This window comes from Phytopseudomonas daroniae (assembly GCF_004327275.1).
GTDB lineage: Bacteria > Pseudomonadota > Gammaproteobacteria > Pseudomonadales > Pseudomonadaceae > Aquipseudomonas > Aquipseudomonas daroniae.
In genome coordinates this window covers 57,672-112,517 of record NZ_QJUJ01000003.1, presented here as the reverse complement: position 1 = coordinate 112,517, position 54,846 = coordinate 57,672, and the positions used below count along the sequence as shown (strand labels likewise).

Annotated in this window: 57 protein-coding genes (2 of these 57 running past the window's edge); 24 read left to right on the top strand and 33 right to left on the bottom strand. The window is 63.3% G+C overall.

What is annotated here, in order from left to right; genetic code table 11:
• Positions 1-140, top strand: partial view of a hypothetical protein gene (locus DNK10_RS08560; RefSeq protein WP_131191252.1) — the 3' portion only. The gene continues 172 nt to the left of window position 1, outside the view; only the last 140 of its 312 coding nucleotides appear in the window; the start codon falls outside the window, past its left edge; the stop codon is at positions 138-140.
• A 130-nt stretch (positions 141-270) separates the two neighbouring features.
• On the opposite strand, the gene DNK10_RS08555 is transcribed toward DNK10_RS08560, so the two are convergent.
• From DNK10_RS08555 to DNK10_RS08545, 3 genes are read right to left on the bottom strand one after another with little or no spacing between them, the layout of a single operon-like run.
• Entirely contained in the window at positions 271-1,662 is a 1,392-nt protein-coding gene (locus DNK10_RS08555) for an efflux transporter outer membrane subunit (protein ID WP_131191251.1), read from the bottom strand.
• An 11-nt stretch (positions 1,663-1,673) separates the two neighbouring features.
• On the bottom strand, positions 1,674-3,617 hold the full coding sequence (locus DNK10_RS08550; protein WP_131191250.1) for a MacB family efflux pump subunit: 1,944 nt from the start codon (positions 3,615-3,617) through the stop codon (positions 1,674-1,676).
• Positions 3,611-4,780, bottom strand: a complete 1,170-nt coding sequence (locus DNK10_RS08545; protein WP_131191249.1) for an efflux RND transporter periplasmic adaptor subunit — start codon at positions 4,778-4,780, stop codon at positions 3,611-3,613. The genes DNK10_RS08550 and DNK10_RS08545 overlap by 7 nt, the downstream gene beginning before the upstream one ends.
• Positions 4,781-5,263: 483 nt before the next feature.
• On the opposite strand from DNK10_RS08545, the gene DNK10_RS08540 reads away from it, so the two are divergent.
• Both DNK10_RS08540 and DNK10_RS08535 read left to right on the top strand, forming a co-directional pair.
• Positions 5,264-6,229: a hypothetical protein gene (locus DNK10_RS08540; RefSeq protein WP_131191248.1), complete on the top strand. Its 966-nt coding sequence runs from the start codon at positions 5,264-5,266 to the stop codon at positions 6,227-6,229.
• A gap of 62 nt (positions 6,230-6,291) precedes the next feature.
• On the top strand, positions 6,292-6,939 hold the full coding sequence (locus tag DNK10_RS08535; protein WP_131191247.1) for an HAD family hydrolase: 648 nt from the start codon (positions 6,292-6,294) through the stop codon (positions 6,937-6,939).
• Positions 6,940-6,958: 19 nt separating this feature from the next.
• Here DNK10_RS08535 and DNK10_RS08530 read toward each other — a convergent pair whose 3' ends face one another.
• Together DNK10_RS08530 and DNK10_RS08525 are read right to left on the bottom strand one after the other, a co-directional pair.
• The gene (locus tag DNK10_RS08530; RefSeq protein WP_131181675.1) at positions 6,959-7,213 is read right to left on the bottom strand and encodes a DUF1161 domain-containing protein; all 255 of its coding nucleotides are present in this window, start codon (positions 7,211-7,213) and stop codon (positions 6,959-6,961) included.
• Positions 7,213-8,322 carry an aminopeptidase gene (locus tag DNK10_RS08525; protein WP_165495978.1) on the bottom strand — a complete coding sequence of 370 codons (1,110 nt, stop codon included), beginning with the start codon at positions 8,320-8,322 and terminating at the stop codon, positions 7,213-7,215. Before DNK10_RS08525 ends, DNK10_RS08530 begins: the two co-directional genes overlap by 1 nt.
• A gap of 105 nt (positions 8,323-8,427) precedes the next feature.
• Here DNK10_RS08525 and DNK10_RS08520 point away from each other — a divergent pair, with 105 nt between their 5' ends.
• Positions 8,428-8,847, top strand: a complete 420-nt coding sequence (locus DNK10_RS08520; protein WP_131181673.1) for a PA0061/PA0062 family lipoprotein — start codon at positions 8,428-8,430, stop codon at positions 8,845-8,847.
• 71 nt (positions 8,848-8,918) lie between these two features.
• On the opposite strand, the gene DNK10_RS08515 is transcribed toward DNK10_RS08520, so the two are convergent.
• The 4 genes from DNK10_RS08515 to DNK10_RS08500 all read right to left on the bottom strand — a co-directional run bounded on the left by DNK10_RS08515 (position 8,919) and on the right by DNK10_RS08500 (position 11,222).
• Positions 8,919-9,344, bottom strand: coding sequence for an OsmC family protein (locus DNK10_RS08515; RefSeq protein WP_131181672.1), 426 nt, complete (start codon positions 9,342-9,344; stop codon positions 8,919-8,921).
• A gap of 171 nt (positions 9,345-9,515) precedes the next feature.
• Complete coding sequence (locus DNK10_RS08510; RefSeq protein WP_131181671.1) at positions 9,516-10,511, bottom strand: LLM class flavin-dependent oxidoreductase; 996 nt, start codon at positions 10,509-10,511, stop codon at positions 9,516-9,518.
• A gap of 161 nt (positions 10,512-10,672) precedes the next feature.
• The gene (locus DNK10_RS08505) at positions 10,673-10,894 is read right to left on the bottom strand and encodes a DUF1161 domain-containing protein (protein ID WP_131181670.1); all 222 of its coding nucleotides are present in this window, start codon (positions 10,892-10,894) and stop codon (positions 10,673-10,675) included.
• Between the two features lie 112 nt (positions 10,895-11,006).
• Positions 11,007-11,222, bottom strand: coding sequence for a dodecin (locus DNK10_RS08500; RefSeq protein WP_042553536.1), 216 nt, complete (start codon positions 11,220-11,222; stop codon positions 11,007-11,009).
• A 318-nt stretch (positions 11,223-11,540) separates the two neighbouring features.
• On the opposite strand from DNK10_RS08500, the gene DNK10_RS08495 reads away from it, so the two are divergent.
• The 3 genes from DNK10_RS08495 to DNK10_RS08485 all read left to right on the top strand — a co-directional run bounded on the left by DNK10_RS08495 (position 11,541) and on the right by DNK10_RS08485 (position 15,693).
• Positions 11,541-12,056 (top strand): sigma-70 family RNA polymerase sigma factor, encoded by a 516-nt coding sequence (locus tag DNK10_RS08495; RefSeq protein ID WP_131191245.1) that lies wholly within the window; start codon positions 11,541-11,543, stop codon positions 12,054-12,056.
• Complete coding sequence (locus DNK10_RS08490; protein ID WP_131191244.1) at positions 12,053-13,009, top strand: FecR domain-containing protein; 957 nt, start codon at positions 12,053-12,055, stop codon at positions 13,007-13,009. The genes DNK10_RS08495 and DNK10_RS08490 overlap by 4 nt, the downstream gene beginning before the upstream one ends.
• A gap of 242 nt (positions 13,010-13,251) precedes the next feature.
• Positions 13,252-15,693 (top strand): TonB-dependent siderophore receptor, encoded by a 2,442-nt coding sequence (locus DNK10_RS08485; RefSeq protein WP_131191243.1) that lies wholly within the window; start codon positions 13,252-13,254, stop codon positions 15,691-15,693.
• A 140-nt stretch (positions 15,694-15,833) separates the two neighbouring features.
• Here DNK10_RS08485 and tauD read toward each other — a convergent pair whose 3' ends face one another.
• The 4 genes from tauD to tauA all read right to left on the bottom strand — a co-directional run bounded on the left by tauD (position 15,834) and on the right by tauA (position 19,394).
• On the bottom strand, positions 15,834-16,673 hold the full coding sequence (tauD, locus tag DNK10_RS08480) for a taurine dioxygenase (RefSeq protein WP_131191242.1): 840 nt from the start codon (positions 16,671-16,673) through the stop codon (positions 15,834-15,836).
• 75 nt (positions 16,674-16,748) lie between these two features.
• Positions 16,749-17,564, bottom strand: coding sequence for a taurine ABC transporter permease TauC (gene tauC, locus DNK10_RS08475; RefSeq protein WP_131191241.1), 816 nt, complete (start codon positions 17,562-17,564; stop codon positions 16,749-16,751).
• The gene (locus DNK10_RS08470; RefSeq protein ID WP_131191240.1) at positions 17,554-18,342 is read right to left on the bottom strand and encodes a taurine ABC transporter ATP-binding protein; all 789 of its coding nucleotides are present in this window, start codon (positions 18,340-18,342) and stop codon (positions 17,554-17,556) included. Before DNK10_RS08470 ends, tauC begins: the two co-directional genes overlap by 11 nt.
• Positions 18,343-18,410: 68 nt before the next feature.
• A complete protein-coding gene (gene tauA, locus DNK10_RS08465) occupies positions 18,411-19,394 on the bottom strand; it encodes a taurine ABC transporter substrate-binding protein (protein ID WP_131191239.1) in 984 nt (327 codons plus the stop codon).
• A gap of 163 nt (positions 19,395-19,557) precedes the next feature.
• On the opposite strand from tauA, the gene DNK10_RS25845 reads away from it, so the two are divergent.
• Entirely contained in the window at positions 19,558-19,878 is a 321-nt protein-coding gene (locus DNK10_RS25845; protein WP_165495964.1) for a TonB-dependent receptor, read from the top strand.
• 307 nt (positions 19,879-20,185) lie between these two features.
• Here DNK10_RS25845 and DNK10_RS08455 read toward each other — a convergent pair whose 3' ends face one another.
• The 3 genes from DNK10_RS08455 to DNK10_RS08445 form a co-directional block, all read right to left on the bottom strand.
• The gene (locus DNK10_RS08455; protein ID WP_131181664.1) at positions 20,186-20,704 is read right to left on the bottom strand and encodes an ankyrin repeat domain-containing protein; all 519 of its coding nucleotides are present in this window, start codon (positions 20,702-20,704) and stop codon (positions 20,186-20,188) included.
• Positions 20,705-20,707: 3 nt separating this feature from the next.
• Positions 20,708-21,178 (bottom strand): hypothetical protein, encoded by a 471-nt coding sequence (locus tag DNK10_RS08450; RefSeq protein WP_131181663.1) that lies wholly within the window; start codon positions 21,176-21,178, stop codon positions 20,708-20,710.
• A gap of 182 nt (positions 21,179-21,360) precedes the next feature.
• Positions 21,361-22,344: an SMI1/KNR4 family protein gene (locus DNK10_RS08445; RefSeq protein ID WP_131191238.1), complete on the bottom strand. Its 984-nt coding sequence runs from the start codon at positions 22,342-22,344 to the stop codon at positions 21,361-21,363.
• A gap of 228 nt (positions 22,345-22,572) precedes the next feature.
• On the opposite strand from DNK10_RS08445, the gene DNK10_RS08440 reads away from it, so the two are divergent.
• Positions 22,573-23,949 carry a uracil-xanthine permease family protein gene (locus tag DNK10_RS08440; RefSeq protein WP_131191237.1) on the top strand — a complete coding sequence of 459 codons (1,377 nt, stop codon included), beginning with the start codon at positions 22,573-22,575 and terminating at the stop codon, positions 23,947-23,949.
• Positions 23,950-24,517: 568 nt separating this feature from the next.
• On the opposite strand, the gene DNK10_RS08435 is transcribed toward DNK10_RS08440, so the two are convergent.
• The gene (locus tag DNK10_RS08435; protein WP_131181660.1) at positions 24,518-25,165 is read right to left on the bottom strand and encodes a YitT family protein; all 648 of its coding nucleotides are present in this window, start codon (positions 25,163-25,165) and stop codon (positions 24,518-24,520) included.
• Between the two features lie 82 nt (positions 25,166-25,247).
• A complete protein-coding gene (locus tag DNK10_RS08430; protein ID WP_423228074.1) occupies positions 25,248-25,787 on the bottom strand; it encodes a dihydrofolate reductase in 540 nt (179 codons plus the stop codon).
• 97 nt (positions 25,788-25,884) lie between these two features.
• Between DNK10_RS08430 and DNK10_RS08425 the strand changes: the two genes are divergently transcribed.
• The 4 genes from DNK10_RS08425 (at position 25,885) to DNK10_RS08410 (ending at position 30,410) form a co-directional block, all read left to right on the top strand.
• Positions 25,885-26,988: a glycerophosphodiester phosphodiesterase gene (locus DNK10_RS08425; protein ID WP_131191236.1), complete on the top strand. Its 1,104-nt coding sequence runs from the start codon at positions 25,885-25,887 to the stop codon at positions 26,986-26,988.
• An 89-nt stretch (positions 26,989-27,077) separates the two neighbouring features.
• Entirely contained in the window at positions 27,078-28,454 is a 1,377-nt protein-coding gene (locus DNK10_RS08420) for a DUF2868 domain-containing protein (protein ID WP_131191235.1), read from the top strand.
• Between the two features lie 228 nt (positions 28,455-28,682).
• Positions 28,683-30,056 (top strand): GTPase/DUF3482 domain-containing protein, encoded by a 1,374-nt coding sequence (locus DNK10_RS08415; protein WP_131191234.1) that lies wholly within the window; start codon positions 28,683-28,685, stop codon positions 30,054-30,056.
• A gap of 24 nt (positions 30,057-30,080) precedes the next feature.
• Positions 30,081-30,410 (top strand): cupin domain-containing protein, encoded by a 330-nt coding sequence (locus DNK10_RS08410; RefSeq protein ID WP_131181656.1) that lies wholly within the window; start codon positions 30,081-30,083, stop codon positions 30,408-30,410.
• Positions 30,411-30,469: 59 nt separating this feature from the next.
• On the opposite strand, the gene DNK10_RS08405 is transcribed toward DNK10_RS08410, so the two are convergent.
• The gene (locus DNK10_RS08405) at positions 30,470-31,351 is read right to left on the bottom strand and encodes a DMT family transporter (protein WP_131181655.1); all 882 of its coding nucleotides are present in this window, start codon (positions 31,349-31,351) and stop codon (positions 30,470-30,472) included.
• A 92-nt stretch (positions 31,352-31,443) separates the two neighbouring features.
• Here DNK10_RS08405 and DNK10_RS08400 point away from each other — a divergent pair, with 92 nt between their 5' ends.
• Together DNK10_RS08400 and DNK10_RS08395 are read left to right on the top strand one after the other, a co-directional pair.
• The gene (locus tag DNK10_RS08400) at positions 31,444-32,367 is read left to right on the top strand and encodes a LysR family transcriptional regulator (protein ID WP_131181654.1); all 924 of its coding nucleotides are present in this window, start codon (positions 31,444-31,446) and stop codon (positions 32,365-32,367) included.
• Entirely contained in the window at positions 32,364-32,693 is a 330-nt protein-coding gene (locus tag DNK10_RS08395) for a hypothetical protein (RefSeq protein WP_131191233.1), read from the top strand. Before DNK10_RS08400 ends, DNK10_RS08395 begins: the two co-directional genes overlap by 4 nt.
• Positions 32,694-32,831: 138 nt before the next feature.
• Here the strand turns inward: DNK10_RS08395 and DNK10_RS08390 are convergent, their stop codons facing one another.
• The 3 genes from DNK10_RS08390 to DNK10_RS08380 are packed head-to-tail and all read right to left on the bottom strand — an operon-like array spanning position 32,832 to position 35,218.
• Complete coding sequence (locus DNK10_RS08390; protein ID WP_131181652.1) at positions 32,832-33,626, bottom strand: thymidylate synthase; 795 nt, start codon at positions 33,624-33,626, stop codon at positions 32,832-32,834.
• Positions 33,623-34,426 carry a prolipoprotein diacylglyceryl transferase gene (gene lgt / locus DNK10_RS08385; protein ID WP_131181651.1) on the bottom strand — a complete coding sequence of 268 codons (804 nt, stop codon included), beginning with the start codon at positions 34,424-34,426 and terminating at the stop codon, positions 33,623-33,625. The genes DNK10_RS08390 and lgt overlap by 4 nt, the downstream gene beginning before the upstream one ends.
• 9 nt (positions 34,427-34,435) lie before the next feature.
• Positions 34,436-35,218, bottom strand: a complete 783-nt coding sequence (locus DNK10_RS08380; protein WP_131191232.1) for a sulfite exporter TauE/SafE family protein — start codon at positions 35,216-35,218, stop codon at positions 34,436-34,438.
• 94 nt (positions 35,219-35,312) lie between these two features.
• Here DNK10_RS08380 and DNK10_RS08375 point away from each other — a divergent pair, with 94 nt between their 5' ends.
• Together DNK10_RS08375 and DNK10_RS08370 are read left to right on the top strand one after the other, a co-directional pair.
• A complete protein-coding gene (locus DNK10_RS08375) occupies positions 35,313-35,708 on the top strand; it encodes a hypothetical protein (protein ID WP_131191231.1) in 396 nt (131 codons plus the stop codon).
• Positions 35,699-36,445: an NRDE family protein gene (locus DNK10_RS08370; protein ID WP_131191230.1), complete on the top strand. Its 747-nt coding sequence runs from the start codon at positions 35,699-35,701 to the stop codon at positions 36,443-36,445. Before DNK10_RS08375 ends, DNK10_RS08370 begins: the two co-directional genes overlap by 10 nt.
• Positions 36,446-36,736: 291 nt before the next feature.
• On the opposite strand, the gene ptsP is transcribed toward DNK10_RS08370, so the two are convergent.
• Positions 36,737-39,016, bottom strand: coding sequence for a phosphoenolpyruvate--protein phosphotransferase (gene ptsP / locus DNK10_RS08365; RefSeq protein ID WP_131191229.1), 2,280 nt, complete (start codon positions 39,014-39,016; stop codon positions 36,737-36,739).
• A gap of 12 nt (positions 39,017-39,028) precedes the next feature.
• Positions 39,029-39,508 (bottom strand): RNA pyrophosphohydrolase, encoded by a 480-nt coding sequence (locus DNK10_RS08360; protein WP_131181646.1) that lies wholly within the window; start codon positions 39,506-39,508, stop codon positions 39,029-39,031.
• A gap of 177 nt (positions 39,509-39,685) precedes the next feature.
• Here DNK10_RS08360 and DNK10_RS08355 point away from each other — a divergent pair, with 177 nt between their 5' ends.
• Positions 39,686-40,342: a histidinol-phosphatase gene (locus tag DNK10_RS08355; protein ID WP_131191228.1), complete on the top strand. Its 657-nt coding sequence runs from the start codon at positions 39,686-39,688 to the stop codon at positions 40,340-40,342.
• Positions 40,343-40,400: 58 nt separating this feature from the next.
• A complete protein-coding gene (locus tag DNK10_RS08350) occupies positions 40,401-41,627 on the top strand; it encodes an MFS transporter (RefSeq protein WP_131181644.1) in 1,227 nt (408 codons plus the stop codon).
• Here the strand turns inward: DNK10_RS08350 and DNK10_RS08345 are convergent, their stop codons facing one another.
• Together DNK10_RS08345 and ilvA are read right to left on the bottom strand one after the other, a co-directional pair.
• Positions 41,628-42,068, bottom strand: a complete 441-nt coding sequence (locus DNK10_RS08345; protein WP_131181643.1) for a DUF2269 family protein — start codon at positions 42,066-42,068, stop codon at positions 41,628-41,630.
• 150 nt (positions 42,069-42,218) lie between these two features.
• A complete protein-coding gene (gene ilvA / locus DNK10_RS08340) occupies positions 42,219-43,733 on the bottom strand; it encodes a threonine ammonia-lyase, biosynthetic (protein WP_131181642.1) in 1,515 nt (504 codons plus the stop codon).
• 134 nt (positions 43,734-43,867) lie between these two features.
• On the opposite strand from ilvA, the gene rpiA reads away from it, so the two are divergent.
• Positions 43,868-44,539 carry a ribose-5-phosphate isomerase RpiA gene (gene rpiA / locus DNK10_RS08335; protein WP_131191227.1) on the top strand — a complete coding sequence of 224 codons (672 nt, stop codon included), beginning with the start codon at positions 43,868-43,870 and terminating at the stop codon, positions 44,537-44,539.
• Positions 44,540-44,632: 93 nt separating this feature from the next.
• On the opposite strand, the gene DNK10_RS08330 is transcribed toward rpiA, so the two are convergent.
• From DNK10_RS08330 to DNK10_RS08310, 5 genes are all read right to left on the bottom strand, one after another.
• Positions 44,633-45,547, bottom strand: a complete 915-nt coding sequence (locus tag DNK10_RS08330) for an SdiA-regulated domain-containing protein (protein WP_131191226.1) — start codon at positions 45,545-45,547, stop codon at positions 44,633-44,635.
• A gap of 170 nt (positions 45,548-45,717) precedes the next feature.
• Positions 45,718-46,638, bottom strand: coding sequence for an SdiA-regulated domain-containing protein (locus DNK10_RS08325; RefSeq protein WP_131191225.1), 921 nt, complete (start codon positions 46,636-46,638; stop codon positions 45,718-45,720).
• Between the two features lie 98 nt (positions 46,639-46,736).
• The gene (locus tag DNK10_RS08320; RefSeq protein WP_131181638.1) at positions 46,737-47,084 is read right to left on the bottom strand and encodes a NirD/YgiW/YdeI family stress tolerance protein; all 348 of its coding nucleotides are present in this window, start codon (positions 47,082-47,084) and stop codon (positions 46,737-46,739) included.
• Positions 47,085-47,646: 562 nt separating this feature from the next.
• Positions 47,647-48,312 (bottom strand): fumarylacetoacetate hydrolase family protein, encoded by a 666-nt coding sequence (locus tag DNK10_RS08315; RefSeq protein WP_131181637.1) that lies wholly within the window; start codon positions 48,310-48,312, stop codon positions 47,647-47,649.
• 105 nt (positions 48,313-48,417) lie between these two features.
• The gene (locus tag DNK10_RS08310; protein ID WP_131191224.1) at positions 48,418-49,809 is read right to left on the bottom strand and encodes an FAD-binding oxidoreductase; all 1,392 of its coding nucleotides are present in this window, start codon (positions 49,807-49,809) and stop codon (positions 48,418-48,420) included.
• A gap of 183 nt (positions 49,810-49,992) precedes the next feature.
• On the opposite strand from DNK10_RS08310, the gene serA reads away from it, so the two are divergent.
• The gene (serA, locus tag DNK10_RS08305; RefSeq protein WP_131191223.1) at positions 49,993-51,222 is read left to right on the top strand and encodes a phosphoglycerate dehydrogenase; all 1,230 of its coding nucleotides are present in this window, start codon (positions 49,993-49,995) and stop codon (positions 51,220-51,222) included.
• Positions 51,223-51,351: 129 nt separating this feature from the next.
• Here serA and DNK10_RS08300 read toward each other — a convergent pair whose 3' ends face one another.
• Positions 51,352-51,975 (bottom strand): 2OG-Fe(II) oxygenase, encoded by a 624-nt coding sequence (locus tag DNK10_RS08300; RefSeq protein WP_131191222.1) that lies wholly within the window; start codon positions 51,973-51,975, stop codon positions 51,352-51,354.
• Positions 51,976-52,057: 82 nt separating this feature from the next.
• On the opposite strand from DNK10_RS08300, the gene DNK10_RS08295 reads away from it, so the two are divergent.
• Complete coding sequence (locus DNK10_RS08295; protein WP_131181633.1) at positions 52,058-52,816, top strand: DUF2059 domain-containing protein; 759 nt, start codon at positions 52,058-52,060, stop codon at positions 52,814-52,816.
• Between the two features lie 2 nt (positions 52,817-52,818).
• On the opposite strand, the gene bipL is transcribed toward DNK10_RS08295, so the two are convergent.
• On the bottom strand, positions 52,819-53,751 hold the full coding sequence (gene bipL, locus DNK10_RS08290; protein WP_131181632.1) for a phospholipase BipL: 933 nt from the start codon (positions 53,749-53,751) through the stop codon (positions 52,819-52,821).
• A gap of 122 nt (positions 53,752-53,873) precedes the next feature.
• Between bipL and DNK10_RS08285 the strand changes: the two genes are divergently transcribed.
• Positions 53,874-54,449: a DUF6436 domain-containing protein gene (locus DNK10_RS08285; protein WP_131191221.1), complete on the top strand. Its 576-nt coding sequence runs from the start codon at positions 53,874-53,876 to the stop codon at positions 54,447-54,449.
• Positions 54,450-54,666: 217 nt separating this feature from the next.
• Positions 54,667-54,846: the 5' end (the start) of a penicillin acylase family protein gene (locus DNK10_RS08280; RefSeq protein WP_131191220.1), read on the top strand. The gene runs 2,205 nt beyond the window's last position; 180 of the gene's 2,385 nt are visible here — the first part of the coding sequence; its start codon is at positions 54,667-54,669; its stop codon lies off the right edge, out of view.

Here is a 54,846-nt window from a genome sequence, read left to right as displayed (position 1 = left end):
AACTCGGTGAGGCGGACGAACAACTGGCCCGGCGCCTGCTGGAGCATTTCGACTGGTGCCCGCGCAGCATTGGCGCCCATCTCGCCGCCATGGGCGCGGGCCAATGTCGTCGCCCTGCCGCTGCAGGCATTCATCGATAGCCATCTGAACGATACCGCGCCACAAATGAATGTCTTTCAGGTACCCGGCCAGGCGGCTCCACTGGCCGACGCCGCACGCCTGCGCGCAGACCTGCTGGAGGAGCTGGAACAGTACCAATGAGGCAATAGATCAGGGCGTCTGCACGCCCTCTGTCTCTATCTGCCAGCCGCCGCCGAGGGCGCGCGCCAGATCGACACTGGCCTGCAGCCGCAACAAGCGCAACTGCGCGGCCTCGTCCTGGGCGCTGTACAGGCTGCGCTGGGTGTCGAGCAGGGTAAGCAGGGTCTCGGCACCGGCACGGTAGCGGGACTCGGCCAGGCGGAAGGCCAGTTCGGCCTGGGTCAGCACCTCGTTCTGCGCCTGCAGTTGCGCCTGGGTTCCGCTCAGGCCGTTGAGCGCCACTTCCACCTCGGCGAAGGCGCCGACCAGGGTGGCCCGGTAATCGGCGAGCAATTCCTCGCGCTCGGCCATGGCCAGGTCACGGCCCGCCGCCAGGCTGCCGCCGTCGAAGATCGGCGCGGTCAGCGCCGCCGCCAGCGAGTACAACGGATTGCTGAATACCCGTGACGCCTTGTCGGCCTCGCCGCCGACACCGGCGGTCAGGCTCAGGCGGGGCAGCAGAGCCGCGCGCGCCGCCTGCACGTTGGCATCGGCAGCGGCCAGGCTGGCCTCCGCCCGGGCCAGATCCGGGCGCTGCAGCAGCAGCTCGCTGGGGATGCCGGCACTCAATTCGGGCATGGGCAGGTCGGCGAGGCGCGGCGTTTCGCCCGGCAACTCGTCCACTCGCTGGCCGAGCAGCACAGCCAGTGTCGCCAGGCTGTCTTCACGCTGCTGACTGATGGATGCCAGAAAACGTCTCTGCAGGGCGACCACACCGCGTTGCTGCGCCAGTTCCAACGAGGTCGAAGCACCCGCGCCCTGGCGGGCGGCGACGGTGGTCAGCACGCGCTCGGCGTTTTCCAGATTGAGTCGGGCAATGCGCTGGCGCTCGTCCAGACCGACGCTCTGCAACCAGGCGGAAGCGACGCTGGCGGTCAGGGTCACCCGCAGGGCGTCGCGGTCGAAGCGGCTGGCCTGCACGGCGAACAGGACGCTGTCCCGGCTCGCGCGCAGGCGCCCCCATAGATCCACTTCATAGCTGGCGGCGACCCCGGCGCTGTAGCTGTTGCCGTCGGTATCGGGATTGCCGCCGAGACGCGCCTCGTGGCTGGCCCCCAGGTTGCCATCGAGCGTCGGCAACAGGGCCGCGCCTGCCAGACGTGCGCTCGCTTCGGCCTGCCGCAGGCGCGCCAGCGCCGCCGCCAGATCCTGGTTACTGGACAATGCCTGCTGCTGCAGCCGATCCAGCTCCGGGCTGGCGAAAGCGCGCCACCAGTCGGCCGTGGGACGCTCACCGGATATCGCTGACGCATTGCGCCACCGTTCGGGCGGCGCGGGCAGCTCTGCCGGGGCTTGCAAGGTGTTCGTGCAGCCAGTCACGAGCAGCGCACCGAGCAGCCAGGGAAGCAGATAGCGGTTCATGTGAATGCCTGTCATTGCGCCAGCGCCACCACGGGGTCGAGCTGTGCGGCGGTTCTGGCCGGCAGGTAGCCGAACACCAGGCCGGTGCCCACCGAGCAGGCGAATGCCAGCAACATGGCCGACAGCGAGAACACCAGCGGCACGCTCCAGGCGATCAGCAGCGCACCGAACAGCAACCCGGTGACGACGCCAACGCTGCCACCGACCAGCGTCACCAGCACCGATTCGGTGAGAAACTGGCGCAGGATGTCGCGCTGCCGTGCGCCGGTCGCCATGCGGATGCCGATCTCGCGGGTGCGCTCGCGTACCGTCATCAGCATCACGTTCATCACGCCGATACCGCCGACCAATAGCGACACGGCAGCGATCAGGCCAAGCATCAGGGTCATGCTCTGCCGCGTCTTGGCCTCGGCCTGCAGCTTGGCGGCGGAGTTGTAGACGCGAAAATCCTGCCGACCGTGGCGCTGTAGCATCAGCTCTTCGAGCGATGCCTGGGCCTGGGCGACCAGGTCGCTGCTCTTCACTTCGATGGCCCCATAGCTCTCGTCACGCAGCTTGGGGAACACCCGTACCACGCCCGTGCTGTGCGGCACCAGAACCTGCTCGTCCGGGTAGTTGCCGCCCGCTTCGCTACCCTTCTCGCTCATCACCCCGATCACCTCGAAGGGCGAGCTGTTGATCAGGATGATCTTGCCCAGCGGATCGCTGCCATCCGGGAACACGCTGGTGTACACCTCATGACCGAGTACCGCCACCGGGGCGATTTCACGGTTCTCCGCGGCGCTGAAGAAACGCCCACGCGCCACCGGCCAACGGTGAATGTGCGGCAGGTGTTCACCAACGCCGAGCACTTCGGTCTGCAGCGCCTGCTGGCCGTGGCGGATCAACGCCGGATCGCGCAGCACCGGCATCACCCGCGCCACTTCGCGCAGCTTGCCGATGGCCTCGAAGTCGCCCTCGGTAAGCACGCCGATGGGCCCGCCGGTGCGCGGCACGTCGCTGGATACGTACATCATGTTGGCACCCATCACGCCCATTTCGGCGACCACCTTCTGGCGGGCACCTTCACCGACGGCGAGCATGACGATCACCGAGGCCACGCCGATGACGATGCCCAACAGGGTCAGCGCGGTACGGAAACGGTGAATCGACAACACCCGCCAGGCACCACGCAGCATCTCGCCCAGCTCGCTGAAGAAGGAAGCGCCGCTGTCGCGCCCGGCTTGTCGCATGTCCGGCGCTGGTAGCGCATTGCCCGGTACGGTGGCACCACTGTCGCTGAGGATCTCGCCATCGCGGATCTCGATCACCCGCCGCGCCTGGGCGGCGACGTCGCGGTCGTGGGTGATGAGGATGATGGTGTGACCGGCGTCGGCCAGCTCGTGCAGCAGCGCCATCACTTCCTTGCCGCTACGGCTGTCCAGCGCGCCGGTGGGTTCGTCGGCGAGGATGATGCGCCCGCCGTTCATCAACGCGCGAGCAATCGATACGCGCTGTTGCTGGCCGCCGGACAACTGACCCGGTCGGTGCTCCAGACGCTCGTCCAGCCCCAGCCGACGCAATAGCGCAGACGCACGCTCGCGGCGCTGCTTGGCCGGCATGCCGGCGTAGATGGCCGGTACCTCGACGTTCTCCCGCGCGGACTCGGTGGCGATCAGGTGATAGCCCTGGAACACGAAACCGAACGCCTCGCGACGCAGCCAGGCCAGCTGATCGACATCGAAGGCCGCCACATCCTCGCCGGCGAAGCGGTAGCTGCCGGCACTGGGACGATCCAGACAGCCGAGCATGTTCATCAGCGTCGACTTGCCGGAGCCGGAAGTGCCGACGATGGCGACGAACTCTCCGGCCTGGATCGACAGGCTGATGCCACGTAGTACATCCACGGCCGGCGCGCCGTTTTCGCCGCCATAGGTGCGCCGGATACCCTGCAGTTCGATCAGCGGAGCTACCACTGGAACCTCGACATGCCCGATTCGGCCGGGGCGTCGCCGGTCACCAGGCGCTCGCCTTCCTGCAGGCCATCGAGGATTTCCGCCACCTGGCGATCCCGGGCGCCGACCTTCACCGCACGTGTCTCGGGCTGCTCGCCTTTGGCCAGAATGCGCACCTGGTAATGACCCGGTTTGCCCTGCAAAGCGTCCAGCGGCGCGGTGAGTACATCCTTCGCCGAGGCGGTGACGAACACCACCTGGGCGGTCATCTGCGGCATCAGTTCGCCGTCGCTGTTATCCACCTCGAACAGCACGGTGTACTGCACCACCTTTTCCGGTTCGGCGGCGCCGCTGCTCGCCTCACCCTGCCCGGTGGGGGTGACCGGTGGCGCGGGCAGCACCTGGCGCACCGTGCTGTGCCAGCGTCGCTCATCGCCGCCGAGGGTGGTGAAGTACAGCGGCAGGCCTGCCTTGACACGGCGGATATCGGCCTCGGAAACACGCGTCCAGCCGGTCATGCTGCGCAAGTCGGCGATGCGCATCACCGTGGGCGTCTGGTAGGTGGCGTTGAGGGTCTGCCCCTCCTTCACATCGACGCCCAACACGGAGCCGGCGATGGGCGCGTAGATGCGCGTGTAGCTCAGTTGCGCCTCGTTGCGCTTGAGCAGCGCCTGGCTTTCGGCGATCTGCGCACGCAGGTTATCGAGCCGCGCCCTGGCCGATTTGTAGCCAGCGGCTGCAGTCTGCACATCTTCCTCGCGGGTGGCATCGAGCCTGGCCAGGTGGATTTGCCGCTCGTGCTGCTGACGCGCCAGCAGCAGTTGTGCCTGCTGCTCTTCCAGCTGTGCACGTAACCCCAGCAGCGCGGCACGGTCGGCCTCGACCGTGGCTTCGTGCAGGCTGGCGTCGATCTCGGCGAGCAGTTGGCCCTTTTCCACCTGATCACCCGGCTCCACATGCAAACGCATGATCTGCCCGGACACCTGGGCGCCGACATCCACCGAGTAGCGTGGCTGCAGGGTGCCGATGGCGACCACCGTGGCTTCGACATCGCCGCGGCCCACCACAACGGTCTCGTAGGCCGGCGTCGGGTCGCCGTTCAACCAGCCGAAGGCGATGACCGGCACGAGCGCGACCGCGGCGAACAGCCAGCGCCGGCGAATGAGAAAAGGGGAAAACGTCATGACTGGCCCGACCTCTGCCTGAGCATCCAATAACCATCCCTGGCCATACCTACCGACCGTGCTGCTCACACTCAGGCAAGCGACGGCAGCAGACAGCCGAGGACGAGGTGCAACGTGAAAGGTGCGATGCGCCTACACAGGCGCCGTGCAACTCATGGAGAACGGGAAAACTTCCGGCTCTTACCACCCAAGACGAATGAGCCCCGCAAAACCCGGCGTCTGCCGCAAGAGCAAATGAAACAAAATGTTTCAATGCGCACGGGCAACGTTAGCGCTGATAAGCCACGCCGCCGTCAATGCGATCACTCGCTGTCATGGCTTGGCGAAGACAGATGCCACGGAAGGCTTATCGAATCAGAGCAGACAGGGATCTGTTCGCGCCAGTCGGTTCCGGTAACGCGGACTGTAGGCCGATCACAGCAGCGAGCCTCTCGACGGTTTATCCTGCAATCATCCAGAGAGGTGCCCTAGAAAGGATTCGCCATGCACAGCAACCCCTACGCCATTCCCCAGGCGAACCCCGGCCCTGCCCCTGCGACACAGCCAGCATCACGGCTACCCCTGCAAATGATGGCCGTGGCTTTGCTGTGCAGCCTGGCTGGCCTGCTGCTCAAGTTCGCAACCATGTGGTTTTCCATGGAGCCCGATCACCTGCAGGGCTATCTGGACAACATTCTGCATATCGTCCCCTTCTGGTTCTATGCGCTGCTGGTAGATGCTTGCAGTGCGCTACTGCTCACCCGTTACTTCATGCAACGTCACGACCTGGCACGGTTCGCTCATCCCGGGCGACTGATCGCGCTCTACGTCGGTCTCTATTTCATTGCCTTGGTGTTGGTCGGCATGCTCTACAGCATGCTGTGGAGCCGGTTGATGCCGTGGCTGTACGAAGGAAGCCATGGCATCTCCCCGACGCTACTGATGCAGCCATTGGACTTTGTGTATTTCCTCCTGGCGACGCTGCTGCCGCTCTGGCTGAGCCTGCACCTGATGCGCCGCACGGCACGGGTCGACGCCGGTGCCAGCCTGATCGGCCGAGGTGAAGTCGCGCTGGCCTTCGGCCTGTGCTTCGCAGTGATTTATACGAAGCTGCTGGCATTGCTACCGATGGCGGTCATCAACCCCTATGGCATGGAGTGGCTGCATGCTGCCAGCAGTGCCGCCGGCCTGGTGTATGGACTGATAGCGCTGGTCGCGGCTCACGGCGCTCTGCCGCCACAGCTACCACGGCTCGCTATCGGTCGCCTGCTGGCGAGCGTGCTGGCTTGCATGGCCATGTGGCTGGTCGCCGCCGTGGCACTCTGCATAGTACTGGCGCTGATTCTGTATATCGGCTCGGAGCGAACGGCCCTGGCGGTCATGCTGCTGTTCGGCCTCCTGCTGCTGGCACTGCTCTGGCCGCTGACGCGTCTGAGCCTGCGCTGGATCTATCGCCCGACACGGGTCTGAGTTGCCGGAAACGCTTGCGCTGCGGGACAATTCGCGCCGATTCAGGCCAGCGGACATTCCCCATGCAGCAGAGCACCCTTCTCTTCGACCTCGACGGCACCCTGACCGATCCGCGTGAAGGCATCACCCGTTCGGTGCAATACGCCCTGACGCAGCTGGATATCCATGAGCCCGATCTGCAGGCCCTGGAGCATTTCATCGGCCCGCCGCTGCTGCAGTGTTTCATGCAGACCTACAGCCTCAGCGAGGCGCGCGCCTGGGATGCGGTGAATCACTACCGGGTGCGTTTTCGCGAAGTCGGGCTGTACGAGAATCAGGTGTTCGAGGGCATCGTCGAGCTATTGCAACTGCTGCGCGAGCAGAGGCGCACGCTGTATATCGCCACCAGCAAGCCCACTGTGTTCGCCACCGAGATCGCCCGCCACTTCGATTTCGGCCACTACTTCAAGGCGATTTACGGCAGCGAACTGGATGGCACGCGCACCAACAAGGTGGAGCTGATCGCACATCTGTTGCAGCAGGAAGGTCTGAGCCCGGCCGACACGTTGATGATCGGCGACCGCAAGCACGACCTGATCGGCGCTCACAGCAACGGCCTGAGCGCTGTAGCGGTGGGTTACGGCTTTGGCAGCCTGGGAGAACTGAGCGGCGAACGGCCGGCCCATCACTTTCAGACGCTGGCGCAGTTGCACCAGGCGTTCGCCGGCTAAGCGGTAGCGACTTCGGCCGCTACATCATCCTCGAACCGGTCAGGTCATTGCGCTGATAGATCACCTTGCGGCTGCCGTTGTCGCAGGTGCCGATCACCATGCTGTCGTCCTCGACCTCTTCGTTCGGCACGATTTCCAGTGTATAGCTGGACACGCCAGCGGCCTGGATCTTCACCTCGATCTCCTGCTTGAGCTCTTCGCACGACTTGGGTGCGGCCCAGGCATTGCTGCCCATCAGGCCAAGCACCAGCATCACTGCCGTCCATCCTTTCATCACGACCCATCCTCTGTGTTGTGCCTACTTCGTTCCTCTCGGACAACATCCAGCGCCTGCAGTTGTGTCAGTCGCTCGTCGGCGGGCAAGGCGCCCAACTCGGCGACCCGACGATAGAACGCCGGCCAGTGGCCTTCGACCTCGCGGAACAGGCTGGCGAACGCCGGCACCCAGCGATCATACAGCCCAAAGGGCAGCAGCTTGGCATTGTTCAGTGGCCCGTTGATCCAGCCGTCGTAATAACCGACGCCTTTCCATTGCGTGGCGCGCAGTTGCCGGTATTCGTCACGCAGGCGGTCGAACTCGGCCTGTTTGCCGGCACGCATCGCTTCGGCGTCCAGGTCGCTGGCATACAGGGTTTCCAGGCGTGCACGGCTGGCCAGCACCAGCTCGGTGAACTGCTCGCGAGGCAGAACGCCCAGCGCCTTCGGGGCCGGCAAGCCTCGCGCGGCACGCCATTGGCGCAAGCCTTCCTGTTCGACGAAGGTGGCGTAGGACTCGTTGAAGGCCGTGTCGCCAGCCAGGTAGTACTGCTGGTGCGCCAGCTCGTGGAAGATCACCGCGACCAGGCGCTCGTCGCTCCAGCGCAGCATGGTATTGAGGATCGGATCATCGAACCAGCCCAGGGTCGAGTAGGCTTCGACGCCACCCAGGTAAGTGTCCAATCCCTGCACATCGAGCAGCGCCGCCGCACCGCGGGCTCGGCTCTGATCATAGAAACCGCGATAGGCCACACAACCCGCGATCGGAAAGCAATGCAGTCGCGGCTGCAGGGAAAACTCCGGCGTGGCGAACAGGTTCCATACCACGAATGGCCGCTGCAGATCGGCGTAAAGCCGATAGCTGCGATTGTCCGGCAGCCCCAGGTGCTCACTGGCGAAGCTGCGCGCCTGCTGGGACAGCGCCAGGCGCTGGCGCAGTTGCGGATCCGTCGATCGATCCTCGATCAGCGTCTGCACCGGTTGCCGCGCATGCAGCAACTGCAGCTGTCCACGGGCCAACTGCCCGTAGTAATCGACCGTGCTGCAAGCCGTCAGCAGCAGCGCGAACAGGGGAACCGTCGCGCGGCGTGACAGGTCGACAAGATAGGAGGTGCAATGCTCGGGCATGGCCATCGTCATGTGGGGGTAAACGCCTCATCCTACCGCGAAGTCGCGGATGCTTTTGCGCGATACTGCAGCTCCTGCAGTACGCGCTCCACGGGAGACACCACGATGCGCCAGCCCCTCTTGCTCGCCAGCCTGTTATTGCTCGGTGCCTGCGCCTCACCTCTGCCGGCCGCCGACCCGAACATGGCGTGGGTGGATCTCAAGGGTGAAGGCATCGACCTGCTGATGGCCGAGCGTCTGGATCGCCAGCGTGTCAATGATGGACGCTACTTTCAGGTCACCCCGGGGGCTCATGAGCTGGAGATGCGTTTCCGCTTCGAAGTCAGTGGCGGGGGCGGCACATCGATGATGTCCGAGCCGCAGCAGCTGACCTGTGATATCCGCATTCGCTACGACGACTTCCAGGCCGGTCAACGCTATCGCGTCGAGGCGCGCTCGGTGGTGATGCGCGGCCAGGCGATTCTCTACGACGCCGAGCGCAACGTGCTGGCGCGCGGCAAGAATCTGCGCTGCGGGAGTTTCTGAGCGGTTTTGCGAGAAGCGGCTTCAGCCGCGACGGGCGTCGCGACTGAAGTGCAGAGGTGCTGAAAAGGCGGTCAGGCTTCCAGCACCACCTCCAGGGTGATTTCCGCGTTCAAGACCTTGGATACCGGGCAACCGGTCTTGGCGGTTTCTACCGCCTTCTCGAATGCGCCACGGTCAGCGCCCGGCACCCTGGCCTTCAGCGACAGGTGCACGGCGGTGATGGCAAAGCCACCATCCTGCTTGTCGAGGGTAACTTCGGCCTTGGTGTCGATACTTTCGGCAGTCATGCCGGCTTCGCCCAGTTCCTTGGATAACGCCATGGAGAAACAACCGGCATGTGCAGCGCCGATCAGCTCTTCAGGGTTGGTGCCGGACTTGTCTTCGAATCGGGTATTGAAGCCGTAGGGCTGCTCGGAGAGAGCGCCGCTCTGGGTGGATAGGGTGCCCTTGCCGTCTTTGATGCCGCCCTGCCAATGGGCCGATGCTGTCTTCTTCATCTCTATGCTCCTGTTGATGAGGGGTACAGAGTTCAGAGAGACAGCAGCCTGGCAAGTTCGAGTTTTTTGGACTCCGCAGTCACGCCGCACCTGCTTCGGATCAAGCGCGCCAGCAGTACACCTGCCAGGCGCTCGCTTGCGGGCGGTGCGGAGCGGCTACAACGTTCCCGATCAACGCAGCCCGGCGAGGATATCGAAGGCATGCTGGCGATCGGCGAAGTCGTAGTGATCACAGGTGAAGATCAGTTCGTCGGCCTGGGTCTGCTCCAGCAGCACGTCCAGCCGCGCACGGATCTTCTGAGGGCCGCCGATCACCGCCATGCCGAGGAAACTGCCGACGGCATCTCGCTCGTGGGGCAGCCACAGGCCTTCCATCGACTCCACCGGCGGGCGCTGCACCAGGCTCTGGCCGCGAATCAGCGAGAGAATGCGCTGGTAGGCCGAGGTCGCCAGATACTGGGCCTGCTCGTCCGTATCTGCAGCCATCAGCGGCACGCCGAGCATTACGTAAGGCTTGTCGAGCACCTCGGACGGCTTGAAAGTGTTGCGATAGATGCGGATGGCCTCGTGCACGTAGCGCGGCGCGAAGTGCGAGGCAAAGGCGTAGGGCAAACCCAGTTCGCCTGCCAGTTGGGCACTGAACAGGCTGGAACCGAGCAGCCAGATCGGTACGTTGGTGCCGGTGCCTGGCACGGCGATGACCCGTTGATCCGGCGTGCGCGGGCCGAGATAGCGCTGCAGTTCGGCGACGTCCTGAGGGAAATCGTCGGCGCTGCCGGAACGCTCGCGACGCAGAGCCTGGGCAGTGAACTGATCGGCGCCGGGTGCGCGGCCCAGGCCCAGTTCGATCCGCCCCGGATACAGGGTCGCCAGCGTGCCGAACTGCTCGGCGATCACCAGCGGCGCGTGGTTGGGCAGCATCACCCCACCGGAACCCAGACGAATGCGCGAGGTGCCGGCCGCCAGATAACCGAGCAGCACCGCGGTCGCGGAGCTGGCGATACCGTCCATGTTGTGGTGTTCAGCGACCCAGAAGCGGTTGAAGTCCAGAGACTCGACATGCCTGGCCAGGGCCAGGGAATTATGCAGCGCCTGCTGCGGGCTGCCGGTGTCGCGGATCGGCGCCAGATCGAGAACGGAAAAGGGAAGTTTCGCGAGTGCAGTCATGAGAAAAAACCTTAGCTGTGGATAAAGCCAGCGCTTTACCCGAGTAAAACAGTAGGTCTTACTCTACGCTTCCAGCCCGACTCAGGCCACCTCAGGTCAAGGTGCAGGCAACAAAAAGCCGGCGTCGCAGAGGCTGCGCGCCGGCTTTTCGACCACCGACATCAGTTACGCTGGTAGACGATGTCCTTGGTGCCGCCGCCGCAGCTGCCGACCACTTCACGGTCAGTCACACTGCCTTTGTCGACGATCTCAAGGGTGTAGGACGCAACGCCATTGGCCTGGATCTTGGCATCGATCTCGCCTTTCAGCTCTTCGCAATCCTTAGCCGCGAACGCCGAGCCCGCCAGGGCCATCAGGCCTACTGCAAACAACACTTTTTTCATCACAAACGCTCCCTCGTACCAGTGAACAAATCCGGGCGCCATAAGGTGGCCCGTTTCAATAAAGTCGCAGATTGCCATTATGACAAGTAAGCGCGACTGCAGAGGCCCGTGGTCAGCTGTTGGCGACGCGGAAGCCGACCTTCAGGGTGACCTGATAATGGGCCACCGCGCCATCGGCGATGTGACCACGGGTTTCGGTGATCTCGAACCATTCCAGATGGCGAATGCTCTTGCTGGCCTCGGCCAGGGCATTGCTGATGGCATCTTCGATACTGGTCGAGGACGAGCCAACCAGCTCGACCTTCTTGTAGGTGTGATGATCCGACATATCCGCCTCCAGGGCTGGTAAACACGAATGGGCTGACTGCCCTTACTCAGTCAGTCCCTGGAGGGCGCAGCAAAGTTCAGGTTTTCGGTTGCTCTGGCACCAGCAGGCCAGAAGGCGATATTCAAGAACCATAGCGAGCTGCTGCCACTCAGTCCCCTTACCAATAAGACGCATAACACGGCCATTCGCCGCAAAGCTTTACCAATGAGCGTTCCTAACCCGCTCGATGCAATATCGATCCTGCCTTCCCAAAGGCCAGCGCCCTCCTTACAATCGCGATCAATTCTTATCTGCATCGGCGCACGCCAGGGAGTTTCGGTGTCCAGCGCTCCGCCCCCTTCAACATCACAAAGTATCGACAGCCTCTACCGCGACCACCACGGCTGGCTGCATGGCTGGCTGCGCAAGCGCCTGGGTGATCGTGAGCAAGCGGCGGATATCGCTCAGGACACCTTTCTGCGCCTGCTGCTCAGCGGTCGCCTGCCGAGCATCGACGAAGGACGCAGCTACCTGGCGCAGATTGCCCGCAACCTGGTGATCGACCAGTGGCGCCGGCAGCGCATCGAGCAGGCCTATCTGGACAGCATCGGCCACCTGAGCGAGCCTGAATCGCCGTCCCTGGAGACCCGCGCCATGGTCATCGAAACCCTGCTGCAGATCGACGCCATGCTCGATGCCATGCCAGGCAAGGTGCGCGAGGCCTTCCTGCTGTCGCAGTTCGAAGGACTGACTTATCCACAGATCGCCGAGCGCCTGCAGATCAGCGTCAGCTCGGTACAGAAGTACATGCTGCGCGCCATCGCCGCCTGCTATCAGGTGCTGTACGCCGAATGAAAGCCGCTGACGCACCCATCGCCCCCGCCGTCGTCGAGCAAGCCAGCCACTGGCTGATGCTGCAGTGGGGCGGCGAGCTGGATGGTGAACAGCGCCAGCAGTTCGCCGATTGGCAGGCTGCCGACCCCGAACACCAGCGCGCCTGGCAACGCCTGGAACGTCTGCAGGGCACCATCTCCGGCGTTCCAGCTCATACAGCCAACGCAGTACTGCACGAACTGCCCGACGCACGCCGCCGACAGACTCTCAAACTGCTCGGCCTGCTGCTGGTAGCCGGTGGTAGCGGACACCTGATCCAGTCACAGTTACCTTGGCGCGAAGCCATGGCCGATCTGCGTAGCGGCACCGGCGAACGCCTGCAACGTACCCTGGCCGATGGCAGCCACCTGGCGCTGAACAGCGACAGCGCGGTGAATATCCGCTTCAGTGAAACCGAGCGACGGATCCACCTGCTCAGAGGCGAACTGCTGCTCGACAGCGGCCAGGATCCAGCGCATCGCCCACTTATAGTGGAAACCGCTGCGGGGGAAATCCAGGCCTTGGGTACCCGTTTCTCGGTGTATGAAATCGACGGTGGCAGCCGCGTCGAGCTCTACGAAGGCGAACTGGAGCTGCGCCCACGCAACGCGCCCGCCTTACGCCTGCAGGCCGGCCAACAGCGCTGGTTCAGCGCCGAACGAACCGGTGCCACCGGCCAGGCAGACCGCAACGCCATCGCCTGGAATGAAGGTCGGCTGATCGCCGAGCGCATGTCCCTCGGCCAGTTTCTCGCCGAACTGGCCCGTCATCGCCCTGGCGTGCTGCGCTGCGACCCGCAGATCGCCGACCTCCCCCTGACCGGCGTCTTCCCCTTGGCCGACACCGACCGCGTACTCGCCGCATTGCAGCAATCACTGCCCGTGGAGGTGCAGAGTGTCACCCGCTACTGGGTAACCGTGCGGCCACGCGGATAGCGCGATCCAGCGTTCGTGTTGCGGATTGGAGCGGGTCAGCGCAGGTCTTGTACACGACTCAATCGCCGTAACCCATCGGCGTTCTTGGAGGTGATGGGCTATCGCCCATCCTACGTACTGATCGTTCCCACGTTCTGCGCGGGAACGATCAAAAATAATTCTCAAACCCATTGTCGGTTTTGTCGGCTCGTTCGGGATATCTCTTGAAACCAATCAAGAAGCATTCTCAGAGGATACCCAGAATGCCGCACCTGCCCGCCTCACACCGCTCAAAGCTGAGCCTGTCGATCACTCGTGCCCTGTTCGCCGGTCTGCTGGCCGCCAGCCCCTTGCTGATCGTCGCCACCGCCCAGGCGCAATCGACAGCCTCCGAACAAAGCCGCAGCTACGCCATCCCCACAGGCACCCTCGATCAAGCGCTGAACCACTTCGCCAGCGAAGCCGGGATCCTCCTTTCGGTTGATTCGCGTCTGACCACGGGCAAGCAGAGCCCAGGGCTGAATGGCAGCTACTCAGTGGATGAAGGCCTAGCCCATCTGCTCGCCGGCAGCGGTCTGCAGGCGGTCAATACCGGCGGCAGCTACGTACTGGAAAAGACGCTCGGCAGCAACGCACTGGAGCTGGAGGCGACCACCGTCATCAGCAACCAGCTCGGCACCATCACCGAGGGTACGGGCTCCTATACACCCGGCTCCATCGCCACCGCGACACGCCTGGTGCTGACGCCTCGGGAAACCCCGCAGTCGATTTCCGTCGTCACGCGCCAGCACATGAATGATTTCGGCCTGAACAACGTCGACGACGTGATGCGCCATACCCCGGGCATCACCGTTTCGGCCTACGACACGGATCGCACCAACTACTACGCCCGTGGTTTCTCCATCAACAACTTCCAGTACGACGGTATCCCCTCCACAGCCCGTAACGTCGCCTATTCGGCGGGCAACACCCTGAGCGACATGGCGATCTACGACCGGGTCGAAGTGCTCAAGGGCGCCACCGGCCTGCTCACCGGCGCCGGTTCCCTGGGCGCGACCATCAATCTGGTGCGCAAGAAGCCGACGCCAGAATTCCAGGGCCATGTCTCGCTGGGCGCGGGCTCGTGGGACAACTATCGCAGCGAAGTGGATGTCAGCGGCCCGTTGACCGACAGCGGCAACGTTCGTGGCCGGGCCGTCGCCGCCTATCAGGACAAGAACTCGTTCCTCGACCACTACTCGCGCAAAACCGCGACCTACTACGGCATCATGGAATTCGATCTGTCCCCCGATACCCTGCTGACCGTGGGCGTCGACTATCAGGACAACATTCCAGAAGGCTCCAGTTGGTCCGGCACCTTCCCGCTGGTCAACTCCAACGGCAGCATCAACAAGATGAGTCGCTCCTATAACAACGGCACGAGCTGGAGCGCCTGGGAGCAGTACACCCGCACCGCCTTCGCGATGCTCGAGCACGAACTGGGCGACGGCTGGGTCAGCAAGCTGCAGCTGGATCACAAGATCAACAGCTACCACGCCGAACTCGGTTCGATTCAGTTCGTCGAGCCGCAGGCCGATGGCACCGCCGTGATCAACGGGCAGAAGTACACCGGCGACACCAAAAGCTCTTCCGCCGATCTCTACGCCACCGGCCCTTTCAGCCTGTTTGGCCGTGACCATGAACTGGTTCTGGGCGGCTCGATCAGTACCGCGCGCTGGCAGGGCAAGGGCTACTGGTTACCGGACTGGCCACAGGGCAACGTTGTCGACTTCTATAACTGGAATGGCCAGATATCCAAGCCCATCTGGAAAGCACCGGCTCAATACACCGACGACACCACCCGCCAGACGGGCATGTACATGACCACCCGCCTGAATGTCATCGATGATCTGCATGTCATCCTCGGCGGTCGCGTGGTCAACTACCACATGACCGGCCTGACCCCGTCCTACAGGGAAAGCGGGCGTTTCGTCCCTTATGTCGGTGTAGTCTATGACCTCAACGACAACCTCTCAGCGTACGCCAGCTACACCGATATCTTCGAACCCCAGGAAAGCTACAAGAAGGACAGGGATCAGAAGCTGCTGGATCCGGACGAAGGGCAAAACTACGAGCTGGGCCTGAAGGGCGAATTCTTCGACGGCCGCCTGAACAGCAGCCTGGCGTACTTCGAGATCCATGAAACCAACCGCTCGCTGCCAGACGATGACTGGAACAATCAGAATCCGACCCTCAACTATGCGTTCAAGGGCACCAAGGCCGTCACCAAGGGCTACGAGCTGGAAATCTCCGGTGAGCTGAGCCCGGGCTGGCAGGTTCAGGCCGGCTACACCCACAAGGTCGTCCGCGATCACAACGGCGACAAGATCTCCACCTTCGAACCCGAAGACCAGATCAATCTGTACACCACCTACAAACTCAAGGGCAGCCTGGACAAGCTGACCGTCGGTGGCGGTGTACGCTGGCAGGCCAAGGGCTGGTACTCGATCTACAACCGCCCCCTGGACACCAATCAGGACATCACCCAGGAGAGCTACACGCTGGTGGATCTGATGAGCCGTTACCAGATCACCAAGAACGTATCGGCGACGCTGAACGTCAACAACATTTTCGACAAGTCCTACTACACCAACGTCGGCTTCTATGACTCAGCTGCCTACGGTGAACCACGCAATGTGATGGTCTCTACACGCTGGGATTTCTGACCCAGCTCCTGGATCGTTCCCAGGCTCTGCGTGGGAACGATCGATGATGCGATACCCGCGGCCCTACGATTTCCACCTTTCCGACACCGCAATTCGCGGACATGGCCGCTTTCACTTATCGCTTGAGGCTTGCAGCTGCTTCACGGCCCAAAGGGCTTGTCCCCAAGAATCGTTGCGCGGTGCATGATGCGCCGCTGCGGGCGGTAGTCGTCGCAGGCATAGTGCTGGGTCAGACGGTTGTCCCAGAAGGCCAGGTCGCCCTGGCGCCATTGCCAGCGCACGGAAAATTCAGGTTTGGCGATCTGCTTGAACAGCATCTGCAGCAGCGCAGTGCTTTCATTGGGCTCCAGCTCGACGATCCGCGTGGTGAAGGATTCGCTGACGAAGATACCTTTGCGCCCGGTTTCCGGATGCACGCGTATCACCGGATGGGTGACTGGCGGATTCGCAGCACGCGCCGCATTCCATTTTTCCAGCGCGTCCGGCGTATTGCCGAAACGCTCCAGCGGGAATGACAGCGTCAGGTCATGCACCGCCGTCAGGCCGTCGAGCAGCGTGCGGATCGGTGCGGACAATCCCTCGTAAGCGGCCGAGCAACTGGCCCACAGTGTATCGCCACCATGGGGCGGGACATGCCGCGCGCTGAGCAGCGAACCCAGCGGCGGCGACTGGATGAAGGACACGTCGGAGTGCCACAGGGCGTTGTCACGCAGGTCGTTGAGGTCGGTATCCAGCACGAGGATTTCCGGCTGCTCCTCGACCTTCGGATAGATCGGGTGGATGTGCAGGTCACCGAACAGCGCTGCCGCGTCCCGCTGCTGGCGCGGCGTCAGCAACTGATCACGCAGAAACAGCACTTGATGCTCCAGCAGCCCCTGGCGCATGGTGGCGTAGCTTTCGGCATCCAGCGGGCGGCTCAGGTCGACACCGCTCACCCGCGCGCCAAGGGCCTGGCCGATACGTTCGAATACGATGGTCATAGGTCTTTCTCTATTCAGTCCCGTGCAACCTTGTTGCGAGTTGGTACGGCTGCGTTACAAAAATACGTAGGTGGATCAGCCCCAGGACGCGAAACGTTTTTGCAGCGCCCGTAAACCGAGCTCGATGGTCAGGGCAATGCCGGCGATCAGCAGGATGCCGACCACCACCACGTCGGTGGCGAGGAACTGCGCGGCGGACTGCACCATGAAGCCCAGGCCCTGGTTGGCGGCGATCAGTTCCGCCGCCACCAGCGTCGACCAGCCGACGCCCAGAGCAATGCGCAAACCCGTGAGGATATCCGGCAGGGCGCTGGGCAGAATCACGTGGCGCACCACCTGCACCCGGCTCGCGCCAAGGCAGCGCACCGCCTGGATACGCGCCCGGTCGACCCGGCGCACCCCGCCCACGGTGGCGATCAGCAGCGGTGCGAACAGCGCCAGGTAGATGAGCAGCACCTTGGACAGTTCACCGATGCCGAACCAGATCACCATCAGCGGCAGATAAGCCAGTGGCGGGATCGGTCGGTAGAACTCCACCAACGGATCGAGCGCTGCGTTGAGCGTTGGGTTCAGGCCCATGGCGATCCCCAGCGGCACGGCCGTGACGACTGCCGCCAGCACCGCCACCAACACGCGCCACAGGCTGGTGCTCAGGTGTTGCCACAGCGTGGCATCCAGGTAGCCGTCCTGCAGCAGCCCCTTGAGGGCCACCAGCAGTTGTTCGGGTGCCGGCAGGAAGATGGTGTCGACCCACTCCAGGTGCGTCGCCAGCCACCACAGCGTCGCCAGTGCGGCCAGGGTGCCGAAGGCTGCCACACGACGGCGATCGAAGCCGATTCCGATGAGTCGGCGACGAGTACTCAGAGTGGTTTTCAAAGCGTCAGAAGGCATGGTCGGCGGACTCCTGAAGGAAGACATCGAGCAGCTCCTGGCGCAGCTCGGCAAAGGCCGGATCGCTCTTGATCGAACGTACCGGCTCACCCTCGATATAGCGGCGGGCGAATGGCAGTTGTCGGCGGATCACCGCACGAGCGGGCGGGCCGTCCAGCACGATCAGGTCGGTGGCGAGAAACAGCGCCTCATCGACGCTATGGGTAATCAGGAAGAGGCCTTTGCCGGTGCGTTTCCAGACGTCCAGCAGCAGCAACTGCATACGCTCGCGAGTCAGGGCATCGAGAGCACCGAAGGGCTCGTCGAGCAGCAGGAAGTCCGGATCGACCGCCAGCGCCCGCGCCAACCCGAGGCGCTGACGCTGGCCGCCAGACAGTTCGGAAATCTGGTGATGGGCATGGCTGGCCAGGCCGACCAGTTCGAGCACTTCACGCGCCCGCGCATGCCGTTGCTCCTTGTTCAGGCCGCGCAGGCGCAGACCCAGGGCAACATTGTCGAGGGCGTCGAGCCAGGGCATCAGCGCGTCATCCTGAAACACCACACCGCGCTCGCCACCCGGGCCTTCGAGGGTGCGGCCATCGAGATGCACACGGCCGCTGTCGATCGTCTGAAAGCCGGCCAGCACGTTGAGCAGGCTGGATTTGCCACAGCCCGACGGGCCGAGCACGACCACGGAGGCGCCCTTGTCGATTTGCAGATCGAAGTTATCCAGAATGACCTGCGAATGGCCGCGACGCTTGAAACTCAAGCTGACCCGCTCGGCGTTCAATCGGCTCATGGTCGACTCCTCAAAGTAAAAAAGCCCCTCCGAAGAGGGGCGAAACGTGGCATGAACGTAAATCGGGTTTACTGAGCCTGGCGGACGTACTCGGTGCTTACGTAGGGCGAGTAATCCGGCAGCACGGCGGGGATGCGCTTCTGCTCCTTGAGGAACTCGGCGGTGCCGGCGATGGCTTTGGCGGTGCCGCCACCGAGCAGCTCGGCGCTGGCCTGCTGCTGGGCATTGGGGTAGGTCGAGCCGGCCAGCAATTCGGGAACGTCGGCAGCGTTGGCGCCGATCAGCTTGGCGATCTTCTTGGCCTGCTCGGAGTCGGCCGTCCACTTGGCGGTGTTGGCCTGGTAGTCGGCGAAGGCGTCGAGGGTCACCTTGGCGAACTGCGCCAGCACCTCGGGGTGCTTCTCGGCGAAATCCTTGCGCGCGACCCAGACTTCGAAAGTCGGTGCGCCCCATTTGCCGACGTCGGCGGCGTCGGTCAGCACTTTGCCGTCACGCTTGATCTCCCCCAGAGCCGGCGACCAGACGAAGGCGCCGTCGATATCGCCGCGTTTCCAGGCAGCGTTGATCTCGGCCGGGTTGAGGTTGACGATCTTCACCTTGGTCGGATCGATGTTCCAGTGCTTCAGCGCCCCTAGCAGGCTGTAGTGGGAGGTGGATACGAACGGCGTGGCGATGGTCTTGCCGACCAGTTGCTCGGGGCTTTCGATACCGCTGCCGTTGCGCACCACCAGCGCCTCGGCGGCGTTGATCTGTGCTGCGACCAGAAAGGTCACCAACGGCAGCTTGCGCGAGGTGGCGGCGGCCAGCGGGCTGGAGCCGAGGTTGCCGATCTGCACGTCACCGGAGGCAAGCGCGGTCACCACTTCCGGGCCAGCGTTGAAACGGCGCCAGTCGAGTTTCTGGCCGATGGCCTTTTCGTAGGCACCGTCGGCCTGGGCAACCTTGGACGGATCCACACCAGTCTGGTAACCGATGACGATGTCGGCGGCATGGGCCGGTACAGCGGTTGCCGCAGCGACAGCGAGCAGCAGGGCTTTGATGGTTCGTTTCACGTTCGACTCCTCGCAAGTGGCACCGCTGCGGTTTCAGGTGCCGAAGCGCCACCACGGCGCTGATGGAGGATAATTTATGGTTATAAAAAATATAAAACCAATAACATTTAACGCTTAGCTTAGAGCGGCTTCGAAGCCTCCACGAGCTAGAGCGATGGCGAGAATGAATTCATCCGAAAAGAGCACGGAAACCACCCGTCAACACCGTGCAGGCATGGCCATTCCCAGCGCAGCGCACCGTAGGATTGCGACGAATTCTTATCCGAGAAATCCCTCGAAGGCGGGATGTCCACGGTGTGCCTCGATACGGGGTTCCATGCAGGGCTGGAGGCGCTCTACCGTCAACATCACGGCTGGCCCGCAGCGCGAATATCGCGACAGCAATAACAAACAGGTGGAGCCGAATGAAGGCAAGAACTACGAGGTCGGGATCAAAGGTGAATTCTTTCACGGCCGCCTGAACGCCAGCATCGTCTACTTTTAAGGCTGCGAGGACAATCGCGCGGTCACCGACGCTACCTCCGTGCGCGGCAGCATCTCTGGCTGGGCGGTGCCTACAAAGATGTTGAATCCAAGACCAAGGGTTAAGAAGCGGAAATCTCCGGTGAGCGGGTACCCGGCAGGCAATTACAGGCGGGCTACACCCACCAGCTCATGCACGACAAGCAGGGTGAGAAGCTGTCCACCTGAGAACCGGAAGACCAGGTCAATATCGACACCACCTATACACTCACCGGCCCGCCGGGCAAGCTCACCGTGGGTACTATAGGCGGTACTCCCTCCGATATCGCTCAGCGCTTGAACAATGCCAGCAACGCAGACCGATCCTCACCAGGGTGCTCTGCGCTCAGGTGCCCGACCAGCGCCAGGGCATCACGCCCCTGGCTGTCTCGCACACTCGCGTCGGCGCCGTGTCGCAACAGAAACTCGATGCGCTGTCTGTCGTTGTAATAAATAGCGGCCTGCAGTGGCGTGAGGTGCTCGCCACCCTCGACACCGTAGTGATTGACGCCGTCGACATCGAGGCCGTTCTGCAGCAACAGCTCGGCGACCTGATAGCGATTGTCTCCCTGGCTGTTGAGCACGCCATCGAGCCCCGCACCAGCCTGCAATTCACTGATGGAAACAGCATCCAGCCGGAACAGTTTCAAGTAGCTCACGCACAACGACGGCACCAGCGCATCGCTGTCCTCGGTGCCGCATTCCACCAGCTGCTCCATCGACTGGGTGGCGAGCAGGTAGCTGCCGCCGGCAGCCGCGACGATCACCAGCGCAGAAAGTCCGTAAAGTACGCTACGTGCTTTTTTCATGCGTTATCCCCAGACCCTGTCGCTAGACTGCCGCGTCTGGTACGCCAGCATGGCGCCATGGGGGCGCTCGGTTCTAGTCTTGGCCAACTCCGTGCGCAGTATCGAGCGAAAATTGCGCGCGATAGTCGAGACCACCGATTCGTAGACCTTCACATTCATCAGGTCGTTGCTCGACGCGTGCTTGAACCAGTGCCTGGCCGCTTTTTTGCCAAAGGCCTTGATGACCTTCACCGGCCCCTGATTCGGATTGGCGGCACTTCTGAACATAGCCTCCACGTAGCCCATCGCATAGCTGGCATCGATAGCTTCGACCAGTAACCCCTGTGCAAAACCACGCGCGTTGTCACTCATGGTTAAACCATCAATGAAGGTGTGCTCAGCCTTGAAGAAGAACTTGAGCACCTGTCGCGTTTCTTCCTCGCCCAGCAAGAGCTCTTCCGCTGAAAATGTACGCAGTGTGATGTAACTACTCATAGGGCCTCCTTGGCATCTCGTGGGACGGCGTTCAGTCGGCCAATATTAAGCGACTGCCTGGAAAACCTGCAGCACTGGATGACCAAATCGCGACACACTTCCGCTGGCTATGCAGAGCCTCGCGAGGCTGCGGCTTTATCGAACAGAACCCAATGGCCAGGGCTTTCAAAAAGGCCGCCGACTTACGGCTGGCCCTCTACGAGAAATCCCAGTAACTGCTCGGTCATCAGCAAGGTGTGCGCTTCGCTGAATACGATGCCATACCGACTCTCGATCAGCTCGCGGGCGTTGAAACGCGCCTTGAACCAGTCCTCGACGAAATCCGGTGCATAGCCGCAGGTGCTGAAGCCACGTCCGCCGAAGGCGATCATTGGCGAGTAGGCGTCCTGGTATTGCTGGCGGCTCTCGACGCGCTGGCGGTGCTGGTAAACCCAGAACTGCACGTCATACAGCAGGTATGACAGCGGGTCGGCATGCAGGGCGAAATAGCGTTTTTCCTCGAGCAGTTGCAGGGCGATCGCGCGGACTGCTTCGCCGATGCGCGGAAACGGCGGAAAGTCGCCCAGCAGTGGCGCGAGCATCTCGGAGAACTCGCCCTCGGTCACCCGGTGCAGGTCTGCCTGGAAGTCCTCCTCGGCGGTATCGAACGCTTCCTCGCTGACCAACCCGCGCACAAAAGTCTCGAAATCCTTGGCCAGAACGGTGATGTGGTAGTCGCTTTCCTGATCGACATGCACCACCTGCGGCTCGCCCTGCGGATCGCAGGCGCGGTAGTCGAGAGCGACCATGTCGTGGCCGGCGGACGGGCAGTCGCAGATGTACACGCCGATATCCGGGTAGCCCCACTCTTGCATCATGAAACGGCTGCCAAGTTCACCGCACAGGGAATACCTCTTGTGGCGCCCGATGCTGAGGAACCCGGTGATAGCGGCGTGGTTCTCGGCCCATGAGGTCGGCTCGTCGGTGGGGAAGCAGCACATGTGCGGCGTACCACCGTTGTGCCGCCGCATGAAGGCGACATAAGACGGCGGCAAACGGTAGCCCAGCTCCGCTTCGAGCTCGGCGATCAGCGCGTCGCCGGGTGGCACATCGCTGAATTCCTTACGTGCGTAGGCGCTATCATCCCAGAACGCCTGCAGGTCGATATCGTCCGGAAAATCGCTCATGCTCCGACCGCCTGTGCTTCGCTGGCACACGGGCCAGCGGCTTTCAATATCCTGTTCATGCGTACGCCTTTTCTACCGGTCGAAAGTCATGTTCGGGCGTCAGACTCTCCTCCGCGAGGGAAGGTTCGCAACCCCGGCGCCCGCGGTGTTTCATTCGCCCTGTGAATGCCACTTGGGCTTGCCTCGGGCAACCCGTAGAATCCGCCGTTTTTCCAGGCAGCGACCACCATGCAACCAGCCGACCTGAAGCGTGACGAACTGATCTACGGCCTCGAAGACCGGCCGCGTCTGCTGGTGGCCATCCTCGCCGCGCTGCAGCATCTGCTGGCGATCATCGTGCCGATCGTCACCCCCGGCCTGCTGATCTGCCAGGCGCTGGGTGTATCGGCCCGCGACACCAACCTGATCGTTTCCATGAGCCTGGTGATCTCCGGCATCGCCACCTACGTGCAGTGCCGCCGCTTCGGCCCGCTGGGCGCCGGCTTGCTGGTGGTGCAAGGCACCAGCTTCAACTTCGTCGGCCCACTGATCGCTGGCGGCGCGCTGATGGTCAAGCAGGGCACACCGGTCGAAACGGTGATGGCGGCGATCTTCGGCGTGGTGATCGCCGGCTCGTTCATCGAGATCGGCATCTCGCGCATACTGCCCTTCGTGAAGAAGCTGATCACCCCGCTGGTGACCGGCATCGTGGTGCTGATGATTGGCCTGACGCTGATCAAGGTCGGCCTGATCAGCATGGGCGGCGGCTACGGCGCCATGGCCAACGGCACCTTCGCCAACGGCGAGAACCTGATGCTGTCCGGTGTGGTGCTGGCCGTGATCGTGGTGCTCAACCGCATTCCCGTGGTGTGGATGCGCAGTTGCGCGATCGTCATCGCCCTGCTCGTCGGCTACGCCCTGGCCGGTTACCTGGGCCGCCTGGATTTCACCGGCATGCATCAGGCCGAACTGTTCCAGGTGCCGACGCCGCTGCATTTCGGCCTCGGCTTTTCCTGGAGCCTGTTCATCCCGATGCTGGTGATCTACCTGGTGACCTCGCTGGAAGCCATCGGTGACGTGACCGCCACCAGCAAGGTGTCCAAGCAGCCTGTGGAAGGCCCGCTGTGGATGCAGCGGATCAAGGGCGGTGTGCTGGTCAATGGCGTCAATTCGCTGCTGGCTGGCGTGTTCAACACCTTCCCCAGTTCGATCTTCGCCCAGAACAATGGCGTGATTCAGCTGACCGGCATCGCCAGCCGCCATATCGGCGTGTGGATCGCACTGATGCTGGTCATTCTTGGCCTGTTCCCGGCAGTGGCCGGGGTCATCCAGGCAGTGCCAGAGCCGGTGCTCGGCGGCGCAGCCATGGTGATGTTCGGCGCAGTGGCAGCCTCGGGCATCAACATCCTTGCCGGTATCGATCTGGATCGCCGCGCGCTGCTGATCATCGCCGTGTCCCTGGCCCTCGGCCTCGGCGTATCCCAGGTGCCGGAATTCCTTGCCCATATGCCTGCGGCGCTGCGCAACGTGCTGGAGTCCGGCGTGGCTACCGGCGGCATCTGCGCCCTGCTGCTCAACTGGTTCCTGCCGGAAAGCCCGGCCAAAGGCGAGCAGAGCGAACGCTGATCGCGTCGACATTACCTGTAGAAGCCCGCTTGAGGGCGAGGCGGTGCTGGCCGTTCTGCAAAAACAGCATTGAGGCCACCATTCGCCTCGGGGAGCGGCTACAAATCGGTGACTATCACCGACAACGAAAAGGGCCGCATCAGCGGCCCTCGACATATCTGCCGAATGACTTAGAACCTGTTCACGATCTCTCGACGAGATTCCCGTGCAATGACAGCAAAAAGGCGGGAGCGGCCGGTCGGTGACCCGCGTTGAATCATGGACCACGGCCTTCGGCCCCGGATTACGCCTGCGGCTAATCCAGGCTACATTCGTGCCATGGATCCCGTAAGTTGGATTAGCCCGTAGGATGGGTGAAACCCATCAATTTCCGATGGGTTTCACCCATCCTACGACCGGCTGCTCTCGCCTTCTTGCGGTCGAACATGTTACGTCTGCTGGCGGAACGCAGCAGATCGTGAACAGCGTCTAAGAAGTCGTAGCGCGTGGTCAGCATGACGGAACAGCATTGGAATGACTGATCGGCAGCCGCGATCAGGATGGATAATCGGTCGCGGGGGGAGCCCTGTCAGCTCACGCCCATATAGCGGCCGGCACGGTGATTGATCGCCAGCACCATGTTCAGCGCCACGGCGCCCAGCACCGAAAGCGCGACCTTTTCCGGGGCCACGACGAAGATCGACGCCAGCACGATGGTGGCGTCCACGCCCATCTGCACTGCGCCTGCGCGCAAGCCGAAACGTTCCTGCAGGTACAGTGCGAGGATGTTCACGCCGCCCAGGCTGGCGCGGTGACGGAACAGCATCAGCAGCCCGAGGCCCATGGCGAAACCACCGAACAGCGCTGCGTACAACTCGTTGAGCGCCGCGAAAGAGACCCAGTGCGGCGTCAGCTCGGCCAGTAGTGACACCAGGCCGACCGCGCAGACCGTGCGCAAGGTGAACGCCCAGCCCATACGCCAGATCGCCAGTACGTAGAACGGCACGTTGAGCAGGAAGAACACCGCGCCGAACGGCCAACCGGCCAGGTACTTGAGCAGAAAGGCCAGCCCCACCGTACCGCCGGTCAGCAGGCCGGCGTGACTGTAGAAGGTGATACCCAGGGCGACCATCGCCGTGCCCAGAATGAGCGCAAGGGCATCTTCCCAGAGCGGGTGACGAACGAAGATATCGGCAATCGTCTCTTGCTCGCCGGAGCCTGAGGTGGAGTCGTTCATGCGGGGCTGTCTCGCTGGGTACACAAAACAAGACGCCACCGGGTGGGGTGGCGTAGGCAAGAAGAAGGCAGAGGCGGTTCGACTATGATCGGATCCAGGTCTCGAAACTATGCGCCGGCGCCGCTTCGATGGCCGGCTGCTCGTCGCGCTCCACGCGCTGCCAGTGCGACTCGTCGAACGCCGGAAACCAGGCGTCGCCCTCGGGCTGCAACGCCACGCGGGTCAGGTACAGACGGTCGGCAATGGGCAGCGCCTGTTCGTACAACTGGGCGCCGCCGATCAGCATCACTTCGTCGACGCCCTGCTCGCGGGCCCATACTTCGGCACGCTCACGGGCTGCCTCGACAGTCGCGAATACTTCAGCGCCTTCGAGCTGCAGACCAGCCTGACGGCTGACCACCAGATTGAGACGGCCCGGCAACGGACGGCCGAGGGAATCCCAGGTCTTGCGACCCATGATGATCGGCTTGCCGAGGGTCTTGGCCTTGAAGTGCTTGAGGTCGGCCGGCAGGTGCCAGGGCAATTGGTTTTCGCGGCCAATCACGCGGTTTTCCGCGAGGGCAGCGATCAGGCAGAGAGGGAGTCGAGTAGTCATGGCGGCGAGCATAGCAGAGGGCCGCATCGCGCCGCATGACTTGCTGCACTGTCATCGCCACGCCATCTTTGTCGGTGCAGGCTGTAAAAGACGACCTGCCAAAACCGCTCAGGAGCCATGTCCAATGCCGCTACGCCAGCCCCACCTGCTATTGCTCAGCGCCCTGCTCGCCCTGCCCTTCGCGGCGAGCGCCGAAACGCCGGCAGCGCCCGCCGCCACACGCGCCGATGACGCCAAACCGCTGATCATCGCTCACCGCGGCGCCAGCGGTTACCTGCCCGAACATACCCTCGCCGCCTACGCGATCGCCGTTCTGCAGGGCGCCGACTATGTCGAGCCGGATCTGGTGATGAGCAAGGACGGCCAGCTGTTCGCCCGCCACGACAACGAGCTGGGCCTGACCACTGACGTGGCCCGGCATCCGGAGTTCGCCGACCGCAAACGCAAGGCCAGCATCGATGGCATCGAGCTCGACGGCTGGTTCAGCGAGGACTTCACCGCCGCCGAACTCAAACGTCTGCGCGCCATCGAGCGGATTCCCGATATCCGTCCGGGCAACACCCGCCTCGATGGCCAGTTCGAGATCCCGACCCTGCAGGAAATCATCGCTCTGGTGAAGGCACTGCAGGTCAGCCAGGGTCGCGAGATCGGCCTGTACATCGAAACCAAGCATCCCCAGCACTTCAACCAGTTGGGTCTGTCCATGGAAAAACCGCTGGTCGAGATCCTCGCTCGCAACGGTTATCGCGATGCCAAGGCGCCGGTGTACATCCAGTCTTTCGAAGTGAGCAACCTCAAGATGCTCCGCCAGCTCAGCTCGCTGCGCCTGGTGCAGCTGTACGGCAAAGGCCAACCCCATGACCAGGTCGTGCAGGGCAATCCGCTGACCTATGCGCAGATGGCCACGCCTGCCGGGCTCGAGGCAGTGGCCGAGTACGCCGTCGGCGTGGGCCCGGAAAAGGGCTACATCATCCCCCGCAAGCCGGACGGCAGCCTGGGTGAACCGACGCGCTTCGTCGCCGATGCCCACGCCGCCGGGCTGCTGGTACATCCTTATACCTTCCGCGCCGAGAACCAGTTTCTGCCCGCGGAGCTGCAACGTGGCGACAGCCCGGCAGAGCGAGGCGATATAGAGGCGGAGCTGCGCGCCTTCCTGGCCGCCGGCATCGACGGCCTGTTCATCGACCAGCCAGACATCGCCGTGCGCCTGCGCCGTAGCCTGGATTAGCCACGCAGGGGCGTAATCCGGGTTGGTTTTTGCCAATGCAGCCACAACGGTTATGCTGGCCAGTGGATCGATAACCGCCGGGAGATCGCGTGGCCTTACCCAAGCTGCAACGCCTATGGCTCTGCGAGGCCGTACGCCTGCGAGAAGAACATGCCGGGCTGCTCGAAGACAGCGAAGCCAACCGCCGTGCCCAGGTGGCAGGCGGTGATCTGGCCACGCGTATCGAAAACCGCGCCCTGCTACTGGCCGAGCGGGACGGCCAGCAGCAAGCGCAACGCCATTGGCTGCAGGGCGCTCGCCTGGCGTTGCTGCTGCTCGGCCTGCTGGCCCTGGCCAGCGGCGCGGGCCTGGCGGTAGCGGCATTGGGCGACGGGCAGACGCCGGTCAATGTGTTCTGGGCTCTTGGCAGCCTGCTCGGTCTGCACCTGCTGATGCTGCTCGGCTGGATCTTCGGCCTGCTGCTTGGCGGCGGCCATGGCGCGGTGCTCGGGCGCATCTGGCTATGGCTCAGCGAAAAGCTGGCCCGCGACGCCAGCGCGCTGCACACCGGCCCGGCGCTGATCCTGCTGCTGCGCCGACAGCGCCTCAATCGCTGGTTGATCGGCATGGCCGTGCACGGACTCTGGCTGGTGGCGCTGACCACGGCCCTGCTGATGCTGCTGGCACTGCTTTCCACACGCCGTTACGGCTTCGTCTGGGAAACCACCCTGCTGGGCGGCGATACCTTCGTCGCCCTGACCCAGGCCCTCGGCGCCCTGCCCGGCCTGCTGGGCTTTCCGGTGCCCGATGCCGCCACCGTTCGCGCCAGCGGCGACAGCCCGCTGCCACTGGAGTCGGCACGGCATGCCTGGGCCGGCTGGCTGATCGGCGTGGTCGTGCTCTACGGCCTGCTGCCGCGCCTGCTGCTGGGACTGGTGTGCCTGTGGCGCTGGCGAACCGGTGTGGCCAATCTGCAACTGGACGTGGAGCTGCCGGGTTATGGCCTGCTGCGCGAACGTCTGCAACCCAACAGCGAACGCCTGGGCGTGTGCGATGCGGAGCCGGCGCAGCTCTATCAGGTACAGTCCGGCGCCGGAGCCGACGCCAGCCAGGGTGCGCTGCTGGTGGCCGTCGAACTGGACGACCGCCGTCCCTGGCCACCAGTGTTACCCAAGTCGGTCGCCGACGCCGGCATCATCGACAGCCGCGAGCAGCGCCGCCAGTTGCTCGACCAGCTCACTCGCTTCCCGCCGGCTCGCCTGGCCATCGCCTGCGACCCACGGCGCTCGCCGGATCGCGGCAGCCTGGCGCTGCTCGCGGAGCTGGCACGCTGCGCCGGTACCACGCGCATCTGGCTGCTCCAACCGCCACCTGGCGAAACCCTGGACAGCGAGCGCCTTGGCGACTGGCACAAGGCGCTGGATCAACTGCAACTGGCCCACGAAGGCAGCTCGCCCTTGACCTGGCTGGAGACTGGCCATGACTGAAGAGAACCGTAAGGGGGGATCGGGGCGCGTAGCCGACGCTCTTTTCATCCACCGTGCAGATGTAAAGCCTGGTGGATGGATGAAGCGTCATCCACTCTACGTCGGCGTAGGAGCCGCGACCGCGCGGCGAATGGTTGTCACGCCGAATGTCTGGCGGGATGGCTACTATCGCATCGCCTCGAAGGCAGGACTCCTACGGAGCCGGCGAACTGTGGAGAATCGGCACTCATGAGCCACCCGCTGAAGCTCGCCGTGGTCGGCCACACCAACGTCGGCAAGACCTCGCTGTTGCGTACCCTGACCCGCGACGTCGGTTTCGGCGAGGTCTCGCATCGCCCCAGTACCACCCGCCACGTCGAGGGCGCGCGCCTGTCGGTGGACGGCGAAGCGCTGCTGGAGCTGTACGACACACCCGGCCTGGAAGATGCCATCGCCCTGCTCGACTACCTCGATCAGCTGGATCGCCCCGGCGAACGCCTCGACGGCCCCGCCCGCCTGGCGCGCTTCATGGAGGGCAGCGAGGCGCGCCAGCGCTTCGAACAGGAAGCCAAGGTGTTGCGCCAGTTGCAGGCATCGGACGCCGGCCTTTACGTGATCGACGCCCGCGAGCCGGTGCTGGCCAAGTACCGCGACGAGCTGAACGTGCTGGCCATGTGCGGCCGCCCACTGCTGCCGGTGCTCAACTTCGTGGCCAGCGCCAATCACCGCGAAGACGACTGGCGCGAAGCACTGGCACGCCTCGGCCTGCATGCCCTGGTGCGTTTCGACAGCGTGGCGCCGCCGCTGGACGGTGAGCGCCGGCTGTACGAAAGCCTGGCACTGATGCACGAGAAATCGCGCCCGCAGTTGCAACGCCTGATCGACGATCATGAAGCCCAGCGCGTTACCCGTCACCGCAGCGCCAAGCGTCTGATCGCCGAGCTGCTGGTCGACTGCGCCGCCTGCCGGCGCATCGTGGCGGGCGATGCCGAACGGGAAAAAACCGCCATCGGCGAACTCCGTAAAGAGGTGCGCCAGCGCGAACAGCGCTGCGTGGAAGCACTACTGCGCCTGTACGCCTTCCGCCGCGAAGATGCCCGCGCCGATGACTTGCCGTTGCTGGACGGCCGCTGGGGCGACGACCTGTTCAACCCGGAAACCATCAAACAGCTGGGCATCCGCCTGGGCGGCGGCGCAGCCGCGGGTGCGGCAGCCGGCGCTGGCGTGGATCTGCTGGTCGGCGGCCTGACCCTGGGTACTGCGGCGCTGGCCGGCGCGCTGCTCGGCGGCGGCGCCCAGACCCTGCGCAACTATGGCTCGCGCCTCAAGGGCAAGCTCCAGGGGCAACGTGAGCTGACCGTCGACGATGCCGTGCTGCGCCTGCTCGCCCTGCGTCAGCAGCACTTGCTGCAGGCTCTCGACAACCGTGGCCACGCGGCGGTGGAAGCGGTGCGCCTCGACGCCCTGCAGGACAGCCAGTGGCGCGAGGGCAAGCTGCCTAGCGCACTGCGCATCGCCCGGGCACGGCCGGAATGGTCGTCCCTGAACCCCGGTGCCCGCCTCGATCAGGTCGAGCGACTAGAGCAGGTGGAACGCCTGGCCAAGGAAATCGATGCGGGTTGAACGCTGCCTTTTTCAGGAGTCGCCATGACCACAGCGCCACTCGGCAATCTCTTCACCGACAGCGAGCCACCCGCCCAGGGCGAACGCTTCGAAACCCTGCTGAGCCACCGCAACCTGGTGATCGAACGCATCCTCAGTTCGGCTCGCATCGAAGCCGTGGACTACGTCCAGGAACAGGACGAATGGGTGGTACTGGTGCGCGGCCAGGCACGGATGACCGTCGCGGGAAAGGCCGTGGAACTGGCGGCCGGCGACCACCTGTTCCTGGCAGCCGGCACGCCCCACCGCGTGGAGCGCACGTCCGACGGCGCACTATGGCTGGCAGTGCACCTGCATCCATCCAGTATCCCGTAGGGTGGAAGACGCTTCACCTACGCGGCCCGACCCTTCCACCACAAGATCTGCACCACAAGCTAGCGCCTGAGCAGGCTCGTCCACAGCGTCGCCGCTACGATCAGAAATCCGCCGACCCAGGCCTGCACGGTCAGTTGCTCACTCAGCCACAGTACGGCGAACAGCGCCCCGAACAGTGGCTCGCTGCCCATCAGCAGCGACACCCGCGTAGGGCTGCTGCGGCGCAGCGCATAGTTCTGCACGAAGAACGCGAACAGCGTGGCGAACAGCACCAGGTACAGGGTGCCGATCCAGAACGCCGGCTCCACCGGCAAGGCGGGCAACCCGCCTGGCAGGGTCAGCACGCCGAGTAGCAGGCAGCCGAAACCGATCACTCCGGTCTGCACTGCCGTCAAGGCCAGCGCCGGCACCTGGGTATGAGCGGTGAGCTTGCCGGTCAGGCAGACCAACACGGCGCGCAGCAAGGCCGCCATCAGCATCAGGCCATCACCCAGGTTGAATTGCAGATCGACGCCACCGCTGAGCAGCCAGGTGCCGAACAGCGACAGCGCAACCGCTGGCAGCATGCGCGAGTCGGGCCTGCGATCGAACATCAACCACTCGACGAATGGCGTGATGACCACGCACAGGCTGATCAGAAACGCTGCATTGCTGGCCGAGGTGTGCAGCACGCCGTAGGTTTCGCACAGGAAGATGGCCAGCATCACACCGCCGAGCGGGATGCCCGGCGCCCACGCCTGGCGCCCCTCGCCGCGCAACTGCGGCAGCAGGATCAGAAAGGTCAGACAGAAACGCACGGCGAGAAAGCCAAGCACCGGATAGAAAACCAGCGCCTGCTTGGCCACGCCGTAGCTGGTACCCCAGACCAGCGCCACCAAGAGTAGCAGCAGGTCGCTGACTTGCAGCAGGCGCGAAGGGGAACGGCTGATCAGGGTGGACATGGCGGAGCTTCCTGGAGAATCGGTAAGAAGCGCATTGTCCATTGCGTCTCTCAGCGTGATAATCCATCACTCATGAACAATACCTATTCCCCATGCGCACGAATCTAACTCCACAGCTGCTCCCTTATCTGGCCATCTTCGTACGCGTGGTCGAGGCCGGCAGCTTTTCTGCCGCTGCTCGCCAGCAGGGCAGCACGGCTTCGGCGGTGAGCCGGCAGATCGCCCATCTCGAGCAGACCCTCGGCGTACGCCTGCTGGAGCGCACCACTCGCCGCCTGCGCCTGAGCGAAGCCGGCAGCGAAGTGTTCGAGCGCTGCAAGGATATGCTCGACGCCGCTCAGGCAGCCCTGGACGTGGGCGAACAGTTGATGAGCCGGCCCCGCGGCCGGGTGCGCCTGAGCGTGCCCAAGGCCTTTGGTCGTTTTCTGGTCACGCCACTGATGAACGACTTCCTGCAGCGCTACCCGGAGGTGGATGTCAGCCTCAACCTCAGCGACCGCAGCCCGGATCTGATCAGCGAACAGTTCGACCTGCTGGTGAGCATCACCGATCAGCCACCACCCACCCTGGCCGGCAGGCCGCTGTGCCATGTCGAACAATTGCTGTGTGCGAGCCCCGACTACCTGCAACGCCACGGCATGCCTCAGCACCCCAGCGAACTGGTGCGTCACGCCTGCCTGTATCTGGACGAAACGCCAGACGATCACCGCTGGCACTTCAGCAACGGGCCAGAGCAATGCGTGGTGGCGGTGAGCGGCCGCTTCGCCAGCAACCACAGCGAAGTACGCCTGACCGGAGCGCTCGACCATCTGGGCATCGCCTGCCTGCCACGCTTCACCGCCGCCGCCGCACTGGCAACTGGCGCGCTGCTACCGGTGCTGCCACAGTGGCGCTACACCGGCTCCTACCAGGGCACCGCGTGGATTCTCTACCACCCGACCCGCCATCTGCCGCCCAAACTGCGGGTGCTGATCGACCACCTGGCCGAAGGGCTGGGCAAGGGCTCATCGATATGACCTGGCTGACAGGACGATTTCGCCAATGGCTGGAGCAGCGGCGGCTCGAGCGCGAACCGGTTTGTACAGCGGATCACATCACGCTCGAAGATATCGATACCGAGACGGGTAACCGCTTGCTGGACAGCCTCAAGGCCGAGGGCTGGCAGGTGGTCGCTCAGTACAGCCCACTCGCCTTCGACAAGGGCATCGACTACGACAGCTACAGGCTGCGTCGCGGGCCGCAAGAGCTGAAGCTGGAATGGGACAACTGGATGGAGTGGAAACTCAGCGGGTCGAGCAAATGCGTCGAGGAGATCGCCCGGCGCTTTTCATTGCGAACCTGAGCGAGCCACTTCCCGGATTACGCCTGCAGTACGCTCGGCAATCGCCCCACGGCTCCTACGGGAGCGTGGCGGACACCACGGGTGCAGGAGCCCGCTTGCGAGCGATGAATAAATATCGCTCGCCCGTGACGAAGCAGCCTAGACCGCCACCGGCGCCTTGATATGCGGATGCGCTTCATAGCCGACCAGCTCGAAATCCTCGAAACGGAAGGCGAACAGATCCTTCACCTCGGGATTGAGCTTCATGGTCGGCAGCGGCAGCGGCTCGCGGGTCAGTTGCAGATCGGCCTGCTCCAGATGGTTGGCGTACAGGTGGCAGTCGCCGCCCGTCCAGATGAACTCGCCCGGTTGCAGGCCAGTCACCTGGGCCACCATCAGGGTCAGCAGCGCATAGCTGGCGATATTGAAAGGCACGCCGAGGAAGATGTCCGCCGAACGCTGATACAGCTGGCAGCTGAGCTTGCCGTCGGCGACGTAGAACTGGAACAGCGCGTGGCACGGCGGCAGGGCCATCTGCTCGACCAGCGCCGGGTTCCAGGCGGATACCATCAGGCGGCGCGAGTCCGGGTTCTTCCTGATCATCTCGATCAGCTTGGCGATCTGGTCGACCGACTCGCCGTTCGGCGCCGGCCAGTTGCGCCACTGATAGCCGTACACCGGCCCGAGGTCGCCGTTCTCGTCGGCCCACTCATCCCAGATGCGCACGCCGTTGTCCTTCAGGTACTTGATGTTGGTGTCGCCCTGCAGGAACCACAGCAGCTCATGAATGATGGACTTGAGGTGGCATTTCTTGGTGGTCACCAGGGGAAAGCCGTCGGCCAGGTCGAAGCGCATCTGGTGCGCGAACACGCTGTAGGTACCGGTGCCGGTGCGGTCTTCCTTGAAGGTGCCGTTCTCGCGCACATGGCGCATCAGGTCGAGGTACTGTTTCATTGCGCGACTCCCTGGGCGGCCTGGCGTTTGTAGGCGTAGGCGATCAGGCCCAGGCCGGCGAGGATCATCGGTACGCAGAGCACCTGGCCCATGGTCAGCCAGCCCCAGGCCAGGTAACCGAGCTGAGCATCCGGCACGCGAACGAACTCGACGATGAAACGGAAGATGCCGTAGCACACCGCGAACATGCCCGAGACCGCCATGGTCGGCCGTGGTTTGCGCGAGTAGAACCAGAGGATGGTGAACAAGGCCACGCCTTCCAGGGCGAACTGGTACAGCTGCGAAGGGTGACGCGCCAGTTGCTCGGGGTCGGTGGGGAACACCATCGCCCAGGGTACGTCACTGGCCTTGCCCCACAGCTCGGCATTGATGAAGTTACCGATACGCCCGGCGCCCAGACCGATCGGCACCAGTGGCGCGATAAAGTCCATCAGTTCGAAGAAACTCTTGCCGTTGCGCTTGCCGAACCACCAGGTGGCCAGCATCACGCCGATCAGCCCGCCGTGGAACGACATGCCGCCCTTCCACACTTCGAGGATCAGCAGCGGGTTGGCGATGTAGGCCGACAGGTCATAGAACAGCACGTAACCCAGGCGGCCGCCGACGATCACCCCCATGGCCACCCAGAACACCAGGTCGGACAGTTTCTCCTTGCTCCAGCCCGGATCGAAGGCGTGCAGCCGGCGCGAAGCGAGGAACCAGGCACCGCCGATGCCGACCAGGTACATCAGGCCGTACCAGTGAATCTGCAGAAAGCCCAGGTCGAGGGCGACCGGATCAATATTCGGGTAGGGCAGCATCAGGATTCCTCACAACAGAAAATTCAGGCCGACGATGACCAGCAGCAATGCGAACAGACGCTTGAGCACACGCGGCGACAAACGATGGGCCAGGCGCGCACCGGTGCGCGCGAAAAACACGCTGGTCAGGGCGATACCCAGCAGCGCCGGCAGATAAACGTAACCCAGGCTCCAGTCAGGCAGACGCGCGTCACCCCAACCCAGCCACAGATAACTCAAAGCGCCAGCCGCCGCGATGGGCCAGCCGCACGCCGAAGATGTCGCCACCGCCTGCTGCATGGACACGCCGCGCCAGGCCAGGAACGGCACGGTCAACGAGCCGCCACCGATGCCGATGATCGCCGATGCCCAGCCGATCACGCCACCGGCGACGCCCAGGCCGGTCTTGCCGGGCACGTCACGGCTGGCCTTGGGCTTGAGATCCACAGCCAGTTGCAGGGCGACGCACAGAGCGAATACGCCAATGATCTTCTGCAGCACCTGGCCGTCGATGGCGTCTGCGGTCACCGCGCCAAGTACCGAGCCCAGCACGATACCCACGGTGAGCCAGACGAACAGCCCCCAGCGTACCGCACCGCGGCTGTGATGCTCGCGCACGGCATTGATCGAGGTGAACAGGATGGTGGCCAACGACGTGCCTACTGCCATATGGGTCAACACGGAGGCATCGAAGCCCTGGGCGGTGAAGCTGATGATCAGCACCGGCACGATGATCATGCCGCCACCGACGCCAAACAGCCCGGCCAGCAGGCCCGCCGCTGCGCCGAGCAGTATGTAGATTAAGAAGACCATGATGTTTCCGCCAAGCGATGCGGCATGGTAACGGAAGCCGGCCATGCACTCTACTTCACGACGATTGGTGGCTTTGCGTAAAGTGGCACTTTCCATGGATGAGAAACCCACTGTGTTCAACACACTTTATCTGCGTATCGCCTGCGATCACCTGCATATGACGCATCTGGAAAGCGGTAACGAACTGGAACTGCAGGCCGAGCCGCCCTTCAGCAACGTGCGTTTGCTGGTCGCCGATTTCAGCATTGCCGATCAGCTGATCAAGAAGGCTGCTCAGTCATTGATCCGTAAACGCTTCCTGCGCCCGAGCCTGCCACCGCGCATGGTCATTCATCCGCTCGAACGACTGGAAGGCGGGCTTTCTCAGGTCGAAGAGCGCCTGCTGCTCGAATTGGGCAAAGGTAGCGGTGCAAGCAAGGTCGTGGTGCATGTCGGCGAGCCCCTCGACGCCGCAGGTGTGCGCGCCAGACTGGAGCGCCCATGTGCCTGATCGTCCTTGCCTGGCGCCCCGGCCATAGCCTGCCACTGCTGGTCGCCGCCAATCGCGACGAATTCCATGCGCGCCCCAGCGCCGCTCTCTTTGAATGGCCGGAAATGCCAGGGCTGGTTGCCGGACGTGACCTGCAGGCCGGCGGCACCTGGCTCGGCATTGCCCCTGGCGGGCGCTTCGCTGCCCTGACCAATATCCGCGACCCGCGTTCAGCCCAGGGCGCCCGCTCAAGGGGTGAGCTGCCTCTGCGCTTTCTACAGGATGACCTGCCTCCCGAAGCCTTTCTGAACAGGCTGCGCAGCGAAGCGAATGAGTACAGCGGTTTCAATCTGCTGGTCGGCGACCGTCAGGCACTCTGGCACTTCAACTCCCAGAGCAACCAGGCTCGAGCCTTGCCTGCGGGTATCCATGGGGTGTCCAACGCGGATATGGACACGCCGTGGCCGAAGCTGCAGCGCGCCAAGGCGATGCTTGCCAGAGCGCTGGAGACCGCCGACGAGGAATCGCTATTCGCCCTGCTGGCCGATCGCGCAAAACCTGAAGACCAGGCACTACCGGATACGGGCGTAGGTCTCGGCACCGAGCGCTTGCTGTCCAGCGTATTTATCGCCAGCCCGAACTACGGCACCCGCGCCAGTACTCTGCTGTTCACCCATGCAAACGGAGCGCGACGCGTGATCGAACGCAGCTTCGGGGTCGAGGGCATACCTATCGGCGAGGTGAGATTCGAGGAGTAGCGCCTCGGCTCGAAAATGAGTTCGCAGGATGGGTCGCACCTACGCGGCCCGACCCATCCACGGGCTGATCAAAGGCGAAAGAGGCCTGTCGGTGACCCGCGTTGAACCATGGATCACGGCCTTCGGCCCCGGATTACGCCTGCGGCTAATCCAGGCTACGTTCGGCCACGACCTGTAGGTTGGATTAGCCCGTAGGATGGGTGAAACCCATCAATTTCCGATGGGTTTCACCCATCCTACGACCGTCCGCTTGCGCCTTGATGCCGCCATTCGATAACCGGCGACGAATGGCTACGCCTGAATATCCGACGCCGGGTTGATCATCCGGCCCAGGCCGAGGTTGCGCAGGGCCAGTTGCAGGGTGCTGTGGATAACCTGCGGGTTGTCGATGCGCATCGCCTGGCTCAGCAGATCCTTGGCCTTGCCCATGCTGATCTGGCGCAGCAACCACTTCACCTTGGGCAGGTTGGTGGCGTTCATCGACAGGCTGTCGAAACCCATCGCCATCAGCAATACGGCAGCGCTCGGGTCACCGGCCATTTCGCCGCAGATGCTCACCGGCTTGCCTTCGGCATGGGCGTCTTCGACCACTTTACTCAAGGCCTGCAGAACAGCGGGATGGAGGAAGTCGTAGAGGTCGGCGACGCGCGGGTTGTTGCGATCCACCGCCAGCAGGTATTGGGTCAGGTCGTTGGAACCGACCGAAAGGAAGTCGACTTGGCGTGCCAGGTCGCGGGTCTGGTAGACGGCAGCGGGAATCTCGATCATCACGCCGATGGGCGGCAGTGGTACATCGGTACCTTCGTCGCGCACTTCGCCCCAGGCGCGGTGAATCAGATGCAGCGATTCTTCCAGCTCCTGGATGCCGGAAATCATCGGCAGCAGGATGCGCAGGTTATCCAGCCCTTCGCTGGCCTTGAGCATGGCGCGCACCTGCACCAGGAAAATTTCCGGGTGGTCGAGGGTCACGCGGATGCCGCGCCAACCAAGGAAGGGGTTGTCTTCCTTGATCGGGAAATAGCTCAGCGCCTTGTCGCCACCGATATCCAGCGTACGCATGGTCACGGGCAGCGGATGGAAGGCCGCCAGTTGCTCGCGGTAGATCGCCAGCTGTTCCTTCTCGCTGGGGAAGCGATCCTTGATCATGAACGGCACTTCGGTGCGGTACAGGCCAACGCCTTCGGCACCACGCTCCTGGGCCCGCACCACATCGGCAAGCAGGCCGGTATTGACCCACAGCGGCATGTGATGACCGTCCAGGGTCTCGCAGGGCAGCGCACGCAGGGCGTCGAGGCCCTTGGTCAGCTGGCGATCTTCCTCGACCACATCGGCATACTGCTTGCGCAGGATTTCGCTGGGGTTGGTGAAGACTTCGCCGTGGTAACCATCGACGATCAACTGAATGCCGTCGATCTTCGAATACGGCAGCTCGACCGCGCCCATCACCGTGGGAATGCCCATGGCACGGGCGAAGATCGCCACATGGGAGTTGCCCGACCCCTGTACCGACACCAGGCCGACCAGCTTGCCTTCCGGCACTTCGCCGAGCATGGCAGGCGACAGCTCTTCGGCGACCAGAATGCAGTTGTCCGGGTAGACCAGCGTCTGCTGCCGTGCCTGTTGCAGGTAGGCGAGCAGACGGCGGCCAAGATCCCTGACGTCCGATGCACGCTCGCGCAGGTAGGCATCGTCCATCAGTTCGAAGCGGTTGATGTGCTCGCTGACCACATGCCGCAGCGCGCCCTGGGCCCATTGGCCGGTCTTGATGATCTTGACCACTTCGTTACCGAGAGCGGCGTCTTCGAGCATCATCAGGTAGACGTCGAACAGCGCGCGCTCTTCCGGGCGCAACTGGGTAGCCATGCGCTCCGAGAGGTTGCGCATGTCGCCACGCACACCTTCCAGCGCATCGTTGAACAGTTTCAGCTCGGCATCGATATCGGTGACTACCCTGTCGGGCACCACCTCCAGATCGGCTGGCGGCAGCACCACCACAGCGGTACCGACGGCAGCACCGGGCGAGCCTGGCACACCGACGAACTTGGCTTCCTGGATACCCTTGCCCTGCCTGCCCAGGCCGCGGATCGAGCCGGTGGCCTCGGCGTGGGCGATAACCCCGGCGAGCTGCGCGCTCATGGTCACCAGGAAGGCTTCTTCACCCTCATCGAACTGGCGGCGCTCTTTCTGCTGCACGACCAGCACGCCCATCACCCGGCGGTGGTGGATGATCGGCGAGCCGAGGAAGGAGGCGTAGCGTTTTTCACCAGTCTCGGCGAAGTAGCGATAGCGTGGGTGCTCGGAGGCGTTCTCGAGGTTCAGCGGCTCTTCACGGGTACCGACCAGGCCGACCAGGCCTTCGTTGGGCGCCATGCTGACCTTGCCGATGGAGCGTTTGTTGAGGCCATCGGTGGCCATCAGCACGAAACGGTTGCTCTCCGGATCGAGCAGGTAAACCGAACACACCTGGGTGCCCATGGTTTCCTTGACGCGCTGCACGATGATGCCCAGCGCCGCCTTGAGATCCTTGGCGGCGTTGACTTCCTGGACGATCTTGCGCAGCGTGTTGAGCATGCCTGACCCTGTCTAGTCCCGTGCCAGCAGGCGCGGTGCGAGTTCCTTGAGCGCGCGACGATAAACTTCGCGCTTGAATGTGACCACCTGCCCCAACGGATACCAGTAACTGACCCAGCGCCAGCCGTCGAACTCGGGCTTGCCGGTCAGATCCATGCGCACCCGCTGCTCATCAGCGGTCAGGCGCAACAAAAACCACTTCTGCTTCTGGCCGATGCACAGCGGTTGGCTGTGGGTACGCACCAGGCGCTGCGGCAGACGATACCTCAACCAGCCCCGGGTACAGGCGAGAATTTTCACATCCTGCTGCTCGAGGCCCACTTCTTCGTTCAATTCGCGGTACAACGCCTCTTCCGGCGTTTCGCGGTCATTGATGCCGCCTTGCGGGAACTGCCAGGCATCCTGGTTAATTCGACGCGCCCAGAGCACCTGGCCGACATCATTGGTGAGAATGATGCCGACGTTGGGGCGAAAACCATCAGGATCGATCACGGCGCACAACCTCGTAAACGCATGTTCCGGCATTGTTCCACAAAGCTCGGGACAGCGGCAACGCGCCCGCAAGGGACTTCGCAACAGCCCGGCCGCGATGCCCCAATCAGGTTTTCCCCAGCCCGGCAAAGCCGCTATTCTGGCGCCTTCCATGGCCCTGTATGAAGAGGTGGCTCTGTGCGTTTGGCTTTATTCGATCTCGACAACACCCTGCTCGGCGGCGACAGCGACCACGCCTGGGGCGACTGGCTGTGCGAGCGCGGCATTCTCGATGGCGCGACCTACAAGGCCCGCAACGATGCCTTCTACCAGGATTACCTGGCCGGGCGCCTGAACATCACCGACTACCTGAACTTCACCCTGGACATCTTCGGCCGTACCGAAATGGCACAGCTGCAGGCGTGGCATGAGCAATTCATGGCCGAATGCATCGAACCGATCATTCTGCCGAAGGGGCTGGCCCTGCTCGACGAGCACCGCGCGGCTGGCGACAAGCTGCTGATCATCACCGCCACCAACCGTTTCGTCACCGCGCCGATCGCCGCGCGCCTGGGCGTCGATACGCTACTGGCTACCGAGTGCGAGATGGTCGACGGCCGCTATACCGGCCGCACCACCGATGTGCCGTGCTTCCGCGAAGGCAAGGTCACCCGCCTGGAGCGCTGGCTGCAGGAAAACGGCTTCGACCTGTCCGACAGCAGCTTCTACAGCGACTCGATGAACGACCTGCCGCTGCTGGAACAGGTCAGCCGGCCAGTCGCCGTCGACCCCGATCCGAACCTGTTGGCCGAAGCGCAGAAACGCGGCTGGCCAGTCATCTCTCTGCGCGACTGAAGCACACCGCGCGGCCAGCCTGTGCCGGGGCACCGCCCACGCACGCGCAAGGAGCCACATGTCGTTACCCATCGATCAACGCGCTTCGCGACCGCTCGTGGTGGTCGCGCTGGCCACTGCCCTGTGCCTGGCCGGCGACTCCATGCTGTATATCGCCCTGCCCGTCTACTGGCGCGAAGTCGGTCTCGATGCGCTCTGGCAGGTCGGTGTGCTGCTGTCGGTCAACCGCCTCATTCGCCTGCCATTCAACCCACTGATCGGTTGGCTGTACCAACGCATCAGTCTGCGCACCGGGTTGCTGCTGGCCACCGTGCTCGGCGCCGCCACGACCTTCGGCTACGGTATCGCCAAAGGCTTTCTCGCCTGGCTGCTGCTGCGCGCGGCCTGGGGCATCAGCTGGTCGTTCTTTCGGATTGGCGGCCTGTCGGCGGTGGTCTATTGCTCGAACGGGCAGTCACGCGGCCAGTCGATGGGTCTGTACAACGGTCTCTATCGGCTCGGCAGCCTCGCCGGCATGCTGCTTGGCGGCTTGCTGGTGCCACTCTATGGTTTGCCGGCGCTGGCTCTGAGCTTCGCCGGCATGGCCCTGCTGGGGGTGCCACTGCTGCTGCGTCACTTCCACCTGCCCTCGAGCTACGGCGAACAACAGGTAACGGCCACGCAGAGTACCCGCACCTCACGAGATGGCACGCGGATAGTTGGCACGTATCGGGTGATCGCCAGTGGTTTCTGCATCGCCATGCTGATCCAGGGTGTACTGGCGGCGACACTGAGCGCTCTGATCGAACACTTCTATGGCAGCCAGCTCGACCTCTTCGGCCTGCTGCTCGGCGCCACCGCCTTATCCGGCATCCTGCAGGCGCTGCGCTGGTCATGGGAGCCCTGGCTGGGCCGGCGCTTCGGCGCCTGGTCAGATGGCCCGCGCGGCCGTTCCCAACTCTACGGCTGGGCGCTGCTGGGCGCCGCCCTGAGCTTTGGCTTGATGGCCAGCGGCTTGCCCTTGCTACCCTGGATCGCCGTGACCCTGCTGGTGATGCTGCTGGCGACGGCGCTGACCACGCTCACAGACGCGCTGGCCAGCGATGTTGCCAGTGCCGGCAATGTCGTCGCCTTCATGACGCGTTACTCGATAGCCCAGGATCTGGGCGCCGCACTGGGGCCGCTGCTCGCCTACCTGCTGATAGGGCTGGTCGACGGCTTCGCCTGGCTGTATTGGGGCGGATCGCTGATCTACCTGCTGCTGGCCCTGAGCTGGCTGCGGCGCGCGAACCAGGCGCGCAGCTGATCAGGTCGGTTTGGCGCCCATGACGGCCATGATCGCCAACAGCAATACGACGATCAGCGCCGTATAGGCCACCACGAAACGCAGCAGCTTGGTCGGAACCGGGCCGGTGGCCAGAACCTGCCAGACGCCTAGACGCCCGAGCAGCAGCAAGCCGGCGATCATCAACACGGCAAAGAGGATGCTGCCCAGCAACAGCCAGGTCTGGCTCAGCGGCCAGCCGGCCAGGTTGACCATCCACCAGCCGGTCACCGGCAGACTCAGCGCCAGCAGGGCGAATACCGGCAGACTGATGGTGCGGGTGCGCTGCAACTTGCGTTGCAAGACGACGCTATCGCCGTTGCGCCAGGCTTTCCAGAGCATGAAAGCATGGGCCAGCACGCCAAGCAGCAGCAAGATGCCGGGCAGGCCGTGAAGAACTCTCAACAGCAGATAATGCTCCATCAGGGTTTTCCTTATAGGTATGGTTCAGGCTGGCGGAGATGAACGATACCGGTAAATACCGAGCGGTACCGTGATCTACGCCAGCCGCTGATTCATGGGTATAGCCGGGAAAAACACCACGCTCATCGCCTACCCCACCGGCCGTGTTACCTAACCGAGAAACAGCTTGTAGGCCGGGTTGTCGCTTTCGTCCCAGTAGGGGTAACCAATGGCATCCAGCGCTGGCGCGAGCAGATGGCGCTCGTCTTCCGGCACTTGCAGGGCAGCCAGCACACGCCCATCGGCAGCGCCATGGTTGCGGTAGTGGAACAGGGTGATGTTCCAACGCCCGCCCAGTTTGTTGAGGAAGTTGAACAGCGCGCCCGGCCGCTCCGGGAACTCGAAACGGAATACGCATTCGTCCGGCACGGCAGCGGCATGGCCGCCGACGGTATGGCGGATATGCAGCTTGGCCAGCTCGTTGTCGGTCAGGTCGATGACCGGGAAGCCCTGCCCGCGCAGGTTTTCCACCAGCGCCACACGCGGGTCGTGCTCCGGGTGGGTCTGTACACCGACGAAGATATGCGCCTCGCCGTCCTGGTGATAGCGGTAGTTGAATTCAGTGATCTGCCGCTTGCCGATGGCCTCGCAGAAGGCCTTGAAGCTGCCCGGCTTCTCCGGAATGGTGACGGCGATGATCGCCTCGCGCTTCTCGCCCAATTCGGCGCGCTCGGCGACATGGCGCAGGCGGTCGAAGTTGACGTTGGCGCCGGAGTCGATGCCCACCAGCACCTGGCCGCTGATGTTCTCACGCTCGACGTACTTCTTGATCCCGGCCACGGCCAGGGCGCCGGCCGGCTCGGTGATCGAGCGGGTGTCGTCGTAGATGTCCTTGATCGCCGCGCAGATCTCGTCGGTGCTGACGGTGATCACTTCATCGACGCACAGCTTGCAGATATCGAAGGTGTGCTGGCCGATCTGCGCCACCGCCACGCCATCGGCGAACAGCCCGACCTGCGGCAACACCACCCGCTCGCCGGCGGCCAGGGCCTGCTGCAGGCAGTTGGAGTCGTCCGGCTCGACACCGATCACTCGGGTCTCCGGACGCAGGTATTTGACGTAGGCGGCGATGCCGGCGATCAGACCGCCACCACCGACCGGCACGAAGATGGCGTCCAGCGGGCCCTGGTGCTGACGGAGGATCTCCATCGCCACGGTGCCCTGGCCGGCGATCACGTGCGGATCGTCGTAGGGATGGACGTACACCAGGCCCTTTTCCTCGACCAGTTTCAGCGAGTGAGCCAATGCTTCGGGAAAGGCATCGCCATGCAGCACCACCTTGCCGCCACGGGAGCGCACGCCCTGAACCTTGAGCTCAGGCGTGGTGCGCGGCATGACGATGGTCGCTTTCACGCCCATGTGCTTGGCGGCCAATGCCAGGCCCTGGGCGTGGTTGCCAGCCGAGGCGGTGACCACGCCGCGGGCCAGCTCTTCGGGGGTCAATTGCGCCAGTTTGTTGTAGGCGCCACGAATCTTGAACGAGTAGACCGGCTGCAGATCCTCGCGCTTGAGCAGAATCTGATTGCCCAGGCGTTCGGAAAGTTGGCGAGCGGGTTGCAGCGGGGTTTCCACGGCAACGTCATAGACACGGGAGGTCAGGGTCTTCTTGACGTACTGTTCGAGCATGGCAGGCATCGCAGGCGGCTTTACGGGGAACCCCGGAGTCTACCGCAGCCATCCGCCGAGCGACCATACGAATTCCGGGGTTTTGCCGGTTATAATGGCCGCTCCGCTTCCCCACTCTCTCTCGTGGAACCCGCATGACCCAGGATCAGCTCAAACAAGCCGTGGCCCAGGCTGCCGTCGACTTCATCCTTCCCAAGCTCGACGCCAAGAGCGTCATCGGGGTCGGCACCGGCTCCACGGCCAACTGTTTCATCGATGCCCTGGCCAGGCACAAGATGGAATTCGACGGCGCCGTGGCCAGTTCCGAAGCCACCGCCGCACGCCTCAAGAGCCACGGCATTGCGGTGTATGAACTGAACACCGTCAGCGACCTGGAGTTCTACGTCGACGGCGCCGACGAGAGCGACGAACGCCTGAACCTGATCAAGGGCGGCGGCGCGGCCCTGACCCGCGAGAAGATCGTCGCCGCCGTGGCCCGTACCTTCATCTGCATCGCCGACGGCAGCAAGCTGGTGCCTGTGCTCGGCGCCTTCCCGCTGCCGGTGGAAGTGATTCCCATGGCCCGCAGCCATGTGGCCCGTGAGCTGGTCAAGCTGGGCGGCGACCCGGTGTACCGCGAAGGCGTGCTGACCGATAACGGCAATGTGATCCTCGATGTGCACAACATGAGCATCACCGACCCGCAGAAGCTGGAGCGCGACATCAACGCCATCGTCGGCGTGGTCACCAACGGCCTGTTCGCCGCCCGCCCGGCCGACCTGTTGCTGCTGGGCACCGCCGAGGGTGTGAAATCGCTGACACGCTGAACCCGGATTACACCTTGAACCCGGATTACGCCTGCGGCTAATCCAGGCTACGTCATGTGCGTGACCTGGTGCGTGACCTGGAAAGCCGAGTCGTCACTCGGCCTTTTTTTCGAAGGTGTAGAACAGGTTTGGCTCGCTGATCATGTAGATCACCCCGTTCTCGTCCAGCGCGATACCCTCGGCCTGAGGCACGGACTCCTTCAGCCCCTGCTGCCCACCGATCAGCGACAGACTGCTGATCGGTTCGCCCTCGGCATCGAGCTCCACCAGCAACCGCGAGTCATCGGACAGCGCCAGCAGATGCCCGGTACGCGCATCGTACTGCAGGCTGGACAGATCACGGACGAAGAGCCCGGCGTCGCGCTCACGGTCATCGGTGATACGGATCACCGAAGGCGTACTCGGCTCGACATGGGGGAAGCCATGCACTTCGTAGATGCGTAGCGGGTCGCGCTCCTTGGCGACGAACAGACGCTTGCCTGCCAGGTCGTAGGCCAATCCTTCGAAGCCCTTGTTCTTGGCTTCCATCTCCAGCCCCAGCGAAAGCTGCTGACCATCCGCGGCATCCACCCGCGTGGTGGCGTCGTCGATACGCACCTCGACCAGACGCTGCGGACGCTCGTCGGCGATCACGAAAAGCCCGGGCGCGATGTACTCCACTGCCTCCGGATCACCGAAGCCGACCAGCTCGATCTGCCGCAGCACCTTGCCGTCGAGCGAGAGTTCGATCAACCGGGACTGCTGGTTGGTGACGGTGAACAGGCTCTTGCGTACCGGGTCGTAGGTCAGCGCCGATACGTCGTCGTCCAGACCTTCGATCACCTGGGCCTCGCGCACCACCTGGTAATCGTCGAGCCAGAGCGCCTCGGCCGGAGCCTCGTCCGGCTGCTGCACATTGAACCAGGCACGCTCGAACACCCGGTATTCCTGCCCCCAGAGCGTCAACAGCAACAGCACGACGAGCATGAACAGCAGAAACAGTCCCTTCAGGGAAAACAGACGACGCATACCGGCTCACTTGTCAGCGAAAACGACGAGACCACCTCTCGGCGTGAGGCTGAGAGATGGCCATTCAGGTACGGCGAATGGAAGCTAACAGCCCTTGCCTCACTTCACCAGTTCGATAAAGCCAGCATCGATGCTGCGGCCTGCCAGATCTTGTCGAGCGGCAAGCAGACTTAATCTGCCTCGCCGCCCTTGCTGAAAACATAAAAAAGATTGGGTTCGCTGATCAGGTAGAGCCTGCCCTGATCATCCACCGTGACGCCCTCGGCTTGCGGTACCGAGGCCTTCAGCCCCTGCTGCCCCCGCAACAGCGACAAGCTGCTGATCGGCTTGCCGTCCTGGGCCAGTTCGACGACCAGTCGCGACTCGTCCGACAGCGCCAGCAGGTGTCCGGTGCGGCTGTCGTAATGCAGGCTGGAAAGGTCACGCACGAAAATTCCCGCATCGCGCTTGCGGTCGTCGCGTATCTGCACCGGGTTCGGCCTATCCGGGTCGAGATTGGGGAAGCCATGCACTTCGTAGACCCGCAGCGGATCTCGCTCCTTCGCCACGAACAGCCGCTGGCCGATCAGGTCATAGGCCAGCCCCTCGAATCCCTTGTTCTTGGTGCCCATCTCCAGGCCTAGCGACATCTGCTGCCAGTCGGCAGCATCGATTGACCTGGTGTCATCGTCGATACGTACATCGACCAGGCGTTGCGCACGCTCTTCGGCGATCACGAAACGCCCCGGTGCCACGTACTCCACGGCCTCGGGATCGCCGAAGCCGATCAGCTCGATCTGCCTCAACACCTTGCCGTCGAGGGACAGCTCGATCAGCTTGGGGTGCTGGTTGGTCACGGTAAACAGGCTTTTGCGATCCGGGTCGTAGGTCAGCGCCGAAACGTCGTCCTCCAGCCCCTCGATGCGCTGCGCCTCGATCACCACCTTGTAGTCGCTCAGCCACAGCGAGTGAGACAGCGCTTCGGCTGGCTGGTTGAAGTTGAACCAGGCCCGCTCGAACAGGCGAAACTGCTGGCCTGCAGCGGTCAGCACAGCCAGCAGGGCAAGCATCAGCAGCAGGAATAATCCCTTGATTGAAATCAGACGACGCATGGCGGTTCACATATCCATCGGCAAAAACGACAACGCCGCCCCTCGGGTTTCCGAGAGGCGGCCATTCAGTGCGGTGGGGGACGCTAACAGCGCGCGCCTTACTTCACCAGTTCGACGATATCGACATCGATTTCGCGGCTGTTCAGATCCTTGTCGACTTCACCGGTCAGCTTGACGGTGGCCTTCTCGGAGATGGCTTGTGGTGGCCAGTCTTCGTCGTCGATTTCCACGTGAATGGTGCCGGTGGCGTCCTTGAACTCATAGAGTTCGTCCTGCAGACGCTTGACGATCTGGCCCTGCAGCACCACCGGGGTATCGTCGGCGGCTTTCAGCGCCTGCTCGACAGTGGTGACCTGGGCGACCTGGCCTGGCCCGGTGTAGCCGGCAGCCATGGCAACGGAAGAGAACAGCGGAACGAGCAGCAGTGCGAGTGCGGGAGCTTTCATGGGGATGACCCTCTATCTGTAGATGACGGGGTCAGGTTAAGTCGCGGAGCTGAAGCCAGGCTTAAAGCCGGCTTAAGCGAAGCTTAATTGGCAAGAGCCCGGGTTCAGGGCCGATGGTCGCTGCGTGGCATAAGCAGATGTAGGGTGGATGACGCTCTTTTCATCCACCATTGCGATCGCTAGGTTGGTGGACGGATCGGGCCGCGCAGGTGAAGCGTCGTCCATCCTACGACAGGCTGCTCTCGCCTTTCAGCAGCCCGTGGATGGATCGGGCCGCGTAGGTGAAACCCATCAATTGCCGATGGGTTGCACCCATCCTACGACCGTCCACTATCGCCTATCAGATGACCCGGCTGGCGAAGCTGGAGTGGCCAACCAGAACGTAGCCTGGATTAGCCGCAGGCGTAATCCGGGGCCGAAGGCCGTGATCCATGGTTCAACGCGGTTCACCGACCGGCTGCTTCCACCTTTCAGCAGCCCGTGGATGGGTCGGGCCGCGTAGGTGAAACCCATCAATTGCCGATGGGTTGCACCCATCCTACGACCATCCGCTATCGGCGTATCAGATTACCCGGCTGGCGAAGCTGGAGTGGCCAACCAGTTCCAGAACGATCTCGTCGCCCTTGTTCAGCGCCCCTACACCCGCTGGCGTACCAGTGAAAATCACATCGCCGGGCTGCAGGTTGAAGTGGCCACTCATGGCCTGGATCACTGCCACTATGGGGAAGATCATGTCGCCACTGATGCCGTCCTGGCGCACTTCGCCATTGATGCTCAGGCGAATGCCAATGGCGGCCAGGTCTTCCACCGCGTCACCAGGAACGAAGGGGGCAAGCACGCCGGCACCGTCGAACGCCTTGGCCAACTCCCACGGATGGCCCTTGTCCTTGAGCTTGCTCTGCACCTCGCGCAGAGTCAGATCCAGGGCCGGGGCGTAACCGGAGATGGCATCCAGCACCTCCTCCTCGCTGGGCTGGCGCGACAGCGGCTTGCCGATCAGCACGGCGATCTCCGCCTCGTAATGCACCGAACCACGGTCATCGGGAATGCTGAAACCACCTTCGAGCGGCACCACGCAGCTACCGGGCTTGATGAACAGTATCGGCTCGGTCGGCAGCGGGTTGTTGAGCTCCTTGGCGTGCTCGGCGTAATTGCGGCCGACGCACACCACTTTGCCCAGCGGGAAGTGGATACGGGTGCCATCGATATACTGGTGCAGGTAGCTCATAGTATTCCTCCGGAAGCGGCAAGCCTCGAGCTGCAAGAATAAAGCAGGACGCACGCTCGCTTGAAGCTTGTGGGGGGCGACCATCCGTCTTGAAGCTTGTCGCTTTCAGTTGAAGATCTTGCCTGGATTCATGATGCCGTTGGGATCGAAGACCGCCTTGACCGCTTTCATATAGCCGATTTCTGCCGCCGAGCGGCTGTACTCCAGGTAATCGCGCTTGGTCATGCCCACGCCGTGCTCCGCGGAGATCGAGCCGTTGTACTTCTCGACGGTCTCGAACACCCACTTGTTGACGGTGGCGCACTTGGCGAAGAACTCTTCCTTGCTCAGCGCTTCGGGCTTGAGGATATTCAGGTGCAGGTTACCGTCGCCGATGTGGCCGTACCAGAGCACTTCGAAATCCGGGTAGCTGCCCGAAACGATGGTATCGATATCGGCGAGGAACGCCGGCACCTGGGAGACCGTCACCGAGATGTCGTTCTTGTACGGCGTCCAGTGGCTGATGGTCTCGGAGATGTACTCGCGCAGTTTCCACAGGTTCTGCAGCTGCTGCTCGCTCTGGCTCATCACGCCATCGAGCACCCAGCCCTGTTCGACACAATGCTCGAAGGTTGCAAGGGCGACGTTGGCCACATCCTCGTTGACGGCTTCGAATTCCAGCAGGGCGTAGAACGGCGTGCGGCTTTCGAAGGGCGCCGGCACGTCGCCACGGCCGAGGATCTTGTCCAGGCACTTGTCGGAGAAGAACTCGAAGGCGGTGAGGTCGAGCTTGCCATGGAAGGCGTGCAGCACCGGCATGATCGAATCGAAATCCGGCGTACCCAGCACCATGGCGGTGAGGTTGCGCGGCGCGCGATCCAGACGCATGGTCGCCTCGACCACGAAGCCCAGGGTGCCTTCGGCGCCGATGAACAGTTGGCGCAGGTCATAGCCGGTGGCGTTCTTGATCAGATCCTTGTTCAGCTCGAGCAGCTCGCCGGTACCGGTGACCACTTTCAGGCCGGCCACCCAGTTGCGGGTCAGGCCATAGCGGATCACCTTGATGCCACCGGCGTTGGTGCCGATGTTGCCGCCAATCTGGCTGGAGCCGGCGGATGCGAAATCCACCGGGTAATAAAGGCCCTTGTCCTCGGCGAACTGCTGCAGCGCGCCCGTGACCACGCCCGGCTGGCAGACCACGGTACGGTTGGACTCGTTGAAGTCGAGGATCTGGTTCATGTAGTCGAACGACACCACCACCTCGCCATTGGCCGCGACTGCCGCCGCCGACAGGCCGGTACGACCGCCCGAGGGCACCAGGGCGATCTTGTGGGCATTGGCCCAACGCACGATGGCCTGCACCTGTTCGATGGTCTTGGGGAAGACGATGGCACTGGGGGCTGGCGCGTAGTGCTTGGTCCAGTCCTTGCCGTAGGTTTCCAGGGACGCGGCGTCGGTCAGCACCTTACCGGGCTCGACCAGGGTTTTGAGTTCTTCAATCGGCAGGTGATCGGTCATTTCAACTCTCGAAACATTCATGGTCGCCCTGAGAACCGTTCAGGTCGCAACCGAGCAAGGAAAAGGGAAGCCATGCTAGCATATGCACCCCGCAAATCGCGCTTCGCCGCGAGTTGCAGGCCCATTGGCGCCAATGCCGATACTTCTCCTGACACTTAATTTAGTGGGACAACAGGTACTCCGATGAGCACGACCTCTCTCGACAAGAGCAAGATCAAGTTCCTTCTTCTCGAAGGCGTCCACCAGAACGCAGTGGATACCCTGAAGGCGTCCGGTTACACCAACATCGAGTACCTCAAGACCGCGCTGTCCGGCGAGGAGCTGAAGGCCAAGATCGCCGACGCGCATTTCATCGGCATCCGTTCGCGCACCCAGTTGACCGAAGAGGTCTTCGACTGTGCGAAGAAACTGGTCGCCGTCGGCTGCTTCTGCATCGGCACCAACCAGGTCGACCTGAACGCGGCCCGCGAGCGCGGCATCGCCGTGTTCAACGCGCCCTACTCCAATACCCGCTCGGTCGCCGAGCTGGTACTGGCCCAGGCCATCCTGCTGCTGCGCGGCATCCCCGAGAAGAACGCTTCCTGCCACCGTGGCGGCTGGATCAAGTCGGCAGCCAACTCCTTCGAGATCCGCGGCAAGAAGCTCGGCATCGTCGGTTACGGCTCCATCGGTACCCAGCTCTCGGTACTCGCCGAAGCGCTGGGCATGCAGGTGTTCTTCTACGACGTGGTGACCAAGCTGCCGTTGGGCAACGCACAGCAGATCGGCAAGCTGCACGATCTGCTGGGCCAGTGCGACATCGTTTCCCTGCACGTGCCTGAGCTGGCGTCCACTCAGTGGATGATCGGCGAGAAGGAAATCCGCGCCATGAAGAAGGGCGGCATCCTGATCAACGCCGCCCGTGGCACCGTGGTCGAACTGGATCACCTGGCTTCCGCCATCAAGGACGAGCACCTGATCGGCGCCGCCATCGACGTGTTCCCGGTCGAACCGAAGTCCAACGACGACGTGTTCGAGAGCCCGCTGCGTGGCCTGGATCGCGTGATCCTGACCCCGCACATCGGCGGTTCCACCGCCGAAGCCCAGGCCAACATCGGCCTGGAAGTGGCCGAGAAGCTGGTCAAGTACAGCGACAATGGTACGTCGGTGTCGTCGGTCAACTTCCCGGAAGTGGCCCTGCCGGCGCACGCTGGCAAGCACCGTCTGCTGCACATCCACGCCAACGTTCCAGGCGTGATGAGCGAGATCAACAAGGTGTTCGCCGACAACGGCATCAACATTTCCGGCCAGTACCTGCAGACCAACGAGAAAGTCGGTTACGTGGTCATCGACGTCGACGCCGAGTACTCGGATCTGGCGCTGGAGAAGCTGCAGCACGTCAACGGCACCATCCGCAGCCGCGTTCTGTTCTAAGCACGCCGTTGCAACGGAGAAGGGAGGCCTCGGCCTCCCTTCTTCATTTCTGCCCGTCCAGTTTTCGCAAGGCCGCTTCAGCCGCGTCCAACTCGTGTTCGTTGAACACCTGCCCGCGGCGTAGCAAGGCTAGAGCGGGCCGTCGCCACGACGGCGGAACCAGCCGGTCAATGACAACCGATCACGGCTGGCCGGCAGCACTTCATGGGGCACGTCGGATGACAGGAACACCACCAGTGTGCCGGCCTCGGGGATGACGTCGCGCACCTGCCCGTCGGCCAGGTACAGGCGCAACGCCCCACCTTCCTCGGGCAGCCAGTCGTCGTTGAGATACAGCACCGCGGATACCGCACGGCGGTCGTCGTCGAGGAAACGATCCAGGTGCTTGAGGTAGAAAGCGCCGGGCGGATAGAAGGCGAAGTGGCTCTCATAGTCCACCAGCCCCAGGTAGAGGTTCTGGTTGATCGCCACGCGCAGTTCGTCGAGCAGTTGCAGGTAGCCATCGCAGGCCGGCGACTGCCCGGCCTCGAGCCACTGGATGTGATCACCACGCGTGCCTTCACGCACCGCCACGGCGTGGCTGCGGCCCGTGCCGGCCGGCGCCAGGCTGCCTTGGGAAATACGCTGGCGGCACTCTTCGGCCAATTGCCGAGTCAGAGACAGGGGGGCGAACCGGGTTTGCAACGACCATCCGAATTCGGCAAGGTCATCAATGATGCGGCTCAGCAGCGAATCGGAAATGTCGGTCGTCATGACGAGATTCTACCCTGTGTCGACTACACCTCGACAAGCTCCACCTGGCTGCCGAAAATAGCCGCCTCAGACCGGAGTCCTTATGCGCGCGTTGTGTTGTCTTTTGTTGTTGCTCCTGAGCCTTCCCACTTTGGCCGAGCCCCATGCCGAGCTGTATGAAAAAGCTGGCTGGCCCCAGCAACGTGCACACTTCAGCGATGCCCTCAGCGCCGCCCAGACCCGCTACAGCAATAGCCTGCCGCCGGCGGTTTACCAGGCACTGGTGAGTAACAGCAACCAGCGCTTCGCGGCCAGCGCCATGGATCAGCGGGCAGAAAGCAGCCTGCGCGAAAATCTGGTCGACCCGACGCCTGCCCTGCGCTTCTTCGAATCCCCCCTGGGCCAAAAGATCGTCGAGGCAGAACTGCTCGCCACGCGCCCGGATCAGTTGGCCAAGTACGCAGACGGCCTGCCACTCAGTGAGGCGGATGCCACACGCCGCCTGTTGATCCGCCACCTGGCCCAGGCGTTGCCGGCCAGCGAGGCAGGTGCGGAAATCAGCCTGGCCCTGGCGGGTGTCGCCGCCGACAGCCTCAGCCAGATGATTCCAGGCCTGCTGGGGGCCGGTGCCGCACAAGGCCTGCTCGACGGCCAGCGCCAACGCCTGATGGCGCAGATCGACAAGGATCTGGATAACACCCTGCTGCACGTCTACCGCAGGCTTTCCGATCCGGAACTGGAGGAGTTCGTCACCTTCGCCCAATCCAGCGAAGGCGCGGCTTACTACAAAGCCGCACTGGCAGCGATCCGTGCCAGCCTGGCGGTTGGCCAGAACGCCAACAGCCTGGCACCTGCCCACTGAACTCAGCTCAACTGCTCACCCAGATAATCGAAATAGCGCTGACGTATCGGCGCCACCTCGTTGGCCAGGTGATGACGGGCTTCGGGCAGGCGCAGGATGCGTGGCGCACTGAACTTGTCTTGAAGCACGCCGAGGTTGTGCCGCCAGTCCACCGTCATATCCGCCTCGCCCTGGATGATCAGCGGGCTGCGCGTGCTGCGTCGCGCCTGCTCGATACGCGGCACCCACCGGCTCAGCGCCCCGACCCAGACAGTCGGTACCATGCGCGGTTGCAAGGGATCACGGTTGCGCAGGAAGTCGAGGAATTCCAGGTCACTGGAGTTTTCGCTGAAGCGCCTCGGAACCTCCTGAACGAAACGGCGTAGCAGACGATAGCTGAGTTGCGACCAGTTCCAGCGGCACGGCCGTACCAAGGGTGCCAGCAAAATAGTCTCGCCCACCGCATCCAGCGGTTTACCGTTGAGCAGGTAGTCGATCAGGATCGCCCCGCCGGTGCTTTGCCCGCACAGGTGCCAGGGTTGCGGCAGCCCCAGTGCCTCAGCCTGTTGCAGCGCGGCGCCCAGCACCGTCTGGTACTCGGCGAAATCATTGATGCTGGCGCGAAGCCCGCTGGACAGCCCATGCCCGGGCAAGTCCACGGCAAGCACGGCGAAACCCATCTCCAGACCCCACTGAATCACGTGCCGATACAGGCCGCTGTGATCGTAATAGCCGTGCAGCAACAGCAAGGTCGCACGCGGCGCGTCTGGTTTCCAGACCTGGGCAGCGATGCGATAACCGCCCGCCTCGAACCAGCCCAGCCAGCTTTCGACTGCCTCCTGCGGCACGAATCCGTAAAACTGCCGGTAGGCAAGCTCCGCGGGCGACAACGACGCCGCGCTGGTCAGGGGGCGCAGACTGGCGACCAGGGATTCGGGCTGAAAGGTATCGAACATCAGGGCTATAAACTCTTTGATTCAAGGCAGCGTTACCTCGGCGGGCAACCGGTACAGTGGCGATATTCTGCTGCCGGGCTCGCCATGGCAAGCTAACGAAGTGTCCAACGAAAGCTGTCATCATGGCCCGTTCCCGCCGCACAACCCTGCTCGCCTGCCTGATCGCGGTCATCTGGCTGGTCGCCATGGTCGCTGCCTTCTGGTGGTTCGAGGCGCGCTATCTGCGGCCCTTCAGCGACCGCACGACACTGTTCGATGGTGCCGAGCTACGCCTGCCCGCAGAACTCGCCGGCCCGGGCGAGATTCGCCTGGTGCATTTCCGGGATCCGGCCTGTCCCTGCAATATCGGCAATCAACAGCACCTCGCCGAACTGATGGAGCGCTATGCCGCTCGCGGCGTGACCTTCCATATCGTGCAGAAGCCGGGCGGAGATGGACGCCTGCCAAATACCCTGAACGCCCTGCAGCCACTTACCGGACTGACAGGCAGCGACAATCTGCCAGCCAGCCCGGCCGTGGCGATCTGGGATCAGCGCGGCGAGCTGGCCTATTTCGGCCCCTACAGCAGCGGCTTCACCTGCACCTCTGGCAACAGTTTTATCGAACCCGTACTCGACGCATTGCTCGATGGCCGGAAAGTCGTGGCCAACAACAATCTGGCCAGTGGCTGTTTCTGTGATTGGGCACAACTGCACTGAACGCCCAGCGAACAGGGGATAGCTTGCAAGGCTCAATCAACGCGCTGAATGCCATGGCCGGCGTGGCCCGTTTGGCCTCGCTGGCCAAGCACCTCAATGGCCTGTACGCCAGTTTCACGTCAGCCAGGGCCGTTCCAAATCCTGAACATGCCGCTGTCTTGCAGTCGGCGCCGATTGCTCGCAGCATAGGCGCCCGCGTGGCGACAAGGACGGCAGCATGAAACGCATCCTCATCATTCTGGTTGCCCTCGTGCTGACGGCAGCCGGCGGCGGCGCCTGGTACCTGCACAGCAAACAGCCGCAGCGTGATGGCCAGCTCGTACTGCAGCGGCTGAGCGCGCCCGTGCAGGTGCGCTATGACGAGCGCGGCGTACCGCATATCGAGGCGCAGGACGAA

What these genes read in the sequence shown, in the direction of transcription:
- DNK10_RS08555 (WP_131191251.1), bottom strand. Translation starts at nt 1,662, where the DNA reads ATGAACCGCTATCTGCTTCCCTGGCTGCTCGGTGCGCTGCTCGTGACT.
- DNK10_RS08545 (WP_131191249.1), bottom strand. Translation starts at nt 4,780, where the DNA reads ATGACGTTTTCCCCTTTTCTCATTCGCCGGCGCTGGCTGTTCGCCGCG.
- DNK10_RS08540 (WP_131191248.1), top strand. Translation starts at nt 5,264, where the DNA reads ATGCACAGCAACCCCTACGCCATTCCCCAGGCGAACCCCGGCCCTGCC.
- DNK10_RS08535 (WP_131191247.1), top strand. Translation starts at nt 6,292, where the DNA reads ATGCAGCAGAGCACCCTTCTCTTCGACCTCGACGGCACCCTGACCGAT.
- DNK10_RS08530 (WP_131181675.1), bottom strand. Translation starts at nt 7,213, where the DNA reads ATGAAAGGATGGACGGCAGTGATGCTGGTGCTTGGCCTGATGGGCAGC.
- DNK10_RS08525 (WP_165495978.1), bottom strand. Translation starts at nt 8,322, where the DNA reads ATGCCCGAGCATTGCACCTCCTATCTTGTCGACCTGTCACGCCGCGCG.
- DNK10_RS08520 (WP_131181673.1), top strand. Translation starts at nt 8,428, where the DNA reads ATGCGCCAGCCCCTCTTGCTCGCCAGCCTGTTATTGCTCGGTGCCTGC.
- DNK10_RS08515 (WP_131181672.1), bottom strand. Translation starts at nt 9,344, where the DNA reads ATGAAGAAGACAGCATCGGCCCATTGGCAGGGCGGCATCAAAGACGGC.
- DNK10_RS08510 (WP_131181671.1), bottom strand. Translation starts at nt 10,511, where the DNA reads ATGACTGCACTCGCGAAACTTCCCTTTTCCGTTCTCGATCTGGCGCCG.
- DNK10_RS08505 (WP_131181670.1), bottom strand. Translation starts at nt 10,894, where the DNA reads ATGAAAAAAGTGTTGTTTGCAGTAGGCCTGATGGCCCTGGCGGGCTCG.
- DNK10_RS08500 (WP_042553536.1), bottom strand. Translation starts at nt 11,222, where the DNA reads ATGTCGGATCATCACACCTACAAGAAGGTCGAGCTGGTTGGCTCGTCC.
- DNK10_RS08490 (WP_131191244.1), top strand. Translation starts at nt 12,053, where the DNA reads ATGAAAGCCGCTGACGCACCCATCGCCCCCGCCGTCGTCGAGCAAGCC.
- DNK10_RS08485 (WP_131191243.1), top strand. Translation starts at nt 13,252, where the DNA reads ATGCCGCACCTGCCCGCCTCACACCGCTCAAAGCTGAGCCTGTCGATC.
- tauD (WP_131191242.1), bottom strand. Translation starts at nt 16,673, where the DNA reads ATGACCATCGTATTCGAACGTATCGGCCAGGCCCTTGGCGCGCGGGTG.
- tauC (WP_131191241.1), bottom strand. Translation starts at nt 17,564, where the DNA reads ATGCCTTCTGACGCTTTGAAAACCACTCTGAGTACTCGTCGCCGACTC.
- DNK10_RS08470 (WP_131191240.1), bottom strand. Translation starts at nt 18,342, where the DNA reads ATGAGCCGATTGAACGCCGAGCGGGTCAGCTTGAGTTTCAAGCGTCGC.
- DNK10_RS25845 (WP_165495964.1), top strand. Translation starts at nt 19,558, where the DNA reads ATGAATTCATCCGAAAAGAGCACGGAAACCACCCGTCAACACCGTGCA.
- DNK10_RS08455 (WP_131181664.1), bottom strand. Translation starts at nt 20,704, where the DNA reads ATGAAAAAAGCACGTAGCGTACTTTACGGACTTTCTGCGCTGGTGATC.
- DNK10_RS08450 (WP_131181663.1), bottom strand. Translation starts at nt 21,178, where the DNA reads ATGAGTAGTTACATCACACTGCGTACATTTTCAGCGGAAGAGCTCTTG.
- DNK10_RS08445 (WP_131191238.1), bottom strand. Translation starts at nt 22,344, where the DNA reads ATGAGCGATTTTCCGGACGATATCGACCTGCAGGCGTTCTGGGATGAT.
- DNK10_RS08440 (WP_131191237.1), top strand. Translation starts at nt 22,573, where the DNA reads ATGCAACCAGCCGACCTGAAGCGTGACGAACTGATCTACGGCCTCGAA.
- DNK10_RS08435 (WP_131181660.1), bottom strand. Translation starts at nt 25,165, where the DNA reads ATGAACGACTCCACCTCAGGCTCCGGCGAGCAAGAGACGATTGCCGAT.
- DNK10_RS08430 (WP_423228074.1), bottom strand. Translation starts at nt 25,787, where the DNA reads ATGCGGCCCTCTGCTATGCTCGCCGCCATGACTACTCGACTCCCTCTC.
- DNK10_RS08425 (WP_131191236.1), top strand. Translation starts at nt 25,885, where the DNA reads ATGCCGCTACGCCAGCCCCACCTGCTATTGCTCAGCGCCCTGCTCGCC.
- DNK10_RS08415 (WP_131191234.1), top strand. Translation starts at nt 28,683, where the DNA reads ATGAGCCACCCGCTGAAGCTCGCCGTGGTCGGCCACACCAACGTCGGC.
- DNK10_RS08410 (WP_131181656.1), top strand. Translation starts at nt 30,081, where the DNA reads ATGACCACAGCGCCACTCGGCAATCTCTTCACCGACAGCGAGCCACCC.
- DNK10_RS08405 (WP_131181655.1), bottom strand. Translation starts at nt 31,351, where the DNA reads ATGTCCACCCTGATCAGCCGTTCCCCTTCGCGCCTGCTGCAAGTCAGC.
- DNK10_RS08400 (WP_131181654.1), top strand. Translation starts at nt 31,444, where the DNA reads ATGCGCACGAATCTAACTCCACAGCTGCTCCCTTATCTGGCCATCTTC.
- DNK10_RS08395 (WP_131191233.1), top strand. Translation starts at nt 32,364, where the DNA reads ATGACCTGGCTGACAGGACGATTTCGCCAATGGCTGGAGCAGCGGCGG.
- DNK10_RS08390 (WP_131181652.1), bottom strand. Translation starts at nt 33,626, where the DNA reads ATGAAACAGTACCTCGACCTGATGCGCCATGTGCGCGAGAACGGCACC.
- lgt (WP_131181651.1), bottom strand. Translation starts at nt 34,426, where the DNA reads ATGCTGCCCTACCCGAATATTGATCCGGTCGCCCTCGACCTGGGCTTT.
- DNK10_RS08380 (WP_131191232.1), bottom strand. Translation starts at nt 35,218, where the DNA reads ATGGTCTTCTTAATCTACATACTGCTCGGCGCAGCGGCGGGCCTGCTG.
- DNK10_RS08375 (WP_131191231.1), top strand. Translation starts at nt 35,313, where the DNA reads ATGGATGAGAAACCCACTGTGTTCAACACACTTTATCTGCGTATCGCC.
- DNK10_RS08370 (WP_131191230.1), top strand. Translation starts at nt 35,699, where the DNA reads ATGTGCCTGATCGTCCTTGCCTGGCGCCCCGGCCATAGCCTGCCACTG.
- ptsP (WP_131191229.1), bottom strand. Translation starts at nt 39,016, where the DNA reads ATGCTCAACACGCTGCGCAAGATCGTCCAGGAAGTCAACGCCGCCAAG.
- DNK10_RS08350 (WP_131181644.1), top strand. Translation starts at nt 40,401, where the DNA reads ATGTCGTTACCCATCGATCAACGCGCTTCGCGACCGCTCGTGGTGGTC.
- DNK10_RS08345 (WP_131181643.1), bottom strand. Translation starts at nt 42,068, where the DNA reads ATGGAGCATTATCTGCTGTTGAGAGTTCTTCACGGCCTGCCCGGCATC.
- ilvA (WP_131181642.1), bottom strand. Translation starts at nt 43,733, where the DNA reads ATGCTCGAACAGTACGTCAAGAAGACCCTGACCTCCCGTGTCTATGAC.
- rpiA (WP_131191227.1), top strand. Translation starts at nt 43,868, where the DNA reads ATGACCCAGGATCAGCTCAAACAAGCCGTGGCCCAGGCTGCCGTCGAC.
- DNK10_RS08330 (WP_131191226.1), bottom strand. Translation starts at nt 45,547, where the DNA reads ATGCGTCGTCTGTTTTCCCTGAAGGGACTGTTTCTGCTGTTCATGCTC.
- DNK10_RS08325 (WP_131191225.1), bottom strand. Translation starts at nt 46,638, where the DNA reads ATGCGTCGTCTGATTTCAATCAAGGGATTATTCCTGCTGCTGATGCTT.
- DNK10_RS08320 (WP_131181638.1), bottom strand. Translation starts at nt 47,084, where the DNA reads ATGAAAGCTCCCGCACTCGCACTGCTGCTCGTTCCGCTGTTCTCTTCC.
- DNK10_RS08315 (WP_131181637.1), bottom strand. Translation starts at nt 48,312, where the DNA reads ATGAGCTACCTGCACCAGTATATCGATGGCACCCGTATCCACTTCCCG.
- DNK10_RS08310 (WP_131191224.1), bottom strand. Translation starts at nt 49,809, where the DNA reads ATGACCGATCACCTGCCGATTGAAGAACTCAAAACCCTGGTCGAGCCC.
- serA (WP_131191223.1), top strand. Translation starts at nt 49,993, where the DNA reads ATGAGCACGACCTCTCTCGACAAGAGCAAGATCAAGTTCCTTCTTCTC.
- DNK10_RS08300 (WP_131191222.1), bottom strand. Translation starts at nt 51,975, where the DNA reads ATGACGACCGACATTTCCGATTCGCTGCTGAGCCGCATCATTGATGAC.
- DNK10_RS08295 (WP_131181633.1), top strand. Translation starts at nt 52,058, where the DNA reads ATGCGCGCGTTGTGTTGTCTTTTGTTGTTGCTCCTGAGCCTTCCCACT.
- bipL (WP_131181632.1), bottom strand. Translation starts at nt 53,751, where the DNA reads ATGTTCGATACCTTTCAGCCCGAATCCCTGGTCGCCAGTCTGCGCCCC.
- DNK10_RS08285 (WP_131191221.1), top strand. Translation starts at nt 53,874, where the DNA reads ATGGCCCGTTCCCGCCGCACAACCCTGCTCGCCTGCCTGATCGCGGTC.